General features: G+C 53.4%; 55 protein-coding genes (1 of these 55 running past the window's edge). 27 read left to right on the top strand and 28 right to left on the bottom strand.

The window, feature by feature from the left end; genetic code table 11:
* The 11 genes from GXP58_03640 to GXP58_03590 form a co-directional block, all read left to right on the top strand.
* Nucleotides 1-139, top strand: the 3' end of a protein-coding gene (locus GXP58_03640) for a porin (GenBank protein NOY52696.1). It extends 983 nt beyond the left edge of the window; 139 of the gene's 1122 nt are visible here — the last part of the coding sequence; the start codon falls outside the window, past its left edge; the stop codon is at nucleotides 137-139.
* Between the two features lie 3 nt (nucleotides 140-142).
* A complete protein-coding gene (locus tag GXP58_03635) occupies nucleotides 143-670 on the top strand; it encodes a hypothetical protein (protein ID NOY52695.1) in 528 nt (175 codons plus the stop codon).
* A gap of 70 nt (nucleotides 671-740) precedes the next feature.
* Nucleotides 741-3221 (top strand): hypothetical protein, encoded by a 2481-nt coding sequence (locus tag GXP58_03630; GenBank protein ID NOY52694.1) that lies wholly within the window; start codon nucleotides 741-743, stop codon nucleotides 3219-3221.
* 40 nt (nucleotides 3222-3261) lie between these two features.
* Complete coding sequence (gene phnD, locus GXP58_03625; protein ID NOY52693.1) at nucleotides 3262-6147, top strand: phosphate/phosphite/phosphonate ABC transporter substrate-binding protein; 2886 nt, start codon at nucleotides 3262-3264, stop codon at nucleotides 6145-6147.
* A gap of 52 nt (nucleotides 6148-6199) precedes the next feature.
* Complete coding sequence (locus tag GXP58_03620) at nucleotides 6200-7021, top strand: response regulator (protein ID NOY52692.1); 822 nt, start codon at nucleotides 6200-6202, stop codon at nucleotides 7019-7021.
* 46 nt (nucleotides 7022-7067) lie between these two features.
* Entirely contained in the window at nucleotides 7068-9071 is a 2004-nt protein-coding gene (locus tag GXP58_03615) for a HEAT repeat domain-containing protein (GenBank protein NOY52691.1), read from the top strand.
* Nucleotides 9072-9914 (top strand): protein-glutamate O-methyltransferase CheR, encoded by an 843-nt coding sequence (locus GXP58_03610; GenBank protein ID NOY52690.1) that lies wholly within the window; start codon nucleotides 9072-9074, stop codon nucleotides 9912-9914. It abuts the gene before it with no gap.
* A gap of 13 nt (nucleotides 9915-9927) precedes the next feature.
* Nucleotides 9928-11007: a chemotaxis response regulator protein-glutamate methylesterase gene (locus GXP58_03605; protein NOY52689.1), complete on the top strand. Its 1080-nt coding sequence runs from the start codon at nucleotides 9928-9930 to the stop codon at nucleotides 11005-11007.
* 120 nt (nucleotides 11008-11127) lie between these two features.
* Nucleotides 11128-11976, top strand: coding sequence for a GAF domain-containing protein (locus GXP58_03600; GenBank protein NOY52688.1), 849 nt, complete (start codon nucleotides 11128-11130; stop codon nucleotides 11974-11976).
* Nucleotides 11977-12045: 69 nt separating this feature from the next.
* A complete protein-coding gene (locus GXP58_03595; protein ID NOY52687.1) occupies nucleotides 12046-12417 on the top strand; it encodes a response regulator in 372 nt (123 codons plus the stop codon).
* A gap of 358 nt (nucleotides 12418-12775) precedes the next feature.
* Nucleotides 12776-14818 (top strand): S8 family serine peptidase, encoded by a 2043-nt coding sequence (locus tag GXP58_03590; protein ID NOY52686.1) that lies wholly within the window; start codon nucleotides 12776-12778, stop codon nucleotides 14816-14818.
* 11 nt (nucleotides 14819-14829) lie between these two features.
* Here the strand turns inward: GXP58_03590 and GXP58_03585 are convergent, their stop codons facing one another.
* Complete coding sequence (locus GXP58_03585; protein ID NOY52685.1) at nucleotides 14830-16413, bottom strand: DUF1957 domain-containing protein; 1584 nt, start codon at nucleotides 16411-16413, stop codon at nucleotides 14830-14832.
* 103 nt (nucleotides 16414-16516) lie between these two features.
* Complete coding sequence (locus tag GXP58_03580) at nucleotides 16517-17614, bottom strand: DUF4912 domain-containing protein (protein ID NOY52684.1); 1098 nt, start codon at nucleotides 17612-17614, stop codon at nucleotides 16517-16519.
* 249 nt (nucleotides 17615-17863) lie between these two features.
* Here GXP58_03580 and pdxA point away from each other — a divergent pair, with 249 nt between their 5' ends.
* Entirely contained in the window at nucleotides 17864-18877 is a 1014-nt protein-coding gene (gene pdxA, locus GXP58_03575) for a 4-hydroxythreonine-4-phosphate dehydrogenase PdxA (protein ID NOY52683.1), read from the top strand.
* A gap of 181 nt (nucleotides 18878-19058) precedes the next feature.
* Entirely contained in the window at nucleotides 19059-19424 is a 366-nt protein-coding gene (gene tusC, locus GXP58_03570) for a sulfurtransferase complex subunit TusC (protein NOY52682.1), read from the top strand.
* A gap of 102 nt (nucleotides 19425-19526) precedes the next feature.
* On the opposite strand, the gene gltA is transcribed toward tusC (GXP58_03570), so the two are convergent.
* From gltA to GXP58_03495, 15 genes are all read right to left on the bottom strand, one after another.
* A complete protein-coding gene (gene gltA / locus GXP58_03565; GenBank protein NOY52681.1) occupies nucleotides 19527-21002 on the bottom strand; it encodes an NADPH-dependent glutamate synthase in 1476 nt (491 codons plus the stop codon).
* 100 nt (nucleotides 21003-21102) lie between these two features.
* The gene (locus GXP58_03560; protein NOY52680.1) at nucleotides 21103-21954 is read right to left on the bottom strand and encodes a sulfide/dihydroorotate dehydrogenase-like FAD/NAD-binding protein; all 852 of its coding nucleotides are present in this window, start codon (nucleotides 21952-21954) and stop codon (nucleotides 21103-21105) included.
* 28 nt (nucleotides 21955-21982) lie between these two features.
* Nucleotides 21983-22447, bottom strand: coding sequence for a ferritin family protein (locus GXP58_03555; protein NOY52679.1), 465 nt, complete (start codon nucleotides 22445-22447; stop codon nucleotides 21983-21985).
* A 137-nt stretch (nucleotides 22448-22584) separates the two neighbouring features.
* Complete coding sequence (locus GXP58_03550; GenBank protein NOY52678.1) at nucleotides 22585-24273, bottom strand: FAD-dependent oxidoreductase; 1689 nt, start codon at nucleotides 24271-24273, stop codon at nucleotides 22585-22587.
* A 286-nt stretch (nucleotides 24274-24559) separates the two neighbouring features.
* The gene (locus GXP58_03545) at nucleotides 24560-24805 is read right to left on the bottom strand and encodes a hypothetical protein (GenBank protein NOY52677.1); all 246 of its coding nucleotides are present in this window, start codon (nucleotides 24803-24805) and stop codon (nucleotides 24560-24562) included.
* A 10-nt stretch (nucleotides 24806-24815) separates the two neighbouring features.
* Nucleotides 24816-25901: a dissimilatory-type sulfite reductase subunit beta gene (dsrB, locus tag GXP58_03540; GenBank protein ID NOY52676.1), complete on the bottom strand. Its 1086-nt coding sequence runs from the start codon at nucleotides 25899-25901 to the stop codon at nucleotides 24816-24818.
* Nucleotides 25902-25978: 77 nt separating this feature from the next.
* The gene (gene dsrA, locus GXP58_03535) at nucleotides 25979-27199 is read right to left on the bottom strand and encodes a dissimilatory-type sulfite reductase subunit alpha (GenBank protein NOY52675.1); all 1221 of its coding nucleotides are present in this window, start codon (nucleotides 27197-27199) and stop codon (nucleotides 25979-25981) included.
* A 138-nt stretch (nucleotides 27200-27337) separates the two neighbouring features.
* Entirely contained in the window at nucleotides 27338-27991 is a 654-nt protein-coding gene (locus tag GXP58_03530) for a hypothetical protein (protein ID NOY52674.1), read from the bottom strand.
* Nucleotides 27992-27997: 6 nt separating this feature from the next.
* Nucleotides 27998-28291 (bottom strand): sulfurtransferase complex subunit TusB, encoded by a 294-nt coding sequence (gene dsrH / locus GXP58_03525; protein ID NOY52673.1) that lies wholly within the window; start codon nucleotides 28289-28291, stop codon nucleotides 27998-28000.
* 30 nt (nucleotides 28292-28321) lie between these two features.
* The gene (gene tusC / locus GXP58_03520; GenBank protein ID NOY52672.1) at nucleotides 28322-28693 is read right to left on the bottom strand and encodes a sulfurtransferase complex subunit TusC; all 372 of its coding nucleotides are present in this window, start codon (nucleotides 28691-28693) and stop codon (nucleotides 28322-28324) included.
* Nucleotides 28694-28721: 28 nt separating this feature from the next.
* Nucleotides 28722-29078 (bottom strand): sulfurtransferase complex subunit TusD, encoded by a 357-nt coding sequence (tusD, locus tag GXP58_03515; GenBank protein ID NOY52671.1) that lies wholly within the window; start codon nucleotides 29076-29078, stop codon nucleotides 28722-28724.
* Nucleotides 29079-29264: 186 nt separating this feature from the next.
* Nucleotides 29265-29600, bottom strand: coding sequence for a TusE/DsrC/DsvC family sulfur relay protein (locus GXP58_03510; protein NOY52670.1), 336 nt, complete (start codon nucleotides 29598-29600; stop codon nucleotides 29265-29267).
* A 107-nt stretch (nucleotides 29601-29707) separates the two neighbouring features.
* A complete protein-coding gene (locus tag GXP58_03505; protein NOY52669.1) occupies nucleotides 29708-31318 on the bottom strand; it encodes a (Fe-S)-binding protein in 1611 nt (536 codons plus the stop codon).
* 5 nt (nucleotides 31319-31323) lie between these two features.
* Nucleotides 31324-32376 carry a menaquinol oxidoreductase gene (locus GXP58_03500; protein ID NOY52668.1) on the bottom strand — a complete coding sequence of 351 codons (1053 nt, stop codon included), beginning with the start codon at nucleotides 32374-32376 and terminating at the stop codon, nucleotides 31324-31326.
* A 51-nt stretch (nucleotides 32377-32427) separates the two neighbouring features.
* Entirely contained in the window at nucleotides 32428-32952 is a 525-nt protein-coding gene (locus tag GXP58_03495) for a hypothetical protein (GenBank protein ID NOY52667.1), read from the bottom strand.
* Between the two features lie 509 nt (nucleotides 32953-33461).
* Here GXP58_03495 and GXP58_03490 point away from each other — a divergent pair.
* The 4 genes from GXP58_03490 to GXP58_03475 all read left to right on the top strand — a co-directional run bounded on the left by GXP58_03490 (nucleotide 33462) and on the right by GXP58_03475 (nucleotide 37093).
* Nucleotides 33462-33788 carry a hypothetical protein gene (locus GXP58_03490; GenBank protein ID NOY52666.1) on the top strand — a complete coding sequence of 109 codons (327 nt, stop codon included), beginning with the start codon at nucleotides 33462-33464 and terminating at the stop codon, nucleotides 33786-33788.
* 66 nt (nucleotides 33789-33854) lie between these two features.
* Nucleotides 33855-35525: a sulfite exporter TauE/SafE family protein gene (locus tag GXP58_03485; GenBank protein NOY52665.1), complete on the top strand. Its 1671-nt coding sequence runs from the start codon at nucleotides 33855-33857 to the stop codon at nucleotides 35523-35525.
* 51 nt (nucleotides 35526-35576) lie between these two features.
* Nucleotides 35577-35936, top strand: coding sequence for a hypothetical protein (locus GXP58_03480; protein NOY52664.1), 360 nt, complete (start codon nucleotides 35577-35579; stop codon nucleotides 35934-35936).
* Nucleotides 35933-37093 carry a hypothetical protein gene (locus tag GXP58_03475; GenBank protein NOY52663.1) on the top strand — a complete coding sequence of 387 codons (1161 nt, stop codon included), beginning with the start codon at nucleotides 35933-35935 and terminating at the stop codon, nucleotides 37091-37093. The genes GXP58_03480 and GXP58_03475 overlap by 4 nt, the downstream gene beginning before the upstream one ends.
* A 62-nt stretch (nucleotides 37094-37155) precedes the next feature.
* Here GXP58_03475 and GXP58_03470 read toward each other — a convergent pair whose 3' ends face one another.
* From GXP58_03470 to GXP58_03435, 8 genes are all read right to left on the bottom strand, one after another.
* Nucleotides 37156-38076, bottom strand: coding sequence for an FAD-dependent oxidoreductase (locus GXP58_03470; GenBank protein NOY52662.1), 921 nt, complete (start codon nucleotides 38074-38076; stop codon nucleotides 37156-37158).
* A 153-nt stretch (nucleotides 38077-38229) separates the two neighbouring features.
* Nucleotides 38230-39078: an NAD(+) kinase gene (locus tag GXP58_03465; protein NOY52661.1), complete on the bottom strand. Its 849-nt coding sequence runs from the start codon at nucleotides 39076-39078 to the stop codon at nucleotides 38230-38232.
* Nucleotides 39079-39112: 34 nt separating this feature from the next.
* The gene (locus GXP58_03460) at nucleotides 39113-39553 is read right to left on the bottom strand and encodes a CBS domain-containing protein (protein ID NOY52660.1); all 441 of its coding nucleotides are present in this window, start codon (nucleotides 39551-39553) and stop codon (nucleotides 39113-39115) included.
* Nucleotides 39554-39659: 106 nt separating this feature from the next.
* Nucleotides 39660-40247, bottom strand: coding sequence for a VOC family protein (locus GXP58_03455; GenBank protein ID NOY52659.1), 588 nt, complete (start codon nucleotides 40245-40247; stop codon nucleotides 39660-39662).
* A 3-nt stretch (nucleotides 40248-40250) separates the two neighbouring features.
* Nucleotides 40251-40706 (bottom strand): OsmC family protein, encoded by a 456-nt coding sequence (locus GXP58_03450; protein ID NOY52658.1) that lies wholly within the window; start codon nucleotides 40704-40706, stop codon nucleotides 40251-40253.
* A gap of 90 nt (nucleotides 40707-40796) precedes the next feature.
* A complete protein-coding gene (cobB, locus tag GXP58_03445) occupies nucleotides 40797-42191 on the bottom strand; it encodes a hydrogenobyrinic acid a,c-diamide synthase (glutamine-hydrolyzing) (GenBank protein NOY52657.1) in 1395 nt (464 codons plus the stop codon).
* A 365-nt stretch (nucleotides 42192-42556) separates the two neighbouring features.
* Nucleotides 42557-43861 (bottom strand): hypothetical protein, encoded by a 1305-nt coding sequence (locus GXP58_03440; GenBank protein ID NOY52656.1) that lies wholly within the window; start codon nucleotides 43859-43861, stop codon nucleotides 42557-42559.
* A gap of 19 nt (nucleotides 43862-43880) precedes the next feature.
* Nucleotides 43881-44114, bottom strand: coding sequence for a hypothetical protein (locus GXP58_03435; GenBank protein ID NOY52655.1), 234 nt, complete (start codon nucleotides 44112-44114; stop codon nucleotides 43881-43883).
* A gap of 156 nt (nucleotides 44115-44270) precedes the next feature.
* Between GXP58_03435 and GXP58_03430 the strand changes: the two genes are divergently transcribed.
* The 3 genes from GXP58_03430 to GXP58_03420 all read left to right on the top strand — a co-directional run bounded on the left by GXP58_03430 (nucleotide 44271) and on the right by GXP58_03420 (nucleotide 46493).
* Entirely contained in the window at nucleotides 44271-44429 is a 159-nt protein-coding gene (locus GXP58_03430; GenBank protein NOY52654.1) for a hypothetical protein, read from the top strand.
* Between the two features lie 599 nt (nucleotides 44430-45028).
* On the top strand, nucleotides 45029-45397 hold the full coding sequence (locus GXP58_03425) for a response regulator (protein ID NOY52653.1): 369 nt from the start codon (nucleotides 45029-45031) through the stop codon (nucleotides 45395-45397).
* Nucleotides 45363-46493, top strand: a complete 1131-nt coding sequence (locus GXP58_03420; protein NOY52652.1) for a hypothetical protein — start codon at nucleotides 45363-45365, stop codon at nucleotides 46491-46493. The genes GXP58_03425 and GXP58_03420 overlap by 35 nt, the downstream gene beginning before the upstream one ends.
* 85 nt (nucleotides 46494-46578) lie before the next feature.
* On the opposite strand, the gene GXP58_03415 is transcribed toward GXP58_03420, so the two are convergent.
* The 3 genes from GXP58_03415 to GXP58_03405 all read right to left on the bottom strand — a co-directional run bounded on the left by GXP58_03415 (nucleotide 46579) and on the right by GXP58_03405 (nucleotide 49039).
* A complete protein-coding gene (locus tag GXP58_03415) occupies nucleotides 46579-46893 on the bottom strand; it encodes an antitoxin (protein NOY52651.1) in 315 nt (104 codons plus the stop codon).
* Complete coding sequence (locus GXP58_03410; GenBank protein NOY52650.1) at nucleotides 46886-47152, bottom strand: toxin; 267 nt, start codon at nucleotides 47150-47152, stop codon at nucleotides 46886-46888. The genes GXP58_03415 and GXP58_03410 overlap by 8 nt, the downstream gene beginning before the upstream one ends.
* A 225-nt stretch (nucleotides 47153-47377) precedes the next feature.
* Nucleotides 47378-49039: a tetratricopeptide repeat protein gene (locus GXP58_03405; GenBank protein ID NOY52649.1), complete on the bottom strand. Its 1662-nt coding sequence runs from the start codon at nucleotides 49037-49039 to the stop codon at nucleotides 47378-47380.
* A gap of 651 nt (nucleotides 49040-49690) precedes the next feature.
* Here GXP58_03405 and GXP58_03400 point away from each other — a divergent pair.
* From GXP58_03400 to GXP58_03370, 7 genes are all read left to right on the top strand, one after another.
* A complete protein-coding gene (locus GXP58_03400; GenBank protein NOY52648.1) occupies nucleotides 49691-50506 on the top strand; it encodes a PEP-CTERM sorting domain-containing protein in 816 nt (271 codons plus the stop codon).
* Nucleotides 50507-50928: 422 nt separating this feature from the next.
* A complete protein-coding gene (locus tag GXP58_03395) occupies nucleotides 50929-52365 on the top strand; it encodes a lipopolysaccharide biosynthesis protein (protein NOY52647.1) in 1437 nt (478 codons plus the stop codon).
* Between the two features lie 47 nt (nucleotides 52366-52412).
* Nucleotides 52413-53492, top strand: coding sequence for a hypothetical protein (locus GXP58_03390; protein NOY52646.1), 1080 nt, complete (start codon nucleotides 52413-52415; stop codon nucleotides 53490-53492).
* Nucleotides 53482-54252: a hypothetical protein gene (locus GXP58_03385; protein NOY52645.1), complete on the top strand. Its 771-nt coding sequence runs from the start codon at nucleotides 53482-53484 to the stop codon at nucleotides 54250-54252. The genes GXP58_03390 and GXP58_03385 overlap by 11 nt, the downstream gene beginning before the upstream one ends.
* The gene (locus GXP58_03380) at nucleotides 54249-55463 is read left to right on the top strand and encodes an aminotransferase class I/II-fold pyridoxal phosphate-dependent enzyme (GenBank protein ID NOY52644.1); all 1215 of its coding nucleotides are present in this window, start codon (nucleotides 54249-54251) and stop codon (nucleotides 55461-55463) included. The genes GXP58_03385 and GXP58_03380 overlap by 4 nt, the downstream gene beginning before the upstream one ends.
* A gap of 2 nt (nucleotides 55464-55465) precedes the next feature.
* A complete protein-coding gene (locus tag GXP58_03375) occupies nucleotides 55466-56446 on the top strand; it encodes a glycosyltransferase (GenBank protein NOY52643.1) in 981 nt (326 codons plus the stop codon).
* Nucleotides 56316-57593 carry a glycosyltransferase family 4 protein gene (locus GXP58_03370; protein ID NOY52642.1) on the top strand — a complete coding sequence of 426 codons (1278 nt, stop codon included), beginning with the start codon at nucleotides 56316-56318 and terminating at the stop codon, nucleotides 57591-57593. The genes GXP58_03375 and GXP58_03370 overlap by 131 nt, the downstream gene beginning before the upstream one ends.
* Nucleotides 57594-57671: the final 78 nt, after the last annotated feature.

The following is a 57671-nucleotide window of genomic DNA, read 5'->3' as shown; positions in this document are numbered from 1 at the left end:
CACGGTGGCACTGAATTACCATTTCACACCCAATGTGGTCGGAAAGATTGAACACCATTTCGTAAAGGATGAAGGCGCTTCGGATGTTCATTATACGAAGACCCTCTTCTCCGTTGCGGTCTACCTGGGAGGGAATTAAATTATGAGAAGAGGAGGGTTCAGCCCCAAGGACAACATCGCAGGAGGAGATACCATGCAGGAAAAGTACAGGAAAAGGATATTCAGGAAAGCGGCACTGACGACCGTGATGTCCATGGCCGCTTTGTCCTTTTTGTTCTATTTGACAAGCCCGGCCGGAGCGGGAGAGGTCGTCGTGATCGTGAACGCAGATAATCCCGTGAAAGCGCTCTCCATAGAAGAAGTCAAACACTATTACGAAAATGACATTCTTAACTGGCCGAACGGGAAAAAGATCCGCCTCTATGATCTACGCACCCAGGACCCGGCACGGGAAAAATTTTCCGAAGCGGTCCTGGAGAAAGAAGCCCGGAAGGTTGCCATGGAGTGGGCCGGCAAGAAGATCGCCAATACGGCCAAGAACCCGCCCAAAACGGTCCGGTCGGCGCCCCTCATGCAGGCCCGGGTGGCGAAAGACCCCAATGCCATCGGCTACCTGTTGAAGAGCGATGTCACAAGCAGAAAGGTCCGGATCGTCACAACAATCGAATAATCGCCATCTCAGAAATTCAGAAGGCGAACTTCTTTCAAAACCATCGAGGTAGAAAGGCAGGTAGGAAAAGATGAACCGATGGAGCGATCTCGCACACAGGCTCAACCCCTTCCGAACCCTCAAGGGAAAGGTGACACTCCTGGCCCTCGCGGCCATGATCATCGTGGCCGCCATGATCGCTTTTTCCGGTTGGTTGGGAAACAATAAGCTCGGATCGGCCATGCAAGCCAAAGACATGGAGAAAGATCAAACCCTATTCCAGACGATCATGGACAAGCAGTACCAGCAGTTACAGAACAAACTCGACCTCATTACAGCCGGGCTGCCGGAGATTATCACCGACCTTCAGAAACGGGACCGGGAGGACATGATTATCAGCACCGTGCCCGCCTTTCAGTTGATGCAATCCAAGGGGAATTTTTCCCGGCTGACCTTCTACATACCGCCCGGCATCATTTTCTTTCAGGCCCACGATCCGGCCGTTTTCGGGAACAACGTCCTGGAAGAACGGCCGATGGTCCGGGAGGCCTTCCGGAGAAAAAAGGAACTTTCCGGCATTGAGCTGGAAGGGAACCGGGCCTATCTTTTTCTCCTCAAGCCGATCTATCGGAAAGGAAAATTCCTGGGCATCGTCGAAGCCGGAGGAAGTTTTCTTCCCTTCCTCGAAGAGCTGAAGAACCGTTTTCACTACGAAGCCAGTCTCCTCCTCCGGAAAGAGTTTACCGGAAAGGCGAAGGGGACGCGCCTTTCCAACGGGATGCTGCTCCAGGCCAGCACCAATGAGAACCTGCAGTTGAAAATTCTCAAGGATGTTGATCTGGACAAGCGGCTGGACAAAGTGAGCCGTTTCGCCCATGATACCAAGACACAGTCTCTCGATACGACCTTTCTTCCCCTGAAAGATTTTTCCGGCCGGAAGATCGGCATTGTCACCCTCCTCACGGATGACACCGACGTGGATTCCGCACTGGAGCAGACCCAGAATCGCTCCATTCTGGTCTCGATCGCAGGCTTTCTTCTGGCTGCAATACTGATCTTCCTCAGCCTCCGGAAAAGTTTTCAACCCCTCGGAACGATGGCTGATCTTCTCAAGGATATCGCCGAAGGAGAGGGAGACCTGACCCGTCGGATTCATGTAAAATCCCATGAGGAAATTCAAGATCTATCAAACTGGATGAATGCCTTTATCGAAAATATTCAGAACATTGTCCGCAAAATTCAGGAGACCATGATCGCCGTCTCCGAAACCTCCCGGGAGATGATTCTCAGCACCAACAAGGTGGCTGCCGGCGCGGATGAACAAAACAGCGCCATCAGTGAAATCGCCCAGGTCATGGACGATATGGACAAAATGAACCGGGAGGTTTTCGAGAACACCTCGGCCCTGGCCAAGAGTACGGAAGAGGCCTCTTCCTCCATTATGGAAATGAGCGCCTCCATCGATGAAGTCGCGGAAAACACAAAGGAGACCTCCCAGGCCATTGACGACAGCGCCACCTCCATCGTCCAGATGCTGCAATCGGTCAACGACATTTCGACAAACATCGATTCCCTGTCTGTAGGCGCCGAGCAGACCTCCTCCTCAACAGAAGAAATCGCCCGGACCATCCTGGAAGTGGAACGCAATGCCCAGGAATCCCTGGCCATATCCAAGGAGGCCGCAGCCAAGGCAAAGGACGGAATGGCCGTCGTCGAAAAGACCCAGGCGGGGATGGAAAAAATACGAAAAACCTTTGATGCAACCTCCCGGGTGATCAAGCAGCTGGGGGAACGGTCGGCCGCCATCGGCAAGATTCTCAAAGTGATCGACGAAGTCGCCGACCAGACGAACCTCCTGGCCCTGAATGCCGCCATCATCGCCGCCCAGGCGGGAGAACATGGGAAGGGGTTCGCCGTTGTAGCCGATGAGATCAAGGCCCTCGCGGATCGTTCCGCCCGTTCAAGCAGCGATATTGCCGACGTCATCCGGAACGTTCAGAAGGAGACCGGCGAGGCGGTCCATGCCATGGAAGTCAGCGCCTCCTCGATCACGGAAGGAATGGACCTCTCCCGCAAGGCCGGAGAATCCCTTCGGGAGATTGTCGAAAGCGTCGACCGGTCGAGCAACATGATTGAGGAAATCGCCCGGGCCACGGTCGAGCAAAACAAAGGAAGCCAAGTCGTTCAGGAGGCCGTGTCGAGCATCACCGAAGCCTTGCGCCAGATGGCAAAGGGAACCCAGGAGCAACGTAAGGGCTCCAAGCAGATTATGGAGAATATTGAACATTTCCGGGAAATGGCCATCCACGTCAGCCGGGCCATGGAAGAACAGTCGAAAGGAAGCGGCCAGATCAGTAAAGCCATCGAGGAAGTCAATTACAAAAGCCAGATGATCTCCCGGGCCACGGAAGGTCAGTCGAACCAGTCACGGATGGTTCTGAGCAACATCAAGAAAATCGTTCAGATCGACGGGAAAAACAGTTCACAGATCCAGGGGATGACGGCCTCGATCAACGAGATGACGCAGATGCTGGAATCCCTGCAGAACGAGGTGAATCAATTCAAGGTGTAGATCGAAATGACGGCACCGACACAAAGGAGAGACCCCTTCCATGTCATTGAAGACTGAACGCTTCAAAGCATCCGTTCCCTTTCTCATTCTGGCTGCACTGGTCTTCTGGTTCGCCGGCAAACTCATTCAAACCACGAAAACGGTTGAAGGGAGTCTGGCGTTCCTTCGGACCTGCAACGATCGGCTGACCGAAGGCGCCTCTCTTCGCAGTTCATGGGAGGAACTCTCTTATGTTCTGACGGAGGGAAGCAATCCCGATCGTCCTCCACAGGAACTTCTCCAGGCGCTCCTCCCCCGGACTTCCGTCTGGCTGGAACAGATCCGTTCGGAATCACTCTTCCCTGAGGATATTTTTTCATCCCTGAACACCCTTCAAAAAGAGATGGAATCGCTCCGCTATCTGGAGGATTCTCCCGCAGCAGCCTGGCCAAGGGAAAAGAGCATGACCATCCCGGATGTGTCAATGGAACTGACGGAGATCATGACCCGGATCCAGCAAACGGAGAGCGGAAAAGTAAACCGACTCGGCACATCGGGACTGCCTTCCGTTTCGCTGGTCTTTTTCATGATGCTTGTGACCCTGCTGCTGATCCTGCTCCTTCAAAATCTCTTTGCAGAAAAAATTCGGAACCATCTGCTGACCCTGAAGGAAATTCTGCTGGCACTGAACCAGCAGGGTCGTTCCGATCCCGGCACAATACTGGAAATGAATCTGGGCGGTTGGCAAGGGGTCCTCTACCCCCTCCCGAAAATCGCCTACCTGATGAACTGTTTCCTGGAGCGCCATAACGACATGCTCAACAAGATCGCCCGCTCCGCCGACAACTGTGAGAACGCCACCCGCCTGATCCGCAACTGTCATAAGGAAATCTACGAAGGGACCCGGGTCCAGGCATCCGCCTCGGACGACACCTCGTCCTCCATCTTTGAAATGTCCGCCACATTACGGGAGATCAGCGCCAATGTTCAGAGCCTTTCCCACTCGAGCGAAGAGTCCTCCAAATCGATCCAAGCCATGGATGACTCCATCCACCAGATCACACAGCAAAGTGATGAACTTTTTTCCATGATTGAAGAATCCTCGGAATCTATTCACAAGATGATCGGTTCGATCGGTGAAAGCCGAAACAATCTGAACGCACTCAGTATCTCCATTGAAACCTCAACTTCGTCCGTTTCTGAAATGCACGCATCCATTAAGGCGGTTGAAGGACTGGCAAAGGAATCGGCCGCCCTTTCGCAGAAGAGTACTCTGGAGACATCGGAACTGGGCGTCAAGGCAGTGCAGGAAACCATTGAAGGAATGGAACGAATCCGGCAGTCGGTGGAAGAGACAGACCGAATGGTCAATATCCTGCATGAACGATCGGAAAAGATCGGGCAAATCCTGAACGTCATTGACGAAGTGGCGGAGAAGACCAACCTCCTGGCCCTGAATGCCGCCATCATCGCCTCCAAGGCGGGTGAACAGGGAAAAGGGTTTTCCGTTGTCGCCGATGAGATCAAGGCGCTGGCCGACCGAACCGCCTCCTCGATCGACCAGATCGAAGAGGTCATCTCCGATGTGCAGTCGGAAACGGATGCCATCGCCCGGGGGGTGCACCTGAGTGTCGAAGAGGTCCAAAAAGGGGTTCAACTCTCCCGAGAAACAAAGGAGGCCCTCGGCAAAATCCTGCAGCAGTCTCAACGGTCGAGCGAGATGTCCTGGGAAATTGAGAAAGCCGCCATCGAACAGGTCAAGTCGATCGAGCACATTGACACGGAAATCCGGAACGTCAATGAACACACCAAGCAGATTACCGCCGCCGTGGAGGAACAGGATAAGGGAGGCGAGGTCATCCGCGGGATGGTCGCACAGGTGAGCCGGTTTGCCCGTGAATTAAAAAAATCAATGGCCGATGAATCAATGGGAAGCCGGCGGGTTGCCCATGAAATCGAAAATATGATCCTCAAAATTCAGGAGATCAACCGGTCCATTCGCGAACAGGGGAAAGGGAGTGAACTCATTGTCCATTCCATCGAGCGGATCCGGAACATTACGGAAGAATCCATCAACCTGACCGATGACCTTAGCACCGCGATCAATTCCCTCGCTCTCTATAATGAAGAGTTGCAAAGGGAAGTCCATCATACAACGCACAACATAGAAACGGAGGGCCTGACCCTGGGTGTCATTCCCCTCGAATCGGGTGTCAAGATGGAGATTCGGTTTACTCCATTGGCCCGGTATCTGGAAAAGAAAATGAACAGGCCGGTCAAGATTGCCGTAGCCGAAGACTTCAAAACGGCACTCAACGATTTCGGGGCCGGGAAATACGATCTCGCGTATCTCACCCCCTCCACCTATGTGGAAGCCAAGAAGAGATACGGTGCCCGTATTATTCTGAAAGCCATTCGCAATCACATGCCCTTCTACCATTCCGTCATTGCCGTCCGGAAAGGAGCCCCCATTCATTCCATTGCCGACCTGAAAGGAAAGCGCTTCGCCTTCGGCGATGAACACTCCACATCCAGCTACCTTGTCCCCTGCGGCATGCTGGCCCGGGAGAATATCTCGCTTCAGGATCTGGCCGGCTACGAATTCAAAGGACACCACGACGATGTGGCCTGGGCCATTGTGAACGGGGAGGTCGAAGCCGGGGGATTGTTGGAACCAATTGCCCGAAATTTCAAAGCAAAAGGGCTGGAGATCCTGGCGACGTCGGATGAGATCCCGGAGTTCAACCTCTGCGTTCGGAAAGGAATTGCACCGGAATTAGAGAGAGAATTGACCCAGGCCCTGCTGAGCCTGGATGAATCCGTGGAGAACGACCGGAACATCCTTCAGACCATCGAACCGCAGTACAACGGATTCATGACGGCCACGGAAAGCGATTACGCCGGAGTGGAAACCATGATGACCCTTATGGAACAGGAAGTCGCCTGATCGAAAGAGGCAGACATCCGGCATGTCCGGCTGAACCACAATGGAGAACCTGATGATCGTACAATGCAAAAAGTGCGGGACCCGCTACAGGATTCCACCGGAACGCCTCCCTGCAGGAAAGGCTCGTTTCCGCTGCAACCGCTGCAGATATGTTTTCATAATCGAATCCGACCAGACAACCATTCTCGTTGCGAAGGACAACCCGGAGTTCCGCCTTTTCGTCAAAGAGATCCTGGAGGAACGCAACCTCCGGGTGCTGACGGCGGAAAACGGAGTGGAGGCTCTGAAGATCCTCCGCCGATCAAAACCCGCTCTGGCAATTCTGGATGTGGCGCTGCCGAAAATCTACGGTTTTGAATTGTGTGAGACGATCAAGTCCAACCCGAAAACGCAGGACATCCGGATCATTTTGATCGCGGCAAGTTACCGGAAGGCACGCTACAAGCGACTCCCGGAGAGTCTCTACGGGGCCGATGATTACATTGAAATCCATCATATCGCAGATCAGTTGATTCACAAGATCGGACGGCTCCTTCCCGGTCTTTCCCTCCTCACAACAGAACCATTGCAGGGAACTTCTCCGGCAACGGTCTCCTCCTCCCCTCCGGGACCGTTGCTGGATGATGAGGTCCGGAACAAAGTGGAACGCCTCGCCCGAACGATGCTGTCCGATATCGCATTATACAATGAAACCCGGATCAAAGAAGGACTTGCGGCGGAAGATCTTCCCGAACGGCTCGCCCCGGAGCTGCAAGAGGCGGAAGGCTTGATGAAAGAACGTTTCCCCGATCTGCCGGAGGCCACCCTGCATCATTTTCTGCAACAGGAACTGGCATCCTTCACGGCGAAACGGACCGCCGGCGTCTCTGTCTGACAAATCGAGAAAAGATCAGATCACCGAATCCGCGTGAGGTATTATCATGGTCGATCCACTAAAAGGCGTACTCCGGAAAATGGAAGAAAGCGAGGTCGAAGTCCGCCGGGAGGCGGCGGAAAAAGCCGGACGGCTCAAAGACCGAAAAGCAATCGTACCACTGACGAGGCTTCTTGGCGATTCCGTCTGGCGGGTACGCAAAACCGCTATCGATGCCCTTCTCGGAATGGATGCTGTAGAGGACGTGATCTCCAATCTCATCCTCGCGCTTCGATCCCAGGACAACGCCGGCATGCGGAACTCCGCCGTCGAAGCCCTGATCCGAATCGGTGCAGCCGCGGTCCCTTCGCTCTGTCAAGCGGTCAAAGACCCGGACCCCGACGTACAGAAATTCGCGATCGACATCTTGGGCGAGATCAAAAGTCCACGAAGTCTGAATGCCTTGGTCGATGCCTTGCAAGACCCGGATGAAAACGTCAAGGCCGCCGCCGCGGAAAATCTCGGAAAAATCGGCGACCGTAGGGCCCTACAGCCCTTACTGCAGATCCTGAGGGAAGATGATTTCTGGCTCAAGTTCCCCGCCATCGAAGCCGTGGGCAAAATTGGTGACCCACAGGCAATCCCGTCCCTCATGGAACTATTGAAGGAGAAGCGCCTGAAGAAACCGCTCCTGACGGCCTTGGGCCGTCTCGGAAACGCCGACCTTTTCCCGGCACTGATCCCCTCCATCGCTGACAAGAAACGGCAAGTCCGGAATGCTGCCGTCCTCGGCGTCTCGGAGATTTTTCAACATTCCGGAGAAGATCCGGCCTGCGCAAGGAAGTTCGGAGAAGCAGCTCTCCCGGAGACCGTTGACGGACTGATTGAAGTCATCCAGGAAGATGACCTCTCCCTACGAACGGCCGCCATTGAGTTGATCGGGATCCTGGGTGACCCGAAAGGGGTCCCCTACCTGATCGATTTCTTAGGGGATATCGCACTCCATGACCGGATCATTGAGGCACTGATCCGGATCGGCAAGGGATCGGAAGCGGCACTGATGGAGGCGCTCGATCATCCCGACGAACTGATCCGGAAGGCGGCCGCCTATGTCCTCGGTCATATCGGAACCCCGGAGACCCATGGAAGACTGATCGCCCTGTTACAGGATTCCAATGGCCATGTCCGACAGTCCGCCGCCATGGCCCTCGGGTTGATCCGGATGACGGAATCTTCCTCCGAACTGATCCCTCTGCTGGATGACCCTTATCCCGACGTGCAACAGGCGGCGGTCTTCGCCCTGCAACAGATCGGTAACCGGTCGCAGCTCTCCAGGATCTTCACCCTCCTTTCCAATGAGAGTCCGGCCTACCGCAAAAATGCCGCCGCCGTACTCGGCGCTATCGGAGGAGAGGCGGCAGTGGACCCACTCCTGTTCGCCCTCAAAGACGAAGTCCCCGACGTACGGAAGGCTGCGGTAACCGCCCTGGGAAAAATCCATGTCGATCGAGCCATTGAAGGATTGTCCCTCGTCCTCTCCGATGAAAACACGGACGTTCGGCTTGCAGCCGCAACGGCCCTCGGAGATTTTTCAACCGATGCATCAATCCGGATTCTGCAGTCGATTCTCCTGGACGAAGACATCTGGGTCCGGTGTGCCGCCGTGAAAGGACTGGGCAAGATCGGAGGAACGGTCTGCCTGGATCTTCTTCTTCCCCTGCTCGACCACGCGCCGCCACCGGTTCAGATTTCCGTAATTCAAGTACTTGCGGAACAGAAAGGGAGCCGGGTCTTTTCGGCATTGATCCGAAAACTGGAACACCCGGACATGGAGATCCGTCGTTCCGCCATCCTGGCACTGGGAAAGACAGGGAACCCGGCGGCATTTGATTCTCTGATTTATCTTCTGGATTCTCCCGACTGGAGTGAACGGAATACCACCGTGGAAGCCCTGGGTCTCCTCGGAGACCCACGGGCGGAACATTCCCTCCGGGAGATCCGCATCAGCGATCCCGATGAACTGCTCCGGAAAACCGCGGACCGGGCCCTGAAGTCCCTGATGAGGAAGTAAATGTTCGAACCCCCCTGCGAGATGCGCGACACCACGTTCCGGTTGTTGCGGGATCTGATTTATAACTATTGCGGCCTCACCTTCGACGACCGGTCGAAGTACGTGCTGGAAAAACGCCTGGCCCAGCGTCTGGCGGAACATCAACTCCGGGACTTCCACGAGTATTATCATTTTCTCATCTACGACAAGAATCGGGATCAGGAACTCAATACCGTTATCGACATCCTGACCATCAATGAAACCTACTTCTTCCGGGAAGAGCTACAACTGAAGGCTTTTGCCGAGGAGATCCTGCCCCTCCTGAAAGCCCGGAAAGAGAAAGAAGACAAACGGTCCATCCGGATCTGGAGCGCCGGCTGTTCCACCGGAGAAGAACCCTACACCATCGGCATTCTGATCCGGCAGTCCGGTCTCTTTCATGGATGGGATATCGAGATCTTCGCCAGCGACATCAGCCATCGCGTCCTGCAATCCGCCCGAAAAGGAGAATACGGTAAATCCTCCTTTCGATCCACCGATGCCCGTTACCTTGAAGAATATTTCACCAAGGTGGATGGGCGTCAACGGGTCAACGATTCCATTCGGAACATGGTGAACTTCGGCTACCTGAACCTCTTCGACGACGACCGGATCAGTCTGGTCGGGAAGATGGATATCATCTTCTGCAGAAACGTCATCATCTATTTTGATCGGGAAGGCAAAAAAAAAGTAATCCATAATTTTGAGAATCACCTGGTCTCGGGGGGGTACCTTCTGTTAGGACACTCCGAATCGTTAATGAACCTATCGACCGCCTTCCGTCTGGAACATTTAAAAAACGACATGGTCTACCAACGCGTCTGAAAGGAAGCACGCCATGGCAAAGCACGCTGCACATTCTCCCTTGCGGGCACTGGTCGTTGACGATTCCGCCTACCTGCGGCGGCTCCTCTCCGACATCCTCAACTCCATCCCCGGCGTAAAAGTTGCAGGAACGGCCTTCAACGGCAAAGAAGCAATCACCCAGGCTCTGCAGATAAATCCCGACCTGATTACCCTCGACCTGGAGATGCCGGAGATGGACGGGTTCACCTTCCTCCGCTGGCTGATGCAGGAACACCCGACCCCCACCATCATCATCAGTTCAGAGGGGACCGAAGAAAATGTTTTGAAGGCTCTCGACCTCGGCGCCGTTGATTTTATCGTCAAGCCAACACATCATATCAGTACCGAATTGGAACAAATCGAGGGGCCTCTTGTGGAAAAAGTGGAGGGATTGAAGAACCTCCGGATCGAAAAGGTCAAGAAACAGATCGAGACCCTCCGCAGAAGGTCCCCCCGTATTCCGGTATGTGAGACCAGGCCTGTTGACGCCCCCTTTGACCTGGTCGCTATCGGAGCTTCCACGGGGGGTCCGCCGGCTCTGCAGTCGATTCTGAGCCATCTTCCAGGAAACTTTCCGGTCCCCATCGTCGTGGTGCAACATATGCCGGCCAGTTTCACAGGCCTCTTTGCAGAACGCTTGAATGCCTTCTGTGCTCTCGAAATCAAGGAAGCGGCAAACGGAGACCGCGTCCGTCCCGGACGGGCACTGATTGCTCCGGGGGGACGGAACATGCGCTTTGTCAAGGGGAAAAAAGGCGTACGGGTACAGATCGATACGCCCAGCCCTCTCGACAAGTACATCCCCTCGGTGGACGTCCTGATGCAGTCTTCCGCCGAACTCTTCCACAAAAAAACCCTCGGTATACTTCTGACCGGAATGGGGGATGATGGAAAAATTGGGATGCGTGCGATCAAGGAGCAAAAAGGAAGAACCATTGCCGAATCGGAGGAAACAGCCGTCATTTTCGGGATGCCGGCGGAAGCCATTCGGGAAGGGGTCGTGGACTCCGTGGTGGCCTTGAACCAAATCAGCGAATCTATCCTTTCGCTCTGCATGGAAAGTTCGCTCTAACTATTGAATTTTCTTGATCATTATTGGGTTTCGGGTTATGATATACTTGTTACCCTGTACAGAGTCCGTATCCTTTTTGTCCGCGTTCCGTGATCGGACTTTTGCGGAAAGGAGTGATGTATGGAAGAGAACAAAATCGGAAGCAACCTGGAAAATGTTAAAGGAGAAGAATTTCTGCAGATCTTCTACAAAGGTGCGGAGTTCACCAAGGAATTGATGGCGGAAAATGAAAAACTCCGATTCAAGATCCTGCAATTGGAAGAAGCGGGCAAAACCGGGTCCACGGACCCCAACCTGCAGGCGGAATTACAGAACCTGGAATCCAAAATACAATCGTTAAAAGAAGACAAGGAACGTCTCCTGCAACGACATAAAGAGGTGGAACAGGAGAACAAAGACTTTGCCGACCGCTATCTCGAAGTGGAGGAGGAGAACAATAACCTGGCAAATCTCTACATCGCCTCCCATCAGCTTCACTCCACCCTCGACTACAAAGAGGTTCTGCGAATCATCCTGGAGATTGTCATCAATCTCGTCGGCGCCGAGACCTTCGGCATCATGCTCCTCGACGAGAAGCATAACGAGATGGTAACCGTGGCTGCGGAAGGGATCGAACCACAGGAGATCGCAAACATCAAGATCGGAAACGGTAAGGTTGGAGAAGTCGCCGCGCAGGGGGAGAGTTTTTTTGCAGAAGATCTGAATCGTGAGGGGATCGACCTGAACAACCCCGTCGCGTGTGTCCCGCTGAAAATCAAAGAGGATGTAATCGGACTCCTTGTCATCTATACGCTACTGACACAAAAGGAGTCTTTCAAAAATATCGACTTTGAACTTTTTAACCTTCTGGCCGGACATGCCGCCACGGCGATCTACAGTGCAAAGCTCTACTCATTGTCGGAACGAAAGCTTTCGACCATTCAGGGCTTTCTGGGCCTGCTCAGCGAAACACCTCAGGCACAGGCATAAAGAGCCGGACGGTCCGTTTATGAGACCTTTTTGACCACATCATCCTCCAATCATGTAGGAGAAAAGGGAATGGCCAAACACAATATTCTGATTGTTGAAGATTCGCCCACCATGCGGCAACTGATTATCTTCTCCCTCAAACGGATCGGAGACTGCAACCTGGTCGAGGCCAGTGACGGAGTGGATGGTTGGAAAAAACTTTCGGGCCAGGAATTCGACCTGATCCTGACGGATATCAACATGCCGGTCATGGACGGCTTGAAACTTGTCAGTCTCATCCGGAACGATGAGAAAAAACAGGAAATCCCGATCATCATCATTACGACCGAAGGGGCCGAAGAAGACAAACGCCGGGGACTGGCCCTGGGTGCCAACGACTATATCGCCAAGCCGATCCAGTCGCACACCCTGCTTAATGTCGTGAAGAAATACATCAACTAATTCGGTTGCGCTCTCATACCTTCGGAGTTTGCTCTACCGCGGGGAGGAGAGATGATCCCTTCCTCTGGAAAAGCTTCCACCATCGGAGAGAGGGAATCCGCTGGAAAGCGGCATTTTCCGCGGTGCCCCTCGCAATTATGCCATCGGACAACAAAGAGAAAAAGATTTCCCATATAGGGAAATCTTTTTCCCAAATTAGGCAAATTTTTTCCTCCTCCCAGTGAAAAGAATCCCGATACAAAAACTTCCCACACAAAATTATCAAACAATATCAAACAGTTCCGGATTCCTTGAAGCAGCCTATTCGGCACGCTTCCATGGCATGAAAATTGCTCTCCATAGAATGGGTACTTCCGTCATGCTGCTTATAAATAATGAAGAGAAGATCATGCGGCAACAGGCCCTCTTATGGTTCCGCTTTATCCTGCCAACCTTTTTACTGCTCTTTGCAGGGGTTGTCCCCGCTGCTACCGCCGGCAAACAAGTCCATCCGACAAAGATCAGCTCACAAATAAGAACGATCCGGGATACATTCGTCCGGAAAGGACTTCCCGGGGTCCGGAAACTGATTCAAGGACGAAGAGTCGTTCTGGAAACTGACCGGATCGAAATCGTCCTTGAGTTCAAACAAGGCACCGGGATCAACGGGAACTTGATCCGGCAGTTCGGCGGGAGCGTGGGACACCGGTATCGGAACCGTCTGGTTGTAAAACTTCCCCTCGACCGGATTCCGGAACTCTCCACCGCCCTGCCCGGCCTGGAAAAGATCCGCCTTCCCTACCGTCCCTTTGAGGTTGCCGAAAGTGAGGGAGTATCCATCATGGGAGCCACCGATCACCATGCCATCGGTGTGACCGGATCCGGCGTAAAAGTCGCAATCATCGATCTCGGTTTCCAGAATCTGACGACGGCGCAAAACGCAGGTGAGGTTCCCGCCAATGTGACGACGGTCGATTATACCGGGAGCGGCATACAGGCGACCACAAAACACGGGACGGCCGTCGCCGAAGTGATTCACGACATGGCCCCCGATGCACAACTTTATCTCCTGAAGATCGGAAACGACGTCGATCTCGGAAACGCCAAAGATTACTGCATCACGCACGGCATCCGGGTGATCAATCACTCCGTCGCCTGGTTCGGCGCTGCTTTTTATGACGGGACGGGACCAATCTGCGATATCGCCAACGACGCTTACAACCACGGGATCCTCTGGGTCAATGCCGCAGGAAATTACGGCAACATGCATTATCAGGGGACAATGACCGACACCGACAACGACAGGAAGCACGAATTTACACCCAACGATGAGGCCTTAAGTTTTCATGACAATGTCGGCGTCACCCTCCAAATCATCATGGACTGGGATGCCTACCCCACAACCTACGACGATTACGATCTCTTTCTCTATGATATCGACCCGGACACGAATCCGGGGGCACAGGTCGTGGCCTCCTCACAGAACAACCAAGGACCGACCTGGGCCGGTCAACCCTATGAAAACCTTGTGTATACCGCTCCCGCATCGGCAACCTATTATCTGGTGATCAAGAAAAAAACCACCGGTGATGCCGACCATGCTCTCTCCGTCTTTTTTCTCAATGTTTCTTCCCTGGAGTACCGGAACCGGGAGAACAGTCTTGCCCAGCCGGCCGACGCCACCGGCGTCCTGGCGGCCGGTGCCGTCAACCTCACCGATAATCTCCGGGGGTACAGCTCCAGGGGGCCGACCAACGACGGACGGATCAAACCGGACGTCACTGCAACAGACGGGGTTACCAACTCAATCTACGGGACATTTTATGGAACCTCGGCGGCCTCCCCCCATACGGCGGGTGCGGCGGCCCTCCTTCTGGAGCAGGACCCAACACTGACAGTGAGTCAACTCATGAACCGGCTGGAGAGTGAAACAATCGACCTGGGGAGCAGCGGAAAGGACAACCTATACGGTGCAGGACGGATCAGTCTCGACGCCGATGGAGACGGATTGATCCATGATCTGGAGCTTCAATACGGTGCAAACCCGCTGGTCCGGAATACCGACAGTGATGGTCTGCTGGATGGCGAAGAGGTCCTGACGTACAATACCGACCCGGTCCAGTGGGATACCGACGGCGACAGCTTCAGTGACGGAGAGGAGGTCACCGGATTTTCCGATCCCCTCAATCCTCAGTCCGTTCCTCAAGCCATCATAGGAGACATTGCCCCTCACGGAAACCCGGACGGAACCGTCGATGCGGCCGATGCCATGATCGCCCTTCGTATCGCATCGGGCCTGATCACCCCCACCGCCCTCGACCTGGGACGGGGCGACATCTACCCACAGGGGAACCCTGATGGAGTGATTGATCTGTCCGATGCCCTGCTGATCATGCGGAAGGCAATGGGGATTACGAAGTAAACGCTGAACAGCTACGATTTATAGACTTCGAAGTTGATATCCGGAAAGATATTGTCCCGTTCTTCGATCATGGAGAGGAATCCCTCATCAATCCTGTTTTCATGAAGTTCCTCGTAGAGACGGGTAAACCGGAGGAGGTGGTCCTTGGTCCGCTTCACGGCATACTCGACCATCGTTCCGGTCTTCATAATGAAAGCCCAGTCGGAACTCTGGGCCAGTAGGAGTTCACGGGCCGCCTGGTTCAGGGCGCGACGTGTCAGACCGTTTTGACCTTCGAAACGGTCGGCCAGCTCCGTCATCCGCTCCGCCGCCTTGTGAAGGTGCCTGTAGATCCAGTCGTTGCTCCCTTCCAGCCAGACCTCGGCATACCCCTTGTGCCCCCAGCTTGACATGGACGGCATGGAGACCTGAAGGGTTGGATTCTCATTCAGATATTCCGACGGGGTGATCAACCGTAAGACCTTCTGATCATGGACAACCTTCCGGAGCAGCAGGTTGATCCATTCCGGCCCTTCATACCACCAGTGACCGAAAAGTTCGGCATCATAGGGGGCCGTGAGGATCGGCATCCGCCCCATCTTCCCGTAAAGAAACTCCGCCTGTTTTTCCCTGTTGAACATGAAGTTAGCGGCATGCTCCGCCGCCTTCTCCATCGCCCGATGCGGATCGTAAGGGAGCTTCCCGGTACCCGGTCCGGTGATCCGGTAATACTTGATCCCCGTATTGATTCGGATCCCATCTTCATGGAGATAGGGGCGAATATAGTCGTATTCCAGGTCAAAACCGATATCCCGGTAAAATTCCCGGTAATCGTAGTCCCCCGGATATCCCTCTTCCGCACTCCAGACCTGCTTGGACGATTCCATGTCCCGTCCGAAGGCGGCCACGCCGGAAGGGGTCACGATCGGGGCAAAGACACCGAACTTGGGGCGGGGGGAAGCATGGAGGATCCCGTGGCTTTCGGTAAAGAAATACCGAATCCCCTCTTCCCGGAGTACCTCGTCCAGCGCCGGGGTGAAACCGCATTCAGGAAGCCAGATCCCCCGGGGACGCCGTCCCAGGAGCTTCTCGTAATGTTCACAGGCCGTCCGGACTTGGGCGGTCACGGCCGGTCGGTGTACGTCCATGAGGGGAAGAAATCCGTGAGTGGCCCCACAGGTGGTGATTTCCAGGACCCCTGAATCCTGAAGTTTTTGGAAGGCCGGGACGATATTGCAACCATTGCGGTCTTCGAAACAGTCCCGCACCTTGTGAAGACGGAAAAAGTACATCTGGGCCAGGGAATGAAATTCCGGCAGCCAGCGGGTCCGCTCCACTTCCCGTTCAGCAAGATCAATCCGTTTATTAAGATCGCGAAGGTATCGCTCCAGCAGGAGAGGGTCGGTCATCATGGAGAGAAGCGTAGGAGTGAGGGACATCGTAATCCGAAAATTGATCCCGTCACGGACCAGACCTTCAAAGACCTGGAGCAGGGGGATGTAGGTCTCGGTCATCGCCTCGTAGAACCAGTCCTCTTCCAGAAAGTCCCGATATTCCGGATGGCGGACGTAGGGAAGATGGGCATGCAACATCAGGCAGAGATAACCTTTAAACATCGTAACCTCATAAGAACAGAACGGAAATGTTTTGCATATTTCCCGGCCGGTAAGGAACTGTCTGGAAGTAACGCTCCGCAGGCAAGAAGCGGCGGCCGTTTATCTATTGCCGATCCGTTTTCCGCTCAACCCGGGGCGTCACCGTGGCCTCATCCACCCGGTCGGCGGAAACAAATGTCACGGGAATCACCTGTCGGCCATCCGGCAGGGCAAAGCGGGCCGTAAAGGTCCCGTCCGGACGGAGGCGGATCGGCTTTCCCTGCAGGGTGACCCAAGCGTCCGGTTCCGTTGCCCCGTAGACGATCAGTTCAGCATCCAGTTGGTACCAGAACCCCCTGCGGGGCATTTCACGGAAACGGCCGCTCCCGAAAAAGCTGCTGATGCCCCCGGAAGAAAGTTCCGCTTCAAACCGACGGGCCTGCGTCTCCTGTAATCCTGCCGATCCTTCTCCCCTGCCGATCCGGAAACCACCGGACAAGGCGTACATCTCCTCCGCCTCTTCATTCAGGGTCACCCACTGCTCATCCACTACGTCCGACATCCCGGCCCGTGGCGTCTGCACGGAGTTCGACCGGACCAGCCGCAGGAACCGTTCGCCAACCATCACTCCGAAATCCGCGAAGAATTCGGTATCGGGACGCCCCATGTTGATATACCAGTTATTCGTCAACCCTTCTACATCAATATCGCTGAAATGGACTTGGTCGCCGGCGTAGACCCGCACGACCTGCCGGTAGGCATGTTCCGCCAGACCATTCTTGTGCAAGGCCTGGGCAATCGTCCCTTCCTGGATCTCCCAGTAAGCATAGATCCAGTAGGGATCCCGCACCATCAGAACGATCCGGTCATCCCCGTAACCTTCCGGAAGTTCCTCGATAACCGGAGGAGGCGCCGGAAATGATTTCTCCTCCATCCCAGGCTCAAACCGGACCCGCTCAACCTCCTCCTGACAACTCTCCAACAAATGCATCTTTCGCCGGACCGGCCGGTGTTCTAGTGCAGATCGCAAGGTAGACGCCTTTAAAATATTCTTTTCCCGGCGTTTCACACCCCGTTCCTCCCCTTTCCCGGCTTTGTTCTTGTGGGAGAGTGCCTGGACCAGTTCTCCCTTCGTCATCCTGCTACGCCCGGAGAGCTTCACTTCCCTGGCCATTTTCATCAAGGAGCTCTTCGTCATCTCTTCCAGAGCATGCTTTCTCATCGGACCTTCTCCCCTGTAAATTCATCAAAATAGAGGTACATTAAATCATAAAAGCGTAACTCCCAGCTCGGATGAAGGGTCCGAGTATACCACCCCTTTCTGCTTTGTCAAGCCAAAGGGGTCAAGTCTGCTTTTGGCTTTTTTGTGAAACATTCTATCAGAATAAAAGCCAAAAGCAGACTTGACCCCTTTGCGGGTTGACAATGGATCGGAGATTCTGTTACCTTCTTTCCGGAATGGAGGTGAAAAATGAAGAGACTTCCGGTCATCGGAATCACCATGGGTGATCCCGCCGGTATCGGCCCGGAGATCATCCTGGCCCTGCTCAACCGTCGGAAGGAGATGGAGGATTTTCTTCCCCTTGTTTTCGGCAGCGCCGCCGTTTTTGACACTCTGGCGGAACATCTCGCAATACAGAGCCCCTTTCATGTCCTGTCGGATATCAAAGAGTTCTCCCGGCGGGAGACAAACCCCTGTCTCCTCGATTTTAAAAATATCGCTCCTGCCGACTTCGCTCCCGGAGAAGTATCGGCCGCGGCTGGCCGTGCCTCGATTGAATATGTCCTTGCTGCCATAGACGCTGCGCTGAAAGGAGATATAGATGCCATTGTCACAGCACCGATCCACAAGGAAGCGGTCCATCTTGCAGGATTCAACTTCGCCGGCCACACGGAACTCCTCGCGGCGAAAACGGGGACCTCGCAATTCGCAATGATGCTCATGGGAGGACCGATCCGTGTTATTCTTGTCACGACCCACCTCGCATTGAGGGAGGTTCCCCATGCATTGACGCCTGGGAATATTGAAAAGAAGATTCTACTTGCTCATCAGGCAATGCTCGACCTCGGTTTTTCCTCCCCCCGTATCGCCGTCGCCGCGCTGAACCCCCATGCTGGAGAACACGGCCTCTTCGGGGAGGAAGAAGAGAAGATTATTCTGCCCGCCGTCATTGCGTCCCAAAAAAAGGGAATCAACGTCACAGGGCCGCTGCCTCCGGATACGGTCTTTCATCAGGCCTATCACGGACGTTTCCATGCCATCGTCTCCATGTATCACGATCAGGGACTGATTCCCCTGAAAATGATCGCCTTTGAAAAGGGGGTCAACGTGACCCTGGGCCTGCCGATCATCCGAACTTCCGTGGATCACGGAACGGCCTTCGATATTTCAGGCCAAGGAAAAGCCGACCCTTCCAGTTTAATGGAAGCCGTTTCCGTCGGCTTACAGCTTGCAGCAAAAGGAATCGACAAAAAAAACCTCTAAGTGGTTTACTTCACAACTACAGCAATGAACAAAAAGGGGCATTGAAACGGCATATTTCCCTTATTGTCAATTTGTTTTGTCAAGTTTTTACTTGAAGGGAAGCTCCGAATATCTTATGATGCAGATATATGAAGTCTTACAGCTGAAATAACGTGTTTTAGGAAGGAAGGGTGATTCACAGATGTCCAAAAAGAAGAAAATAACCTTTCTCATGAGGAAGGCGCCTCATGGAACGATATATACCCATGAAGGATTGGAGGCGCTCCTGATCTTCTGTACATATGAACAAGCGATCACCTTGGTCTTGATGGATGACGGAGTCTATGTGCTGAAAAAAGGGCAGGATACAATGGAATTGGGAACTAAGGCGTTTTCCAGTGCTTTTCGGGTCCTGGAAGACTATGGAGTCGAACGGATCATCGTAGACAAAACCGCACTCACAGAACGAGGATTAACCGTCGAAGATCTCATGATTGACGTGGAAGTTCTGGAGTCCGCCGAAATCATGGCCTTTATGAAAAAACAGGAGGTAATTTTGCCCTTTTAATTTCCTTCAGAAACCTGCAAAAGGTTTCGGAAGGAAATTAAAAGGAAAAGGCCGATGAGAAACCTCTCATCGGCCTTTTTTACATCTTATTTTAAGAAACAGCTACTTTTCGCCGTCGCCGTTCGGCGTCCACCATTCACCCGTCTCCAGGTATTGCTGAATGGCATTGGCGGCATTTCGTCCCGCTCCCATCGCCAGGATCACGGTTGCCGCACCGGTTACGATGTCTCCTCCGGCGAAAACCCCTTTCTTGCTGCTGCGGCCGGTAGTCTCATTTTCGACCTCAATGTAACCTCGACGGCTCAGTTTCAGATCCGGCGTGGTCTGGCCGATCAGAGGATTGGCACTGGTCCCGATCGCAATGATTACGGCATCCATATCCAGAACAAATTCCGAGCCCTCGATCGGGATCGGACGGCGCCGTCCAGAGGCGTCCGGTTCACCTAATTCCATTTTAAGGCATTCCAGGCCCGTCACCCAACCGTCTTCATTCCCGAGGATCCGCACGGGGGCTGTCAGGTTCTTAAACTGCACCCCTTCATGCTCGGCATGATCCACTTCCTCTTTCCGGGCCGGCATCTCTTCCCGTCCTCGTCGATAAACAATGTAGGCATTGTCGGCTCCCAGTCGAAGAGCCGTCCGAACGGAATCCATGGCCACATTCCCACCACCGATCACGGCAACATTCTTAAACCGTTTGATCGGGGTATCATAGTTCGGAAAATCAAAGGCTTTCATCAGATTGTTCCGGGTCAGGTATTCATTCGCGGAGAAAACTCCATTCAAGTTCTCACCGGGAATATCCATGAACCAGGGCAGACCGGCGCCGCTCCCGATAAAAACAGCATCAAACCCGTCTTCCTTCATCAATTGATCGATGGTCCGGATCTTCCCGATCACATGGTTCATTTTGAAAACAACGCCAAGCTTTTTCAGATAATCGACTTCCCGTTCCACGATCGCCTTGGGCAGCCGGAATTCCGGGATTCCATACACCAGAACACCGCCCGCCTTGTGGAGGGCCTCGAAGACGGTCACATCATGTCCTTTACGGATCAGATCGCCTGCAACCGTCAACCCCCCCGGACCGGCACCGACCACGGCAACCTTCTTTCCCGTCTTCGACGGAAGCTCCGGCAACGGCGATTCACCGTGAGCGGCTTCATAATCCGCCACAAAACGCTCCAATCGGCCGATCGCAACAGGCTCTTGTTTTTTACCCAGGATACATCTGTTCTCGCACTGCTCTTCCTGTGGACAGACTCGTCCGCAGACCGCCGGCAGAAGATTTGTCTCCTTGATGACCTGGACCGCCTTTGCATAATCACGGTCCTTGATTGCCTGAATAAAACCGGGGATGTTGATTGAAACAGGACACCCCTGTATGCAGAAGGGTTTCTTGCACTGAAGACACCGCGTGGCTTCCGCTATCGCCTGTTCATCGGTATACCCCAGCGTAACGGAATCAAAGTTTTTCGCCCGGACATGCGGATCCTGTTCCGGCATTGCCTGACGGGGGATTTTCGGTCTCTTCGGTTTCGCCTTTGAGGCCCCTTTTAGCTGTTTCTCATCACTCATTCTTATGAATCCTCTCCAGAACTTATGTTGATGGTTTTAAGCAGAATGCCGGATGACCGCGACAGACGGACTTTCAGCGAAAGCCGTCAACACGGATCTTTCAACCCTGATGGCAGGCCCCTTTCCCACAGCGTTCCACGGCGATTTTTTCTTCCGTGAGATACTGTTTCTGGCGCATCATCATCTCTTCAAAATCGACCTGATGCCCGTCAAATTCCGGTCCGTCCACACAGACAAACTTGGTCTTCCCCCCGACGGTCACACGGCAGGCACCGCACATCCCGGTCCCGTCTACCATGATCGTATTCAGGCTGGCAAAGGTCTTGATCTTGTGCGGTTCCGTCACCTTGCAGACGAACTTCATCATGATCGGAGGTCCAATCACGACCACCAGATCGATGGGGATCTTTTCTTCTTCAATCATTGCCTTGAGTTCATCGGTCACAAAACCGTGACGGCCGTAGGTCCCGTCATCCGTAGTCACGCGGACCTCACTGCTGGCCGCATTCATCTTGTCTTCATAGATCAGCAGGTCCTTTGATCGAGATCCGAGAATGGAAATCACCTTGTTGCCGGCATCCTTCATCGCCTTGGCAATGGGATGGACCGGAGCGATTCCGATCCCTCCACCGACACAGACAACGGTACCGAACTTCTCCACATGGGTCGGTTTACCCAACGGCCCCGTAACGTGATGGATCTTCTCTCCCACTTCCAGCTTGCCCAGACAGATCGTAGACTTCCCCACCTCCTGAAAGAGAATATTGATGGTCCCTTTTTCCGCGTCCTTGTCGGCAATGGTCAGGGGAATCCGCTCTCCGTTCTCGTCGACAATGAGGATCACAAACTGGCCCGCTTGGTGAGCGCGGGCAATCTCCGGCGCATTGACCTTGAACTCCGTAATTCTCGGCTTCTCTTCCTGCCACACCTTCTTTTCCAGAATTTCATACATTATGGTTTACCCTCAATCCCGGTTTGGTTTAATAATTTTGGTCCTGGAGTTCGTCATACTCTTCTTCAAATCGTTTCAGATGACGACGTTCTTCGTCGGCCAGGACCGTGAACAGTTTTTTGGCCTCTTCGTTATCGATAAAACGGGAAAAATTGTCATAGTTCCGGATGGCCTCTTTCTCGTTGGACATGGCAACGACCAAGACATCCTTATAGGAAGCATCTTTGCCGAGTTCGGCAGCCTTGATGAAATCCGCGTAGCCGAGACTCCGGATCTCCGAATGAAGATCGGGAACCTCTCCCCGGCTCTGGATGGTCTTCTGCAGGGCCTCAAGGCGGTTAATGTGAGTCTGCTCCTCCGCCGCCAGCGTTTCAAGATATTCTTTCACATTTCGCTGTTCCATCTCTTCTGCGGCATTCAAATAAAAGCTTTTCGCATTCTCTTCCGCGATCTTCGCATAGCTGATGATTTCATTGAACGTAATTTCTTCCATTTTGACTCCTTGTGGATCTCGTCATACCCGGCAGCAAACAAAAAGCTTGTTCCGTGAACAACACCCGGAACTCTTTTTCAGCACGGCCAAGCCCGGACGGCAACATCATGGATTACCGTGGTTCTTCCCCCGGAGGTTCAGACCATATCAATGTAGCCGCAAGGACATTCTTCCGCACACTTTTTGCATCCCTGACAGGTATCGAGGACAAATTTATAATGCTGACCGAAGGGATTTTCATTTTTATCAAGCTTCTTGACAGCACTGTCGGAACAGAAGGTAAAACAGTTGTCACAGTCAAAACATCGGCCACAGCTCATGCATCGTTTCGCCTCTTCAATCGCCTGTTCCTCGGTCAAGGCAAAGCGCAGCTCATTGAAATTGGTCTTCCGATCATCCGCCGGAAGGTATTTTTCATTCTGCCGTTCCAGCGAAACATAATGACCGAGGTTCATGGCATCGGAATGAACAACCGGCAGCGTTTCCGGTTCCGGAACCTCTTCGTCCCGAAGAAAATGATGAATAGCTTCCGCCGTCTTCCGCCCGAGACCAATAGCCTGCGTGGCAATGCCCAATCCGACCGTCACATCCCCCCCGGCAAAGACACCGGCCGTTTCCGTAATCCCGTGATCGTCGGCGGTAATCCAGCCTTTTTCGTTTTTAAAGGAATCCAGGCCTTCCCAATCCGGGGCCTGGCCAATGGCGGAGATGATAGCCGTCGCATCAACGGTATACTCCGAACCTTCGATCGGGACCGGCCTTCTACGGCCCGAATCATCCGGTTCACCTAATTCCATCTTAAGGCATTTCAGTGCCGTCGCCTTCCCGTCTCCGTTTTTGATCACCTCCACCGGAGCAGACAGAAATTCAAAATTGATCCCTTCCTCTTCGGCCAGGGTAATATCATGGTCGATGGCCGGCATCTCGTTCCGGGTCCGCCGATAAAGAAGCGTAACATCCGCCCCAAGGCGGAGTGAAGTCATGGCGGCATCAATAGCGGTATCACCACCACCGATCACCACCACCTTATTCCCGATTTCCACCTTTTCCCCGGCATTGATTTTGTGGAGATAATCGGCGCCGGTCAATACATTCCCGGCATCCTCACCGGGGATATTCATATCCCATCCGGTGTGCGCACCGATGGAGAGATAGATCGCCTTATAATCCTTCTTCAAATCCGCAAAGGTGATATCCCGACCGATCTTGGTGTTGTACTTAATCTCAACCCCCATCTCAGCGATCCGCTGAATTTCAGCATCGAGAACATCATCGGGAAGGCGGTAGACGGGGATCCCGAAACGAAGCATCCCGCCTCCCTTGTCAAACATTTCGAATACCGTTACGGAATAACCCCGACGGGCTAACTGGTATGCACAGGAAAGCCCGGAAGGACCGGCACCAACCACGGCGACTTTTTCCGAACCACCCTCTCCGTCCACCTTCTTCAGTTTCAGTTTATTCTTGATACCATAGTCACCGATGAACCGCTCCATGTTGTTGATCCCCACGGCGGCATCCTTGTCTTTCCGGTTGCACTCACTTTCACAAGGGTGAGGACAGACCCTTCCCATAACGGCGGGAAAGGGGTTCTTGTCCGTGATCGTATACCAGGCTTCTTTGAAGGCATCATCATAGGACCAGTCATATTTTTCGGTCTGGGCAATCTGCACCAGATACGCACGGATATCCTCACCGCTCGGACAAGCATGAATACAGGGAGACTCCTTCAAATTATACTGCGGCCGTTGCGTCGATGTCTGCGTTCCCCTGCCGCCCCGCCTCAGTCCGATCTTGCGCTGTATTTTTCTCACCACAATCGCCATAATACACTCCTTATTTAAAAGGTTACCTGAATATGATTGCCTTGCAATCCCTTCTTTACGGTTACATTGTCTGAGGCTTTATTACGATCCCGGAGGGTTGACAATCTACACACTCACTGACCAGCCTGTACGTCTGCTTTTCCTCTTTTGCGGAACTTTGTTCCGCAAAAGAGGAAAAGATAGCCGGACACCCGACAGAGCCGACCTTGGGTCCCGCGTCGACCGGCTATCCGTTCAAACACATTCAATAACGAATCATAAGATCAGTCCGATGAAAGCGCCTTGATTACTTGGCTGCACCTTCTATCCCGGGAAGTGAAATAAAACTCCCACCGGCATAGCCGTAAACACAGCGTCCGGAATCCATTAAGGTACGAAGCGCTGCCTTGCAGGCCTTTTTGTTGACACTGTCACCATGCTTGGCAATAACTTCTTTGGTGAGGTCGGTCGCCTTGAAACGCTTCTTCCCTGCATACTCCTTCACCAGGTTGAACATCTCATCCGCAATCTGCTCGGTCGTCATTTCCGACATAATCATTCTCCTATTTGAATTTGATCTGGGCGGACCGATGGAAGGTCTCGCCTGCATGCCTGAAATCATCAATATGATATTTCGTGAATTCAAATCCGGTCAGATCAAAGAATTGCGGCCAGCCGATACGGTCAATCCATTCCCCAAGCCGTTCGTAACGCTGTGCACCGGCGGCATAGACCTCAACGATCTTCTTGATCGCCTCAGTCACTTCCGGCCAGCGGGGCGGATTGTTCGGAATAAAGGGAACCGCCAGCTTCGTGAACATAGGCTCCGAACGGGCATTGGAGACCTTGCCGCCGACCCAGATCGAGATGCCGTCGTTCAGCGGATCGGCAATCGGCATGGCCGGGCAGACCGTGTAGCAGTTCGCACAGAACATGCACCGGTCGCCGTCAACCTTGACGGTCTGCTTGCCTTCAACCGTCGTCGGACGAATCGCCGCCGTGGGACAGGACGAAACGGTCGTCGGAATCTCACAGACGTTTGAAACTTGCGCGTCGTCGATCTGAGGCGGACGCCGGTGAATCCCCAGAATGGCAATATCGGAGCAGTGAACGGCCCCACACATATTGAGGCAGCAAGCCGCCGCAATCTTGATCTTGTGGGGAAGTTTCATCTCCACAAAGTACTCATAGAGGTCGTCCATCGTCGCTTTCACCACACCAGAAACATCGGTTGCCGCAGAGTGACAATGAACCCATCCCTGGGTGTGAATAATATTTGAAATGGAGTTTCCCGTTCCGCCCACGGGAAAACCGTTGGCCTGAATGTCCTTGATCAGAGGATCGATATTCCCTTCCTTGTCGGTCAGGAACTCGACATTGTTCCGGCTCGTAAAACGAAGATATCCGTCACAATACTTGTCGGCCATATCGGCAAACATCCGAATCACATCGACACTGATCAGGCGGGGGGACCCCACACGAATAGAATAGATCTTGTCGCCCGTTTCGGAGACATGGACCATGACGCCCGGTTTCAGAATCTCGTGGTATTTCCACTTTCCGTAGTTCTTCTTAATGACCGGATGGAGAAACTGGTCATATTGAGGCGGTCCGATATCGGTTTTTCTCGGTGCTGCAGGTTCAGCCATTTCCTTTTCCTCCTAATGTGTATGATCAATTCAAAATCGTTATCTCTTTGCATTCTCCCCACTGCCTGCCGAAAGCATCATGCTTTCTCCGCCTCGGCGTCATCCACTTCCTCAAAATATTCATCGTAGAAGATGTAGGGGTTCGTACGAGGATGCTTGACATGCTCCGGCAGAGGATCGGCCTCGATTGCTTCGAGGAAATTCCCCAGCCCTACACGCTCAATACATTCACCGATCCGTTCACGATTCACACCATGGTCATCCCAGAAATCCCAGATCCGCTCGATCAGGTCCTTGAATTCCTGGTAATCATCCTCCTTGTCCATCTTGATAAAGGGAACGAGAACCGTGGCGAGAAGCGCTCCTTCAATAATCGGGGCCTTGGCACCGATCAGCAGCGTCGCCCCCTTGTCCAGTCCGGGCCGAAGGGCTTTGGGCATGACATTGATGCAGTGCATGCAGCGAGTGCAGTTCTTGTTGTCGATCGTGATCTCCTTGCCGTCGTAGCTCATGCAGGAGGTCGGACATTTGCGAATCACATCCGAACGAATCTCCATGCCGCTGTCGGCATATTCTTGCACGGCAGCCTGATCGATCCGGATATCATCCCGCCAAGTCCCGATCACGGACATATCGGAACGGGCAATCGAGGCCACGCAATCATTGGGACAACCGGAGAATTTGAACTTCCATTTATAAGGGAAGGCCGGACGATGCAGCTCATCCTGATACTCCATGGTAAAGTTATAACAGGCATCCATGGTATCGTAGCAGGCATATTCACAGCGGGCCATCCCGTTACAGCAGCTCGGCGTCCGGACATCGGAGCCGGACCCGCCCAAATCCCAGTCCTTGGCGGTCAGCTCGGCAAAGATCGGCTCCAGCTCGTCCGTGGTCGTTCCCAGGAAGACGCAGTCGCCCGTGGATCCATGCATGTTCGTCATACCCGATCCATGCCGGTCCCAGATATCACAAAGTTCACGGAGAGCCGCAGAAGTGTAAAACCATCCGGAAGGCTGGTTCACACGAATGGTATGGAAATGCGCACAGGCGGGGAACTGCTCGGCGGCATCGGAATAACGCCCAATGACCCCGCCGCCGTATCCCATGACGCCAACGAGCCCACCATGCTTCCAATGCCCCTTTTTCTCCTTGTAAGAAAGCTCAAGCTGTCCCAGAAGATCATTGATCATCGGTTTCCGTTCGGCCATCTTCTTCATGTCGTTGACGAAACTCGGCCAGGGGCCTTTCTTCAACTCGTCAAGAAGAGGAGTTTCTCTTAATTTTTGATCTGCCATACCGTAGCTCTCCTTTCCTCCGCCCCTCCGCAGTAGAATCCAGAGGGAAAAAATAATGATAAAAATTCACACTTCTTCACCTTTTTTGTTGTCACCCTTTCCGTATCATTTTCAGGCGACTTGTTCGCCCGGCTGTTTCTATTGTCGCAAAGCGTCCTGCGCGAGTTGTCCCACGGTACAAGACCTTAACCATTCATCTTCGTAGATAATTACACTGCCGGCGTCATCCATGCAATTTCGAATCGATTCAATAAATCCGGCCACCCGCGTTCGTCCAAGAGCCCAGAGAGCATGCCCCCGGACATTGGCGTCCGGGTCTTTACAGAAGCTCTCGACCGTTGTAAGGACCTCCTCCACCTCCTCCGGCCGCCGTTCACCGATTCTCCCTATCGCCCAGAGGACACCGACAAGAATTTCGAGATTCCGGTTCGGAGGACGGCAGGTCTCTGTATCTTCAATGTAGTGAACAACGACCTTTCCCCCATCCCGGGCGATCCGTGCATTGTTCCGGGCAATTTCACCCAGGGTTTCCGGTGCGCTTCGTCCAATACTCCCGGCTTCATCATTCAGGGACCAGATGAGTCGATCCACTTCCGGAATGATCAGTTCCGGGTTTTCCCGGGCCAACCGGCCGAACATGGTCACGGCCCGCCATTTTATGATCCGTTCATCTTCATACAGGAGAGACCGGAGCAGACGAACGGTCCTTCGCTTCTCTCCAAGACGACTGAGAATTTCCGGGTAACGGCCTTCCCGAAGCAGCTTCTTCGCCGCCGCTTTGTCATTCCTCATCCAGACTCAAAGCCAGGAATAGGGGACATGCTTTTCCACCATATCCACAAAGCAGGAGTAATCACAGACTTCTACCCCCTCCATAACCTCGTCGATTCCCCGGGCCTTGAGATCCGCCCGGATTGCAAAAACAGGGTGGTCCTCCAGGGTCTTCTTCATGAGCCCTTCAATACTGGACCCCTTCAGGGCGGCGTAGACACCATCTTCAATGAGAATGATTGGGTCCTCTTTCTCAGAGACGCGTACGCAGGTATCCAGATTTCTGTATTTAAATGGTGATTTATTCACGATATGCAGCAATGTTCTTCCTCCTTGCAGGTATCCACATCACTAAAAGGGCAGCAGGACGTCTTGTTCTCCCATATATTTCCGGAGGGTCGCTCCATCAACAACGTCCACATCCATGACCAAGTCTTCCTCCGTCAGCCCGCGCTGTTCCAGAGATTCCCTCTCCACGTAACGGTTTTCCACCCCGTAGGCTTCCAACACACGGAAGGTCGCAGAAAACTCCTTGGTCCCGATTTCAGATGTATCCTGACCTTTTTTCAACGAAAGGACGGCATCATCCAGAAATGCAGCGCTGATTTCCTGGTCATAGGCCCCAAAGATGAGAATGACTTCCAGTCCTTCGTAGGCATAGATGGAACCATGCGGTGCCTTTCGATTCACAAACATAATTTTCCTTGGCGCTTGTTCTTCCATTTGAGTCTCCGGCTCCTTTCTGAGACGATCAGTCACCGAACGTGATCAATCGGTCGGATTCAATACAAAGCTCACTGAGCTGCCCCAGTCCGTCGATACGGGCATTATCAATCAACACGTCGGGATTGATCCCCCGCCGTTTGGCCGCCGCCACGCAGACGATTAACTGGATCCCCTTCGCCCCCAACTCAGACCAGCGTTTACTGATGTGCCGGTCGTCTGCAGGGATGTCCATCAGCTTCGTGGTATTGATGACACCGTCATTATAGAAGAATACGCCGGTGATCTCGTGCCCTTTCTCCAGTGACGCCTGGATGAAATTATAAGCGCTATCCGAAGCCTGGTGATTATAGGGGCCTTCCTGAATGAGAATTCCGAATTTCATCTCCCCTCCATCATAAGTATAAAAAGATATCGTTGCTCTTCCACATGAACCCGAAAGAGCCCGCCATTCCCCGTACCCCCTCAGCCTGCAAAGGTACGTTTGAGTAACCGGGGACGACGATTCAACATCCCCCTCCGGTCTTTTCTTATCGAAATAATAAGGCGGGAGGAACCCCGCCGTCTGCTTTTACACACAACCGGTCGGTTTGGGCAGCCCTGCAATTTTACAGGCCTGCTTGGCCGGTCCCGCCGGGTAGAGCTCGTAGAGATACTTGGTGTTCCCTTTCTCCTTGCCCAGCTTCTTACCGATCGCCTTGGTCAGAATCCGGATCATAGGAGCAATTTTGTACTCGGCATAATAGTCACGCAGAAAATTGACGACCTCCCAATGGGCTTCGGTCATTTCAACGCTTTCGGTCTTGGCCAGAGCAACGGCAATGTCCTCATTCCATTCGCTCATGTCCGCCAGAAAACCGTCTTCATCCAGTTCATACTGTTTTCCATTGACTTCAAGTGTTGCCATTCTTGAATCCTCCATAACATGTGTGATTAAAGAAAATCAAGAGGTCCAAACCTCTTCTCATAATTTTGAATTATTGTCCACCGGATGAAGCCGGATATCCGGCCCGGCTAAACATCCTCCATCCCCTCCAGAGGATCTTCCCGCAAATCGGTGCTCCGTTCCTGTTCCCCCTCCATCACGAGGGCATTCCCGACCAGCTCATGCAGGCCGGAGACCTCCACGCCGGGAACCCAGTACCGCATCAGAGGGGTGAGGGTCGCCCGATCAATAGCACAGATACAGGTCAAAAGATCGACATCGTTTTGCTCATGGACATGCCGGACTGCGTTCGCGCGGGGAAGCCCGCCCCGCATCCGGATATCCATGTACTCGTCCGTATTCAGTCCTGTCCCGCTTCCGCAGCAGAAGGTCTTCTCCCGAATCGTGTTTTTCGGCATCTCGGTGAAGTGGTTGCAGACATGTTTCAGGATGTATCTCGGTTCTTCAAGAATGCCCATCGCACGGGCGGGATTGCAGGAATCATGGAAGGTCGTCTTTCGGTGGTTGTTCCGGCTCGGATCGAGTTTCAACTTGTTATGTTTAATAAGGTCGGCGGTAAATTCAGCGATGTGTACCATTTTGGTGGAGGCGGCGTTATCGAATCGTGTCCCCGTAACCGGAGAGACCGGCACCTCCAGGAAGTCTGCGGGGCCGTTCATCGTATCCATGTATTGATGGACCACCCGCCACATGTGTCCGCATTCCCCGCCCAGAATCCACTTCACACCTAACCTCTTTGCCTCCGCGTACATTTTGGCATTTAATCGTTTCATGATCTCCTGGGAATTAAAGAGACCGAAATTCCCGCCCTCGGAGGCATAGGTACTCATGGTATAATTCAAACCGATATGTTCAAACAAGAGGAGATACCCCATGAAGGTGTAGATCCCCGGGTCCGCGAAGACATCGGCGGATGGCGTAATAAAGAGGACATCCGCCCCTTTCTTGTTCAGCGGAACCTCGATATGAACCCCTGTTATATCTTCGATGTCTTCACAAAGGGAATCAATACTGTCCTTGAAGGTGTGCGGTTGGAGCCCCATATGGTTCCCGGTCTGAAAGCATTTGGCCGCCGGTTCCAGCGCCCAGTTGATATTGACACCGACCAGGTGAAGCAGTTCCCGCGCCATCATCGTGATCTCCGCCGTATCAATCCCGTAGGGGCAGAACACGGAACAGCGGCGGCATTCCGTACACTGGTAATAGTAGGAAAACCACTCCTTCACAACATCCTTCGTCAAGGTCCGGGCCCCGGCAATTTTTCCGAGGATCTTTCCGGCCAGGGTGAAATCCTTCCGGTAAACCGAACGGAGAAGCTCCACACGAAGGACGGGCATATTCTTCGGATCCCCGGTCCCGAGAAAGAAGTGGCACTTATCCGCACAGGCGCCGCAACGAACACAGATGTCGAGAAAGACTTTAAACGATCTGTATTTACTCAGGCGATCCTTCAATCCTTCGTAAATGATCTCCTTCCAGTTTGCCGGAAGCTTCCAGTCCTCATCCGTCGGCTTCCACTCCCTCGGATTCGGAATCCCGAGCACTTCAAGTACCGAGGGTTTTCCGCCGTAGCACCAATTGCCCGGACGGAACTCCGTCGGCGTTTCCATCCACCCGGTTTTCGGAGGTTGATGATTGATCAGTGCGGTTTCTTCCGGTTTCTCAACGTATTTAGCCATAGTCTCTAATCCTTCTCCACGGGAATACCTGCCTTCTTCATCAGTTCCCTATACTCATCCTCATACTCTTCATAGGAGTGCAGCTTGACCGGGTAATTCCAGGGATTCACATGCCTTTTTGCCCGGCTGTTATTCGCCAGATTCCTCGTAGGACTCATAAAAACCCCTGCCATATGGACCAGCTTACTGAACGGAAAGTAGGCAAAAAGTGTACAGACAAGAAGCAGATGCACAAAAAATATGGCGTCGATCCCCTCCGGGACGACCGGATGAAAGGTGGCAAGTCCCATCGTCAGTTCCTTGATATGAATCACATCGACCTTGAAAAAATAGCGCATACAGATCCCGCTCAGCGCAATCGCGAAAATGAGGAACAGCGGAAAATAATCGGCGGGAAGAGAGATATAGCGGACCTGCGGGATCAAGACCCTCCGGAGGAAAAGGAGCGTCACGGCCGTTACAAGGATCACATCGGAGATCAGCAGGGGAGGTGCACCGACGATATTGACAAGATGAAGCGGGGGCACATTAAAGTGTTGCAGTATGTTGGAAAGGCCTGCATCCCAGCCGTTCATCGCCGAGACAAAAGCGGGGATCGGCTGTGTAAAAAGTCGAAGGTGGCGGACAAAAACAAAGAGGAAGGACCAGTGGAAGGTGAGACCGAAGAGCCAGAGCCAGAGAGTCCGGCGGTAGGTCAGGGAAGGATTTGAACCATCGCCCGCCTTGTACCTGAACTTCAGGTTCCTGAAAAGGGAACGGAAAAAAAAGACCTCCAGCGCCATACGGCCTATAACACCCGCCGTGCCGTTCGGGCTCTCCAGAGGATCCGTTTTGATCCAGGGAAGAGATTTCTCCTGGCCGCAGGTCGTCGGGATTCTGAAGGGAACCGGAGAAGCCGCCCACCTCAGAATCCTGTAGATCACGCCCAACAAAAATATCGCCAGTGCTGCATAAGGGATCACAACCCCGAAGAAGTATTGTAAACCCGCTGTCTGCACCCCCAAAAATGCGACGGCACCCAGAACAACGACTGCGATCAAAGGAAGCAAAATTCTCATCTGACGTTTACCTCTCTGAAATAGTCCTTCTCGTTTTCCGGTTTCAAATCCTCACAATCCTCCCGAAGAATCCGGGGCGGCTGCACAAACCAGATCGGCTCGTTCCAGGAGTTTATAGGCCCGGTCCTTGAACTCCCGGACCCGGATTTCATAAATGGTCTCCCTGCACTTCACATAAATATCCACGGCAAGGAGAGTCAGCCGATCCACCAATGCATCGAATTCCCTGACCTCCTCGGAGACCGGATCCGTCTCCTCCTCTCCGATCACCTCCCGGACCACATCCTTCAGAGCTGGAAGAAAGGCAAGCGCCTGGGAAGGGAGAAAATCCTGCACGGCCCGGATGCGGAGAATCCGGTCGAGGACAGGAGCCAGCCGATCAGGAGACGCTCCGGATAGAAGTTCATCCAGAAGAGTTTCCATCGATTTCAGAAGGGTCGTTCCAACAGGATTGGCAAAGGGATCCGGATTATTGAGAAACGGAACAGACTCAGAGGAATAGCTATCGGTGATCACCCGGTGCCATCTTGTCAGAATCTCGGATCTCTTTGCTTTCAGGCAGGATTGCAACTTCATCTTAACGATTGCCCCTCCGGAAACAGCTTCGGATCGGAAAAACAAATGTGATCATTTAAAACCCGAATAATGCGACAGGACCCGGCGACCTTTCATCCACTGCTAAGACGGAAACCAAGGATCGAAACCGGAATTCACAGACATAAGAATATAACGAAATACTAATGCAAAAATCAGCTTGGTTCTTTCGTCATATTCTTGCAGATGATTTTTTGATCTTGATCTTTAAGTAAAACAGCGCAAGCTACTACCCGGAATACATTCTGGGATATAACGGGTTGCTAATATATAGATCTCCGAAGGCGATGTCAAGAAATTTTTTTCAGCATTTTTCGTAAAATAAAACAACGTTTGGTAAACTCTTTGCGAATCCATAAAATCTACTTGGAGCTTCCAAAATATTTCTTAATTGAGTTTCCTTTTCGACCTGATATATCTTTTTTCATATGGAACCGTAAATTGCAAAAATAAAGATCCGGCATCAACTATATTTAGGAAGGAGACCGCCCGTGAACCCATCTATAACGATCAAGATCATCAACAAGCAGCCGCCGGCCGGCCGGTGCCGCATTTACATGGACATGGCGATCGTTCTGATGGAGGCCTACAAAAATGTCCGGATGGAAACCCTTCCCGACGATCAGCGGAAACCGGACGATCCGGCGCCGGCCGCCGTACTGATCAACGGCCGCCTCATGGAACCGGAAGACACGGTAATCGTCAGCGGCAAGGAATTTATCGAAACGGTGGAAGCGGAAGGAGGGATCCTCTATGACGGGGTGGAACCCCCTCTGAAAAGACTCGATGCCGTCATCGAACGCTATTCAAAGCCGTAAATGATGAGTGGTTCATCACCGGCCGCACTCCCCGCCCGAATGGAAGGGGCACGGATGGAGAGAGACATGAATCGCAAGAAACTCTTTACAGTACTCCTGATCTGGGTCGCATCGGTTCTGTGGCCGATCGGTTCCGTAACAGCCTCGGAGATCACGGGCAGACTCTCCACGGAACAGTTGCGAGCCGGAGAGGCAATGACCGTGCAGGGACGGATCCCGCCGGGGGAAGACCTTTTCGTGGTAATTGCCGCCGAAAAAGGGTTCCAAAGTTCCGACTCAATGGGAACCCAAGAGAAAAAGAAACTCGCGGACAAATTCGGAGAGACCGAAATTCCGCCGACCTGCTACATCGTGACCAACAGGCCCGATGCACTGGCACACCCGCAAATGATCTCGAGGGGCAAATGGTTCCCCCCCTTCAGGTACGATGTTAAAATCAACAAGATCAAACCCTGGACGAAGATCCCCCCGAAAATCCGATCCATGCTCACCCCCATCCGGACCGAGGCCCAGTGGAAGATGCTGATCTTCGCCCACGAAGACAAGTTCGGGATGAACACGATTTCGAAGGAGAAACCGATCGGCGGCGGAAGCACCCGGATGGTCCTGAGCGACTTCTCTGAAAGCCCGGAGAAATGGAATCGGGACGTCCATCTCCGCCTCGACAAATCAACGGGAGACTATTCCGTTACCCTGATCCCCAATCGGAACCTGGCCCCCGGAACGGACCTGGCGGTGACGGTCAACGGTCAAATCGCCGGAGACTTTAAAATCACCGGCAGCGGCTATTATTTCAAAGCCGCCGGGACCTACATGAACCCTCTTGTGGTCTTTCTCGGCGCTCTTTTGATCGGGATCATGTTCGTCATCATGGGAGCGGCCGGAGGCCTCTTTACCGCCGCCTTTCAGATCATCGTCCTCGGAACGCAGGGGATGATCGGAATCAACGCCGCCAACATGGTCAAGCCGACCAACCTATTTTTGACCATCTTCTCGCCCATCACGGGCGTCTGGGGCTATTTCAAGGAACGGCGGCTTGCCTGGCCCGTGGCCCTCTGTTTCGTTTCGGGAATTCTGATCGGCTCTTTCTGGATCGGCCCAACCTACTCGGCCCGTTACCTTCCGATGAAGGCCTATAAATTCTATCTGGGTTTCTTCTGCCTGATCCTCGCAGTCAAGCTCTGGCTGGAATCGACCAGCAAGGGAATCAACAAAAAGAAGGGAATCAAGGCCATCGTGGCCAAATACAACGAAGCCGTTAAACAGGCCCGGGCCGAAGGGCGGACGGCGGAGATGGGCGCCGTCCGGATCGACCGGTTCCAGCCGATGGGAATCGATTTCACCTTCTGGGGCGAGAAGTTCCGCGCAAATCCGATTACGCTCTTCTTCGGTGGAATCGTCATCGGCTGTATCGCATCGGCCTTCGGCGTGGGGGGCGGTTTCATGCTTGTCCCCTTCATGACATCGGTCATGGGATTTCCCATGTACCTGGCCGTTCCGATCTCACTCTGCGGGACCTTTGCCACCTCCATCGGCGGCGTCGCCCGTTACGCCCTGATGGGCTATCCGCCGGACTGGACCATGGCCGCACTCATCGCGGCGGGAGCGATCATCGGCGGAAAGATCGGGCCGAAGATCCAGAAGAAACTCCCCGAGGTCTTCCTGAAACGGGGTCTGGCCGTTCTGCTCCTGCTTGTTTTTCTGAAGTTCACCAATGTTCTGCCGTTCCTTCGATAAAGAGGCCAAATGAACGGTCTGATCTTTTAACTTTCCACGGGGGAAACCATCATGAAAAAGAAAATCATGCTCGTTATCACCCATTCCACCGACGACCAGGACCGATCCAACGCAGCAATCGCCCTGGCTGCGTCCCTTATCAGCGAAGGGGCGGACCTGGCCCTCTTCTTCATCTTCGAAGGGGCGAAAATGGCAAGGAAGGGAGTTGCCGACACGATCGAGGGGAGGTATCTGACCCCGGTACGGGAACTGTTCCCCATGGTCCTTGAAGCCAAAATTCCGATGTACGTCTGCGGGGCCTGCGTCAAGGTCTATGAGATTCCCGAAGAGGAAATCATAGACGGTTTCACCGTCACCCACATCCCGACCCTCGCAGGAGAGATGATAGACCGGGAGACAATCACCTTTTGAAAAAGATGAAGATGCGGAAACGGCTTATATTCCTTGTCCTGCTCACAAGTTTCAGCCTGTTCATGCTCTACCGCTTCGTGCGGCCCCTGAGTATCTTTGTGGTAACGAAAGCCTTTGAACGCCCCATACCGGCCGGGAAATTGCCGACAGGTCTCGTCTCGTTGAGTGCACGGGAGTGCGGAAAATGTCACCGGGAGATCTTCGAAGAATGGTCGGGAAGCATCCATGCCCGCGCCTGGACCGACCCCTACTTCCAGGCCGATACCCGTTTCGACGGCTCTCAACAAATCTGCATGAACTGCCACATCCCGCTGGAAAACCAGCAGGAGAACCGCGTTCTCGGATTCCGGGACCGGGACAAGCTCGACCCCATCCTCCGGCCCAACCCGGACTTCGATCCGGAACTTCAAAAAGAGGGGGTGACCTGTGCCGTCTGCCACGTTACCGACGGCGTGATCCTCGGCCCCCGCGAAAGTGGGGATGCCCCCCACCCCGTCCGCAAAGACCCCCGCTTTACCGATGGAAGCAGTGTATGCCGAAGGTGCCATCTCGTTTCAGGCAGGCGCTGGGACACATTCTACCGGCTGCCGCCCTGCGGGACCTTTCGTGAAATCAAAGAAGCCGGCAGCAGGAAAGCCGGCTGTACCGGCTGCCACATGCCCGAAGAAAAGGAGGAAAACGGCCATGCGCACCACCTCTGGCGGGGTGGCCACGATCCGGCAATGATCCGGCAGGCACTCACCGTCATGGTGGAAGAAAACCCCTCGCCCCGCCGAAACCGAAAGAAATACACCCTGACCCTGACCAACACCGGCACGGACCACTTTCTCCCAACCGGCACGCCCGACCGGCATCTGAGTGTAACCTTCACACTCACGGACGGCAGGAAAGATGTCCTGAAAGAGAAAACATTCATGCTCAAGAGGCATATTATGTGGCGTCCTTTCATTGCAGACCTGTGGGATACGCGTTTACCGAAAGGGAAACCCCGGGACTATACCTTTGCCTTCCAGACCGATACGACACCAAGGCCCGCCGCCTTGAAGATCGTTGTGAAATACCATCTCCTGGACGAGAAGAGAAGGGCCCGTATCGGATACGAGAACAAGGAACCGATCGCCTACACACTTTACGAGAAGAATCTGCCCATAGATTAGCGGCAGGGGAAAACCCTTGCGAAATCCATACTTCGAAGTATAATCAGTTTAGTCCGGCTGAGTCATATATCGAGGTGGGCCGTTATGTATTCCGCAGCGGAGAGGACCGCCACGGCCCCTTCGCCCATGGCGGAGATGATCTGGGCATCTTCGCGGACCGCGTTCCCGCAGGCAAAGACACCGGGAAGGGTAGTCTCCATCGCGAGATTGACCCGGAGAAAGCCCTTTGCATCCTTTTCGGCATTAATAAAAGCGGTATTGGGAACGCAGCCGACATAAACAAAGAGGGCATCCACTTCGAGGGTCGTCCGCTCACCGCTTTTGACGTTTCGGAGGCAAATCCCGGAGAGGGTCTTCTCCCCAAGGATCTCTTCAACGACGGTTCCTCGGATCTGCCGGATCTTCTCCGCAGCATCGATCCGTTCCTGCAAGACCTTTTCCCCCCGGAATCCCTCACGGCGATGAAGCAGGAAAACCTCCCGGCCGATCCCGGAAAGATAGAGCGCCCCCAAAAGGGCCGACTCCCCTCCCCCGACGACGGCGATCCGTTTTCCCTCATAGCCGAAGCCGGCACACTGGGCACAATAGTGGACCCCCCTGCGGGAGAATTTCTCCTCTCCCGGCACGCCGAGAAGCCGCGAACGGCCGCCCGTCGCCACAAGGACCGTCTTTGTTTCGTAACTTCCCTTATTGGCGACGACCCGGTACCCCTTCCCGTCCGGCTCAACTCCGCGGACCTCGCCCGATTCCAAAATCGGGACATCGAGGCTTGTAACATGTTTTTCCAGCCGGGTCGCAAAATCCCACCCGTCGAGTTCCGGGAAACCGGGGAAGTTCTCAATCCGCTCGGCCACCGCCGGCTGACCGCCGACGACCGACTTTTCGAGGATGATCGTCTTCAACCGGTAACGTGCGGCAAAGACGCCTGCCGCCATCCCCGCCGGCCCGCCCCCGATAATCACCAGGTCGTACTGTTCCACCATAAAAACATTATCCTTTTAGAAAAATGATGATTTCACTGCACATGCTTCAGATGCAAGGAGCGAGGTTTTCGAGGGATGAGGCATATTGATCATACGCTGCCGTGACGAAAAACCCGAAGAAACACCGCAGATGAAGTATGTGCGGCGGGATCATCAGCGTTCCGTCCATTTCAACTTGGTCCGCAGCACATCAAAATAGTTCTTCCCCGGCACGGAGATCAGCCGGAGGGTATGATCCGCCTTGACGATCCGGATGACATCCTCTCCCCGGAGGGAGAAACCAACCTGCCCGTCGAGGGTAAGATGCACCTCCGTGTTCTCCGATTTAAGGACAATCTCGATCTCGCTTGCGTCCCGCACGACCACGGGACGGTTGGTCAGGATATGCGGGCAGATGGGGTTGATGATGATGGAGTGCATGCCGGGCTGAACGATGGGTCCGCCTGCCGCCAGGTTGTAGGCCGTGGAACCGGTGGGAGTGGAGACGATCAGCCCGTCGGCCTTAAAGTTCGCGATATGTTTCCCGTCAATATAGGCGGCCAGATCGATGATCTTGGCGAGGGCGCTCTTGTTGATGACAATGTCGTTCAAGACGGAATCGCTGGAGATCTTCTCCCCCTCACGAATGACGGAGGCTGTGAGCATGATCCGCTCATCAAGATCGACCTCTCCGGCGATCACACGATCAAGGGTGGGATAGAGTTCATCCAGGGTCACCTCCGTCAGGAAGCCGAGACTGCCGAGATTGACCCCGAAGATCGGCACATCCCGGGCGCCGATGAGGCGGGCCACACTCAGGAGGGTACCGTCCCCTCCCAGAACGGCAATCAAATCGACCCTGGAGGGGATTTCGGACTTCGGGCAGGATCCGGGCTCTCCGATCAGGCCCGCCGTTTCCGGGTCGAGAAAGATCTCCACGTCTCGTTGACGAAGGTAGAACAGGAGACTCCGCAGAACCTCCCCTGCCTCAAGGCGGGGTTTTACAATGATTCCGATTTTCACAGTGGCAGGACGACCCGTTGAACGAATGTTAAAATTAACCGGGATATTTGTCGGTGATATATTCTTTCAGGTAATGATTTTCGGCCTGCAGATTGGTCACCTGCGTCTTCACCACATCCCGGATGGAAAGGACGCCGACCAGATGATGATCCTCCACGACAGGAAGGTGACGAATCCGATTCTTGACCATGACATTCATCACGTAGCACAGGTCATCTTTCGGTTCCACCACGATCATGTTGCCCGTCATCACCTCCTGGACCTTGATATCCCGGAACATCCGGTCGCCCTTTCGGACCCAGGTCGTAAGCACATCCCGTTCCGAAAAAACCCCTACCGGTTTTCCATTGTCCGTTACAATCAACGCACCGATTTCATGTTCCACCAGCTGTTCAATGGCCTCGGCCACACTCCCGTCCTTGCCGATGGAGTAGATCGTGTGGTTCCCCTCTCTGATCAGTTCTTTGACATTCATATCCATTTCCCTATACAGAAATTCGGTCGGATTGCCTCATCAACCGTTGACCCATACCCTATGATTTCTAACAGAAACTCCCCGAACTGTCAAGGAAAGTACCGCCTTAACCGGTTTCTCCCCCGGGGAAGAGCTCACTTCCCGCTCCCGGCGTAAGAATTCGTTCCCCTTCCGGCGTCGGCTCCACAACCTCCGGCCAGAAGGTCCGGTGCGGTTCACTCCCCTCACGGGTCACTTCCGACGGGGCTTCATCGGCCATGACGGGGCGCCGTCTCACATCGACCCCTTCCACATTGTGACTGAATTCGAGGGGAATACCGTTCGGGTCATAGGTATAGATAGAATGGATGAAACCGTGATCGATCACATCGGAGACGGGAAAATCCGCCGCCTCCAACCGATCGATCAATTCCCAGAGATCCTCCTCCTTCTCGACGCCGAAGGAAACATGATCAAAGATGAAGGGACCGTTCACCGGATCGCCGTGCCGCTTGTACGGGACGGACTCCACATCAGGCCATTCGAAAAAGGTTACCATGTCGTTCGGAGAAATCTCGAAGAAATACTGCCGGTATCCCGGTTTGCCCATGGCCACGACCAGCCGCATCCCGAGGAGGTCCCGCCAGTAATGAATGGTCCCGTCCATATCGCCCGTTGCAAAGGCCAGATGATTGAGACCAGTCAGCCGGAACATATTCTACTCCAGGACATAATGTACATTTACCTCCAGGTCTTTCCGGAGGGAGTGATAGACGGAACAGTATTTCTCGTGAGAGAGCTTTACCGCCCGTTTCATCTTGTTTTCGTTCAGTCCTTCGCCCGAGGCACGGACGGTGATATCTATCTTCTTGTAATATTGAGGCGGCGTCGGGTTCCGCTCCCCGGTCAGTTCAACCTTCAGGGAAGACAGCTCCACACGCATCTTCTTGAGAAACATGGCCACGTCGATTCCCATGCAGCCCCCCAGGCTCAAAAGGAGACTCTCCGTAGGCGCACACCCCCACTGGACCCTGCCGTCAAATTCGAAATCATACCCGACCTGGGTCCTCGCCTCGAATATGAGATCCTCTTTCCAGGTGACCGTCCCTTTGGTCACGGGATTGATCTTTGCCTTGTAAGATTCCAGACCTTCCAGTTCCGCCTGTTCAGTCATTGCTGTACGACCTCCTTAATTGTTCAAACAACATCCATATTAGAATATTCAGGAAATATTATGCTTTTTTCCGGAAGCATGCAAGAAAATTCAGTGCCCCGGCGGCAAGGCAAACCCTGTTTCCCGCACAAAGGCGCAAAACTCCACCGCCCAGCGTGGATCACCTCCTGCATGGAGATGGGTATAGGCAGCCAGGACATTTTTATGGAGGATCCCGTCGAGTCTGCCCGCCACCCCCCGTCCTCGGACCATCCGGTAGGCAAAATCGACCTTGCCCAGGTTGACCACCTTCGAATGATGAAACTCATGGGCATGGACCGCCTTCCGGGGAGTCAGCCACGACGCCTTCCCCGTCGTCTCCAGAATGACATAGCCATGCCCCATGGGGCGTTCGTGCATCTCCACATCACAGGGAAGCACCCCCACCATCGCCCTTTTCTCCCCCCGGTAGGTGATGGACCGGGTCAGGTACATCAAGCCTCCGCACTCGGCATAGACCGGGAGACCTTCTTCAACCGCCTCCCGAATCGCCCCGCGCAGGAGGCTGTTCTTCTCCAGCGCCTCCATAAAGACCTCAGGGAAACCGCCGCCTATATAAAGGGCATTAACATCCGGCAGTGTGTGATCCTTCAGCGTGTTGAACGGGACCAGACCGGCCCCGGCCCGGCGCAGCGCGGAAAGGTTCTCGGGATAATAAAAGGTAAAGGCCGGGTCCATGGCAACCCCGATCCGCACATCCGGCTCGGGGAAAAAATCCGGTTCCTCCTTTTCCCCTGCAATCTCCGGAGCGGACCGGGCGATCTCCAGGACACGGTCAAGATCAACATGGGCGGACACGGCCCCGGAAAGTTTCTCCACCACCGGCGGCAGAGAAAGATTCTCCTTCACTGGAGTGAGGCCCAGATGACGCTCCTCGATCAAAAGCCCCTGATCATCGGGAATCGCTCCCACCACCTCGATACCGCTGTAACGGACGAGGGCCTCCCGCAACTTCTTCTCATGGCGGGCGCCCCGGATCCGGTTGAGAATCACCCCGGCCACAGGGGTCCCCGGCTCAAACTGCTGGTGCCCCAGGACGAGGGGCGCAATCCCCCGGGTCATCCGCCGGGTGTTGACCACCAGGATCGCCGGAACCCGCAGGAGACGGGCAAGAGCCGCCGTACTGTCGGTTCCCTCCAGGTCCAGACCGTCGAAAAACCCCATATTCCCCTCGATGAGAGAGAGGCCGGCATCCCGGCCGGCCGCTGCAAAGGTCCGCCGGATCGACTCTTCCCCCATCATGAAAAAGTCGAGGTTCCGGCACTCCCGTCCGGCAGCCCTCGTCAGCCACATGGGATCGATATAGTCCGGCCCCTTCTTGAAGGGCTGCACCGACACCCCCCGTTCCCGGAAGGCGGCGGAAAGCCCGATGGAGATCGTGGACTTCCCCGAACTCCGGTGGGGAGCCGAGATCAGGATGCGGGGTCGGTGTTCTTGATTTTTCATTTGGACTGTTGCCTTTCTTTGCGGTCCTTGCGTGCTTGGCGAAAAAACGGTTTTGCCTTTCCCCGTGTCCCCCCGTGTTCCCCGTGGTTGATTGCTTTTGACTTTGCCATGCCCTGCTTTTCTCCGTGTTCTCAGTGTGCTGGTTTATTGTTGTCAAGCATTCTTTCTTTTCTGCCTTAGCTTTTTCTCCACACACCCCCAGCCGTGAATTGCTCTTAGGATAACCTTCCATCCTTCCAAAGTTACTTAACTCATTGTTTTCGTTCATTTTCTTTGCTCGTCCAAAGAAAACGAACCAAAAGAAAAGACGCCCCGCCATTCGGTCCCGCTTCCAGCGGGACTCCCCTGATCTTGTTTTTCCATCTTCATCCCTCCGATCGCATCGCCGCAAGGAGCAACCCGTCAAGAGAATCGATCAACTCCTTGAAGAGACCGCCGAAGCGCCTGTTCCCGGAGAAAAGGACTTCCCGTAACCGGCCGATCCCAGGGTCATCCGTCCGGAGATGGTGGAGCTTCGCCCCTTTGCTGATCGCAAAACGCTCCAGCAGAAGAAGGCGCTCCGCCTGCCGGAAAAAGGCCGCAGCGAGCGGACGGAGCCGGTCGAACTCCGTCTCGACCTCCATACCATCCGGCACCTTCAACATCCTGCCGGAACCCCGAAGACGGTAAAACCGCTGCCGCAGCTCCCGGACCATCATCATTACAATACCGTACTCCATCCCCCGAACCCCCCGGCGCCACTGGAGCATGTAAGGTTTACGCCGGAACCAGAGATAATTCCGGCGGCCCATTTCAAAGAGCTCCTCCCCGCTCCGTTCCAGCAAATCGAAGAGTTGAAGCGCCTCCTGATGGACCCGGACCCAGCGTACGTCCTGCGGATCTTCATCCTGCGGGCCCGGAAGATCCTTCCCCGGCACGGCCCACCGGGTCAACAGGTTGCAGAAGGCCTGCAACCCCGCCGGATCGTCGGGGGTATCGAGATGCAGGTAAGAGAGAAAGACCTTCCCCCGGCCGTATTCTCCCTCCAGCATGGCCGGCTCCCCCATCAGCCGGGCCGGGTTCATCCGGATGCCGTAGAAGGTCTCCCAACTCTCCCAGCTTTCAGAGGCTGCGGCCAGGTCAGCCGCCTTTAGATCGGCCACGTAGAAATCGTCCTCCGGTTCCCCGTATCCCGCCACGACCCGGACCCGGTCCTCCCCCTCCGGATCAAGGAGGAACTGTCCCGGCCACCAGACATAAAAGGAATAGGGGGCCGACATTTTCCGCCAGAGGGGGTGTTGGGCATCGGACGGCCGGACCCGGATCTTCCCGCTGAAATTCGGGATCCGCTCCGCCGTCGGCATTCGGCGGACCGGCACCAGGGCGAGTCCCTCCTCCACATCAAGGGCAAGACCCGCCCCCCCGCAGAAACCGATGAAACGTCCACCCCTGCGAACGAACCGGTCGACCTTCTCCCGCCCCTCCGCACCCAGGGCACGGCTCTTGTCCCCGGCCCATCCGCCGGGAACGAAGAGAACACCATAACGATCGAGCCTCCCCCCTACAATCTCCCGTGCCGTTACTATATCGAAGGGAACCCCGATCTTTCTCAGCGCCCGGGTCGCCATGATCCCCCAGAGGAACGACTCGTCCCAGAGGAGTGCCACTTTCCCGGCCTTTTCCGCTTGCAATATACGGTCTCCCAACCTGTCAATCATCCCGTTCGTGGTGTTGAACCAAGAACGGTTCACCCTTCGACCCGCTCAGGGCGAACGGAATCAGTTCCCGTTTACCCGGGGCGGCCTTTTCTCTCACCAAGTCGCGAAGAACACCAAGAACTGCAACGCCCCATACAGAAAATGCAGAGCCAATGACCGCTTCCGGGATCTCCTCTGCGCCCTTGGCGATCTTTGCGAGAGATGCTTTTAGAATTGCAGTTCCCAATTTCTAATTCCTAATTTCCAGTTTTTTGTATCCTACCCTTCCGCGACAAAAAAAATCAAGATCTGATTTTTCTTGACAAGACTTGCCGGCAATCCGTACAATTAGTCCGTTTTACGGGAAACGATCTAAGCTGAAGATATTCAGGGGGGAACAATTATGAAATGTTTGAAATACAAACCGATCATTCGCCGAACCACACCGGAAGATGCGGAAGCACTGAAAATGTCCTACCTGGCGGGAGATGGTCTCTGCCCTGCCTGCAAACGGGAAGGTTTTGAAGTCAAGATCGAAGAACGTTTCGGAGAAACCCCGTGAGAAAGTGACGGAACCTACGCCGTGTGCGTGGAACTGAAACATGCCTCACCCCTCGACTGAATTCAACCGCCCCATGTTTCCCGAATTGCCTGTACTCTTTTCATTTTTCCTCCCTCCCCCCCGCCGTCGGACAGGTGTCTTTGCAGTGGACGCCTTTCGTCTTTGATTTTACTTTGTGCCTGTGTGCTTTTGCCCCTTCTGCTCTTGTCCTTCTCTGCGCCCTCCGCGTCTTTGCGGTAAATTCTCTGAACTTTTATGCCTCGACAATCGGGAGATCACACATCTACTGCGTGATATCACCCGATCCGGAAGGTCATAAAATCCGGATCATCCTCCGGCTCCACATTATTTCTCCCTGATTTCCGGAAAAAAGTTTACCGGGTCCTCAAGATTATTCTTGCAATAGCCTATAAAAATCATCTATTATTTTTATTACATACGCGCCTTATCCTTAGGTCCGGCCCGTCCGAGCACAATACATTCCCTCGAATGGCACTTAAATTGCAGAATTTAAAATTTCAGGATTATGAGTTTCATGACAAAACGAGTTCGAAAACCCGACACCTGCTGATACTGAATCCGGGAAAAGGCCAATCCATATGGACAGAAAGATTCTGGTGGTCGACGACGAAAAACTGGTGCGCTGGTCGATCCAGAAATCGATGGGGCAGAAAGAATGCAAGGTGGTCTCCGCCGCCAATGGAGCGGAGGCCATGGAAAAGATCGAACAGGAGCATTTCGACTTGATCATCACTGATCTGGTGATGCCGGGATTCAACGGGATTGAAGTCGCCCGCCGGGCGCGGGAGATCCAGCCGGATGCCAAGATCGTCATGATGACGGCTTATGGCTCCGTGTTAGACAAGGAAGAAGCCCGATCGGCCGGTGTCTTATCCTTCATCAACAAACCTTTTATGGTCAATGAGGTCCGAAGTGTCGTCCAAGAACTCTTATCTGAAAATACCTGAGGCCCTTCTTCATCCTCGCGGGGTTTACTCCCGCCTTTTCATGGCCCTCATTTTGCTTCTCTTTTTTTTACCCCGGTCGGTCCGGGCGGAAAGCCGACATGCCGGGATGGAAGATGCCGAAGCCAAGGCTTGCTTTACGTGTCACAAAGAGTTGGGACAGCTCTCAGAGTTGGGAAAGGGACATCCGCCCTTTCTCGATGGAGAGTGCACGGCCTGCCATGAACTGAACGGAGACACCTTTACGACCGTTGCGGAAGGAAATGAACTCTGCTTCGGGTGCCATACGGAAAAGGAAGATGCCGTCAAAAAGAAGGAGCATGTTCACGGAGCGGTCGCAGCGGGTGGTTGCACCGGATGCCACGACCCCCACGGCACGCAGAACAAGATGAATCTGTTGCAGCCGCTCCCGGATCTCTGTTTCATGTGCCATTCCGAGATGGAAGACCATGTGGAGAATGCAAAAGTAAAGCACGGCGCCATCCAGATGAAGGATAGCTGTGCAAACTGTCACAACCCTCACGCCTCCGATCATGAGCATCTACTCCGGAAAGAACCGATCATGGACCTCTGTCTGACTTGCCATAACGTGGAACGTCCCACGAAGTCGGGCTCATTTGTCTTGAACATGGAAAAATTCCTGCAAGATAACCCCCAACATCACGGCCCGATCCTCCTCGACGGGGACTGTGCCGCCTGCCATAACCCGCACGGATCCAACAACTACCGGATGCTGAAGAGGGTCTATCCCTCCGACCGGTACACAGCCTTCTCGGTCAAAAAGTATGCCCTCTGCTTCGAGTGTCATGACGAAGAACCTTTCCTGAAAAAGATCGCGGCCGGCGACGTCACCGGGTTCCGGAACGGCACAAAAAATCTTCACTACGTCCACGTCCACAAAAAGAAAGGACGGCGCTGCACCTTCTGCCACGACCCCCACGGAAGCAAGGGGCCCAAACATATCCGGACGACCACCCCCTTCGGAAAGTGGAACCTCCCGATCAACTTCAAGATTACCGACACGGGCGGAAGTTGCGCACCGGGTTGTCATGTCCCGAGGGCCTACGACCGGGTCAAGGCGGTCGTCAACAAGCACTGATGTTTTTTTCTCTTTCCAGGCTTGGCGAACTTTGCGGAAGGCGGGTTTTCACGAGCGAGAACAGGCAACCCGCTGGAGCAATGTGTCAGGCGATATTCCCATTTTTTAACAGTTGCAGTCCTTTGATCAGACTTCTTCTATCTATGAGTTGGTCCGTGACAAACTTATGTATAATCACAGATAGTAGTGTCTGATAGGGAATACCTTCTTGCTCTGCTCTTTCTTTCAGTTTCTCTAAATCGTACTTCCTGAGGCGAAGGCTGATGCTCTTTTTCTCATTTGCCTGATCAAGCGACCTTTCTATTTCTGCTCTTTTCGCCTGAGAAACAGGCCGATAGTGCAAAATCTCGTCTTCAACCTTCCGTTCATATTCATCCAGTCTGACTTTTTTTCTATTCATGGCTTGCTCCATATCTTTTTTGCAGTTTCCGACTCGGATATGCAGTTTTTAAGATAATATCACCCTCCTGATCAACCAGAAACGGGACAGCCCATATATACTCATTAAACCGGATAACGAATATTGCCTGTTCGGGATAAGATGGGTTTTCCAGGATATCAACATATTCTTTCCTCAAAATAATTGCGGTAATCTCCTCAAAAGAAATTTTCCGTTCTAATTGAAGCTTCAGATTTTTCGCATCATCCCACAGAATCATCTTTCACACCTGTTTTGCCACTTATCGTATACTCGTTGTATATACTTATTTGTGATTTTTGTCAAGACAATATCGTCCTTTTCTTCCTGCGCAAACAGGAAGGTTCATTATTGATGGTCTCGTAAAAGCTGATTTATGCCGCAAGTTCCCGGACGATGGCCGTGACAATGAGCTGTTGGACCTTTCCCCGCCCCTTCCGACAAATATGGTATCTATCTTCATGCTTCACTCCCCACCCGCCTTCGCCTCATCACGTCGCAGGCTCTGCTCAACCTTTCCCCGCCAGGCGTTGTTCGGAGGGGTAACTTCGAGAAACCGACGCCAGAAGTCGGCCGCCCGGTCCCACTTCCCCATACGCTCATGCACCATCGCCATGCCGTAGATTGAATTGGCATCCCGGTCATTCATGGACAGCGCCTCCCGGAAGTGCTGAAGCGCCGAAACGGGGTCACCCGTGTCAAGGCAGGCATAGGCAAGATTGGAGAGAAGTTCCACATCCCGCCTGCCGGCGTCATAGACACGCTGCAGTTCCCTTTTCGCATCCTCATCCCGACCGGCCTGCATCAAAAGCGCCCCGTACTTCTTGTGAAGAGTCAGGTCCCCCGAATCGATCGCTGCCGCCTTCCGGAAGGCGGTCTCGGCCGCGCGGATCCTGCCACCCTTCTGATAGACCGTTGCAAGCTGGAGGTACAGGGTCTCGTTTTCCGGGTAATGCCGGATCGCATCGAGCCACAGGTCGGGCCCCGGCCGCCAGAGTCGGGCACGGGAGATCGTCTGCGGCAGAATCAGGGCAAGGATCAGCGCCGTAACCATGACCGCCCCGTTCCGTCCGGCGGCACGGCGAATCGTCTTCACCATGAGGGGGGCCATGCCGATGAGAGAGAGATAGAGATAACGGTCGTTCATAATCGTCACAAAGGGGATGATCTGCAAAACCGGAAGGAGCGGGATGAAGACCCAGGCGGCCCAGAACAGCACCTCCCGGTCACGACGCAGACGCCATACCAGAAAAACCAGCATCAGAAGGAAAAGGAGGGAGAGAAACACCTGCGGCGTGAAGAAAGTCCGGTAGATCACCGGCTGATAGGAAGGAGAGAGATTGAAGGGAAAGAGGAAGATCCTGAGGTACTCGGCCAAAACCGGAAGCATCGTCAGGGCCGTGGCATAGGGGGAACCGCCATAATAGGGGACAATAACACGGCGCTGGGTCATAACCGTCAGCACCGCCCCCGCCGCCGCAAGGAGAAAAAAAGGGATCACCGGGAACCACAGGTGACGCTTCTCATGAGGGAACAAGAGCAAATAGACCAGAAACAAAAGGGGAAGGATTACCACAGAGGCCTTACTCAAAAGCGCCGCTGCAAAAAGAAGGAGAGCGGAAACATAGAGGCCGCGCCCCCGCCGGTCAAGGAACCGGAGAAAGACCAGGAAGGAACCAAGCCCGAAGGCGGCGGCCAGGATTGTCTTCCGCTCGCTCAGCCAGACCACCGATTCGACCTGCACCGGATGGAGGGCAAAAAGGAGAGCAGAGAGTATGGAGAGTGAGAGATCCTTCGAAACCCTGTAGATCAGCAGGAAGACCAGCGCCCCGTTGAAGCCGTGGACCAAGTTGTTCGTCAGGTGAAATCCGGCGGCGGAAAGACCGTATAGGGCGTAGTCCATCATGTAGGACAGAAGATGAATCGGAGCATAATTTTCCACATAGATGTGCGAAAAGACCGCCTTCAGGTGAGCAAGGGTTATCCCCGCGATATCCGGGTTGGCCGTGATATAGGCCGGGTCGTCCCAGATCGCGAGAAAGCCGTTTGAAAGCGCCGGGGCATAGACAGCGAAGACCGCCCCAAAAATCAGAACGGCGGCAAGGGCCTTTTTTTCCGTACCGGACATCAATAGTCTCCTGTGGTCAAACTCTTTTGTCTTCTTCGCGTACTGGCGAGAGGCCGCTTTCCGGTTTTGACTTGATCCCTGTCTTGCCTTTTCCCCGTGGCACCCTGTGTTGCCCCACGGTTGATGCTTTTCGGTTTTGACTTTATCTTCCAGATTATTCAATTTCCCCGGCGGAAGCAATCTTTATTTCTCCTGTACAGACAGTCCCGGGACAGCTTTTTAACGTTGGCAGTAAAGGATCCTTATAGTATCGTGGGGCAAAGGATGGGGGGAGGTGTGCCGGACACACATAGAGAACCCTAATTCAGCCCTTCACAGGAATCATTCAGGGCAAAGCAACACCGCCATGGGAACAAGCATCCCGGCACTCTTCAGGAGAGGAGCTCTTCATCTTGCCTGTTTCCCGGCCCTTCGTCGGAAACCTGACGGTTGTCAGATTCTTGATTCTGTTCTGATCTTCCGTCCCACCCTATCGTCTGTACCCCTCCCGGATTTTCCTTTTGTTTCTGAAGGTTTCCCGGCCTTATCCCGTTATCGGATTGATTGGCATGTATTGTGCCTTCTCCTCCGGTCAGAAGGGATCCGCATTCCTGGCCTTCGGGATGGGGCGCCCCTTTCTCTTCTCAACCGTTCTTTTTATGAAAGGAGCCGATGATGAAAAAGATCCTCTCTGTCCTTCTCCTGATGCCCTGCATTCTCTTCGCCTGGCAACCCGCCGGCGCCGCACCGATCGACGATCCGGTAGCCTGGTTCCCCTTCGACGGGAACGCCCTTGATGCCGAGGGAAACGGTTATAACGGAACGGTGATGGGGGGGATATTTACCTCCGACCGGTTCGGGAATCCGGAGAGCGCCCTCTCCTTCGATGGTGTCGATGACCATGTCCATTTCGACGATGTCCTGCAACCGTCGGTCTTTACCTTCGCCACGTGGTTCAAGACCACCCAGAGCTCCGTCGGTACGATCTTCAGCTCCGATCCCGGTGAAAACTATTACAGCAATCATGGTTTTACCGTCAAAATACTATGGGACGGGAGGATTCGTGTACGCGTTGATGCAAGTCCTCAACCCGGACCGGATATGTCTATTATAGACTCTCCGGCTCATTTGAATGATGGCAAATGGCATCAAATGACTACCACGTTTTCTTCTTCAGGGCATAAACTTTATATAGATGGCTTCCTTGTTGGGGAAAACGATGGTCCTCTTCTTTATAGTACAACCGGATTTCCAATGGTCATCGGGATGACCCATCTGACGGATGAAGATGATGGTCTCTTTTTTTCGGGCGCTCTCGATGACCTGAAGATCTATGACCACGTGCTTCCCGCCGAGGATGTGCAGCGGCTGAGCGTCGTACCGGAACCGGCCAGTCTCTTCCTCTTCGGTATCGGCCTGATCGGGATGATTGGGGTCCATCGCCATGCCCGGCGGAGTAGATCATCCCAAGCCAGAACACACTTATAGTCCTCATACCCCGGAAAACTCGCAAAAACCGCTTTCATGCACCATGTTTTTTGTTCCTTTGCTGTGTTTGCACACCTGACAAGAGTCCGGCTTTCCCAAAAAAATATCTTGCAATTCCCGGCAAGATGCGCCATCGTAAATATAAAGGCACATAAGGGCTAAAATATGTATTTCCGATATCTCCCAAGCAGTCCCACCCTTGATGCGCCCGGCGTGGATATAAATTATGCCGAAGAAACCGTAAAGATTATCCGTAACGTTTGCTAAACATGGTTAAACCGAAAGCGCCGGGCTCTCCATAACAAGGGAGAGAACAAAGATATTCCGACCACGGTTTTTCATTCCCTGCCCATAAAGTTGCATTCAGTGATACCAAACGAGAGCAAACCGGTCGGCCAAGGGGAATCGGTTTAGAATCAGATATGAGTCTGAAGGACAAAGCCATCAAAAGCGTTTTCTGGAGTGCGGTTGAGCAGGTTGGTCCCAGGATCGTCCAGTTCATCGTCCTGGTCATACTCGCAAGGTTGCTTATGCCCGCCGAGTTCGGACTGATCGGGATGTTGACGGTCTTTATCGCACTGGGGCATATCTTCCTGGACAGCGGTTTCGGCTCGGCCCTGATCCAGAAGCAGGACGCGACGGAAACACATTACACATCCGTCTTTTATGCCAATCTCCTGTTAAGCCTTCTGACAGCAACGGCCTTGTGGGAAGCCGCTCCATGGATTGCACGCTTTTACAAACAGCCGGCCCTTGTATCCCTGACCCGCGTGTTGGCCTTCAACTTCATCTTTGCCGCGCTGGGGGTCATCCAGACAACACTGATGACCAAAGAGCTGGATTTCAAGACCCAGGCAAAGGTAAGACTGATTGCCGTAACCGGTTCGGGGGTCATAGGGATCGGTATGGCCTTCATGCATTTCGGCGTCTGGAGCCTTGTCGGCCAAACACTGAGCGGAACACTTCTCGATTCGCTTACCTTGTGGTTCTTCAGCAGATGGCGTCCCGGCCGGAACTTCAGTTTATCGGCCCTCCGTGAACTCTTTGGATTCAGTTCCAGGCTGCTGGGTTCCGGTGTTCTGGATGCCCTTTTCCGCAACGCATACAACGTGGCCATAGGAAAACTGTTTGCACCATCGGAGCTGGGCTACTATACACGGGCACGTTCCATTCAGCAGATCCCCTCGCAGACCATGGGCGGGGTCGTCGGAAGAGTGGCTTTCCCGGTTTTCTCCAGGATGCAGGGAGAACCGGAGCGGATGAAGAATGCAGTACGAAAGGCGCTCAAAACTATCGCCCTGGTTAATTTCCCGATGATGATCGGTCTTATTGTTACCGCCCGGCCGTTGGTCCTCGTATTACTGGGAAAACGATGGGAACCAGCGGTACCCTTCCTGCAGATGCTGGCGATCGTCGGACTCTTTTATCCGCTCAGCATGGTCAACCTGAATGTCCTGCTGGCCAACGGACGTTCCGACCTCATGTTCCGTCTTGAAATCATAAAGAAATCCATGGTGGCCCTGAACATCGGGATCACCTGGCGCTGGGGGATCAAGGCAATAATTGCAGGCCAGATCGTAACGGCAATCACTTCCTATTATCTGAACAGCTACAAGAACGGTGATCTGATTGCATATCCGTTCAAAGCCCAAGTAACCGATCTTCTTCCCTACATGGGGGTCGCGGGCATGATGGGGGGTGCGGTCTACATGCTGCACCGGTTGCCGTTCATGAACGATGCGATAATGCTCATGTCACAAGTCGTTGTAGGCGGAATTCTGTACGTAGTTGTGTGCAGGATTTGCAGGCTGGCGATGTTTGAGGAGGTGCGGAATCTCTTTTTCGCGAAGATTGTATGAGCTGGAATCAAGCCGTTTTGCTGTTATCGGGGTATAATGTCCGGGCGGTGATCGCTTTTTGCCGCTGGGCCGCTATGCATGACATAGATTTCCATGTTATCGCCAACGGCCCCAAAGATCCGATCTTTCTGACTGCGTATAAAGAAAAAGTTCTTTTTAAAAGAAAATCGGAGGACCTGGATCCGGATGTTTTCATGTCATGGGTGAATCATGTCGTCCATAAATACGGTTACGATCGAGTTCTAATACTCCCTACAACGGAGTACCTCAATCGGTTTCTTCTGGAACACCGCGAAGAAATCGAGGCGGCAAACTGTATTGTTCCATTAGTTGAGAAAGGAATTTATGCCGAAATTTCGGACAAAAAGAGTTTTGCATCTATCTGCAGATCCTTCAATTTAGATGTCCCTGAAGAATTTATCGATATCCCTTCCGGTTTCCCTTTTGTTGCGAAACCAATGACCTATTTTTCTTCGACAGGAAGGGCGCTCTATCCGTACATTATTCTCAATCGCTTCGGTCTGGAGAAGTTCCTGAGTTCTGAAGACACCCATGAATTTTTTTTTCAGGAGTATGTTGCAGGAAGGAACATATACCTGCTTGGATACATCAGAAAGACTGGGAATGATATATTGTTCGCTCAGGAGAACCTGATGCAACAGGCAAACGGAAAATCCATCCTGCTCGCCAGACGTTCCGGTTTTCATCAAACCCCCCTGGCGGAGCGATATGTGGAAATGCTGCATAAAATCGGCTTTGCCGGATTGATCATGATCGAGTTGAGAGTTGATAAGGCAGGTAGACACGCTGTAATGATAGAAGCCAACCCCCGCCTCTGGGGGCCGATGCAATTCATCGTCGACAACGGGATAGACTTGTTCGGGAAATTTCTGCAGGACCATGGTTTCGTAGTCTCCCCGGATGAAAATTCGTCAGGTCGGTCGGACTATTATTTCTGGTCAGGAGGCATCAGTCGTTCGGGACAGCCCATTACATTTCACAATTATTCAGCAGATCAATTTCTGGAGGAGTTCCCGGCAATAAGGACTTGCGACATTTTCCTGCAGCAGGGCACATTCGACCTCTTCCTGAAAGAGACAAACATGGGAGCATTCAGTGAAATATGACAGATTGCTGACTTTGTACAACGAAACCGGCAAGCACAGTCAATACCAGATACCTGCGAAGGTTTTATCTAATCTCCTGCCCGTTGCAACGTTGAACATCCGATCTCGTTTTGAGCAGGAGCGATTAGATTATATTCTTCGCCATATAGAATGCCGTGGCGCCCAGTTCACGGATATCGGAGGGAATACCGGTTTCTTTACCTTCGAGATGATTGACCATGGAGCGGATTTCGCTATCTTCATAGAAGGGAATCCTGCCCATAGTGCGTTCGTGGAAGAGGCCGCACGGGTTCTGAAATGGCAGGATCAAATCAGGGTCTATTCCCAATATTTTGATTTTGGAAATGACCTGGATTGGGTTGATTCGGATATTTGTTTCCTGTTGAATGTTCTGCATCATGTCGGAGATGACTACGGCAGAAATATCCGTGACGTGGATTCGGCGAAAGCAAATATATTATTATCTTTAAAACGTCTTGCAAAACATGTAAAACAGCTCGTTTTTCAACTGGGCTTCAACTGGCAAGGCAATATCGAAAAGCCGTTGTTTCAGCACGGAACGAAAAAAGAGTTGATCCGGTTCTTGGAATCGGGTATTCGTGACGATTGGTCAATACAAAACATAGGCATTGCCGAAAGAAGACCCAATGGAATCGTATATAAAGACGCAAACTCTGCCAATATAGAACGAGACGATTCACTGGGAGAATTCCTGAATCGTCCTATATTTATTATGCGATCAAGAAAGATCCAAGGATGAGTAAACATACGGATCATCTATCATTGTCCGATCTTGCGATTTTCGGCGGAAAGCCCGCCTTCGGCGAAACTCTCCATGTCGGCCGTCCGAATATCGGAGACCGGAGAAAACTGATCGAGCGGATTGAGGACATCCTGGATCGCCGATGGCTGACCAACAATGGTCCGATGGTACGTGAGTTCGAACGGAGACTGAGCGATCTGCTGGGGGTCAGGCACTGCATTACCATGGACAATGCAACCCTCGGGCTTGAGATTGCAACCCGGGCGGCCGGCATGACGGGTGAAGTGATCGTCCCCTCCTTCACTTTCGTTGCAACAGCCCACGCACTGCAATGGCAGGAGATCACCCCTGTTTTTTGCGATATCGACCCGCGGACGCATACCATTGATCCGGACCGGGTCGAACGGTTGATCACGCCGAGAACCACGGGGATCATAGGTGTACACCTTTGGGGCCGGGCCTGCAACATAGGGGCACTGGAAGAGATCGCCCGACACAACAACCTGCGGCTGCTTTTCGACGCGGCCCATGCTTTCGGATGCACTTACAACGGGCGCATGATCGGAAATTTCGGCGATGCCGAGGTCTTCAGCTTTCATGCAACCAAATTCATAAACACCTTTGAGGGGGGGCTCGTCACCACAAACAATGACGAACTGGCCGGCAAGATACGTCTGATGAAGAACTTCGGATTTGCAGGGCTGGACAATGTCATTTACATCGGCGCAAACGGGAAGATGAATGAAGTCTCAGCCGCCATGGGCCTGACATCACTGGAAAGCATGGACAAGTTCATCGAAGTCAACCAACGCAATTATCACACATACAAGAAAAATCTTTCGGGAATCCCAGGGATCAGCCTCCTTGAATACAACACCAATGAGGCAAACAATTACCAGTACGTTGTCATCGAGCTTGACGAAGAGGTTGCGGGCCTCAACCGGGATCTCCTGATAAGGATACTGCATGCCGAAAATGTCCGGGCCCGCCGTTACTTCTATCCGGGGTGTCACCGCATGGAGCCTTATCATTCCTATTACCCGAATGCATATCTCCTCCTTCCCGAAACGGAGAAACTCGTCCGGAAGGTCGTGGTCCTGCCGACCGGAACGGCAATCGGAGAAGCAGCCATCGAAAAGATCTGCACCCTGATCCGTTTCATTATTGCCGGCCATAAAGAAATCCTGTCAAGGCTGGGGGAGGACTGAAGGTGATCAAGGTCAGCGTCTGTCTGCAGACCTATAATCATGCTTCTTACATCAAGAAGGCGCTGGAGAGCGTCCTGATGCAGGAAACAGACTTCGATTATGAGATTATTGTCGGCGAGGATGAAAGTAGCGATGGAACACGGGAGATCTGCATCGACTACGCAGGGAGATACCCTGACCGTATCCGCCTTTTCCTCCGCTCACGGAAAGATGTGATATACATCAACGGACGGGCGACCGGTCGTTTCAACTTTACGGAAAACCTGAAAGCTGCAACGGGGAAATACATCGCTTTGCTGGACGGTGATGACTACTGGACGGATCCGAACAAGTTGCAGGAGCAGGCCGATTTCATGGATACCCATCCCGGATATACGGTCTGTTTTCACCGCGTACAGGAACTCAATGAGGCAACCGACCGCATCACGGCTGTTCACCCCGCACATGTCAAGAAATCCTACGGGCTTACCGATCTTCTGCGGCTGAACTTCATCCCAACGGTATCCGCCATGGTCCGGAAAGATGCCATTGGAGAACTTCCGGACTGGTTCTACAAGATTCCCGTAGGCGACTGGCCGCTTTTCATCCACTGTGCCCGGCGCGGCAGCATCAGGCTGATAAATAAAGTTATGGCGGTATACAGAAACCATGCAGGAGGCTACTGGTCTCAATCGTTGTCAGCGCAGCTTCAGATGAACCTGGAAATATACGATTTTTTCAAACAACATCTCGAGGGGAAGGAATATCAAAAAGAGATTCGGAAGGGTGTCTCTGATGCATACTGCCGCGCGGCGGTTGTAAGCGCAAGCCTGGGAAAGACTGCAAGGGCAAAGAGGTATTTCCTGAAAAGCATTGCCGTTCATCCCATGCTTTATGTCATCCCCGCACCGCGCAGGGCCGCCTTGTTTCTCAGACTCTACACACCCCCCTTATACAGGGTTTGGAAACGGGTCCGGGACAAACTCGTACAACGACCGGCATAGAGACACCACTAAATACCGGCCAGAAGATTACGGAAATCAGGCCGGATCTATCACCAATGCATATAGCCATTATAAATGGATAACTCCAGGATACGCGAAAGGCTTATCCATGGCCCGTTTCATTATCTACTGCCCGGCCGGCCTGATCGGCGGACATGAACTGATGACCATGAAGATAGCCGAGACAGCCGTGGAACTGGGCCATCATCCGACGGTTCTGTACCGAAACGATAAACTTGCAAAACACATCCCGCGCGGCGTCGAAGCCGAAAAAATATCGTCTTACCCAAAACTCAAAGAAACGGTCAGGAAATCCGATCCGGCATTTGCAATTGTGCCGCAAGGTCATATCCTGCTGAACATGAAAGGCCTGCTGATCTTCAAAAGACTCGGCGTAAAGACTGTATCCTATATACCAACGGTTTACAGCTTTTGTGTATTCGGAGAACGCTTCTGCAACCTGAAAGACAGGATCGCCAGGCTGGTTTACAGGCTTCCTGATGCCTTTATCACAATAACCGACCTGAACCGGGAAAACCTTGAAAAGATCGTCCCCGGCAAAAGGGTATTTATCCTGAATAATTTCTTCAATGCAGAAGGCAGGACCGGACATCATGCCGGCAGGCAGCAGCGTATCGGCATGCTCGGCAGGCTTGTGCGCCACAAAGGATTCGACGACGGGATCAGAATATTCCGGGACCTTACAGAAAACGGAAACTTCAAGGATCTGGAACTTCTGATCGGAGGGGAAGGAGAAGACCGGATCCTTCTGGAAAACATGGCAACGAAATACGACATGGGGAACAAGGTGACATTCCGGGGCTGGGTGAGAAACTCCGATTTCTACCCGGAGGTCGACCTGCTCTTGCTGCCGTCGCACTTTGAGGGATTCCCGCTTGTCCTGTTAGAGGCAATCAGCAGCGGCATCCCGGTCATCGGCAGGAACACCGTCGGGATTTCCGGATTCCTGCCGGACGAATGGCTGTTTAAGAATATAAAGGACGCCAGGGAGAATATCGAGAGCGTGCTCAACCAATATCAAGCGGCTCTCCAAAAGGTCGGAGAACTGCAAAAAGAGTTCCGGGCACGCTATTCTTTCTCCTCCTTCAAGCGGAAACTCGACTTCATCCTGGGTGCACTGGAATAATGAAGATCCTGCATTTCATTTACGACGACCCACAAAACCCATGGTGTGGCGGCGGAGGCGCATATCGGGCTCGTGTGA

It is taken from the genome of Deltaproteobacteria bacterium (genome assembly GCA_013151235.1).
Classification (GTDB): Bacteria; CG2-30-53-67; CG2-30-53-67; order CG2-30-53-67; family CG2-30-53-67; genus JAADIO01.
Note: the sequence above shows the minus strand (reverse complement) of the source record. Positions and strands in the feature narration are given on the sequence as shown.

Coding starts and splice junctions, on each gene's coding strand:
- GXP58_03635 (NOY52695.1), top strand. CDS start 143: ATGAGAAGAGGAGGGTTCAGCCCCAAGGACAACATCGCAGGAGGAGAT.
- GXP58_03630 (NOY52694.1), top strand. CDS start 741: ATGAACCGATGGAGCGATCTCGCACACAGGCTCAACCCCTTCCGAACC.
- phnD (NOY52693.1), top strand. CDS start 3,262: ATGTCATTGAAGACTGAACGCTTCAAAGCATCCGTTCCCTTTCTCATT.
- GXP58_03620 (NOY52692.1), top strand. CDS start 6,200: ATGATCGTACAATGCAAAAAGTGCGGGACCCGCTACAGGATTCCACCG.
- GXP58_03615 (NOY52691.1), top strand. CDS start 7,068: ATGGTCGATCCACTAAAAGGCGTACTCCGGAAAATGGAAGAAAGCGAG.
- GXP58_03610 (NOY52690.1), top strand. CDS start 9,072: ATGTTCGAACCCCCCTGCGAGATGCGCGACACCACGTTCCGGTTGTTG.
- GXP58_03605 (NOY52689.1), top strand. CDS start 9,928: ATGGCAAAGCACGCTGCACATTCTCCCTTGCGGGCACTGGTCGTTGAC.
- GXP58_03600 (NOY52688.1), top strand. CDS start 11,128: ATGGAAGAGAACAAAATCGGAAGCAACCTGGAAAATGTTAAAGGAGAA.
- GXP58_03595 (NOY52687.1), top strand. CDS start 12,046: ATGGCCAAACACAATATTCTGATTGTTGAAGATTCGCCCACCATGCGG.
- GXP58_03590 (NOY52686.1), top strand. CDS start 12,776: ATGCTGCTTATAAATAATGAAGAGAAGATCATGCGGCAACAGGCCCTC.
- GXP58_03585 (NOY52685.1), bottom strand. CDS start 16,413: ATGTTTAAAGGTTATCTCTGCCTGATGTTGCATGCCCATCTTCCCTAC.
- GXP58_03580 (NOY52684.1), bottom strand. CDS start 17,614: ATGAGAAAGCATGCTCTGGAAGAGATGACGAAGAGCTCCTTGATGAAA.
- pdxA (NOY52683.1), top strand. CDS start 17,864: ATGAAGAGACTTCCGGTCATCGGAATCACCATGGGTGATCCCGCCGGT.
- tusC (NOY52682.1), top strand. CDS start 19,059: ATGTCCAAAAAGAAGAAAATAACCTTTCTCATGAGGAAGGCGCCTCAT.
- gltA (NOY52681.1), bottom strand. CDS start 21,002: ATGAGTGATGAGAAACAGCTAAAAGGGGCCTCAAAGGCGAAACCGAAG.
- GXP58_03560 (NOY52680.1), bottom strand. CDS start 21,954: ATGTATGAAATTCTGGAAAAGAAGGTGTGGCAGGAAGAGAAGCCGAGA.
- GXP58_03555 (NOY52679.1), bottom strand. CDS start 22,447: ATGGAAGAAATTACGTTCAATGAAATCATCAGCTATGCGAAGATCGCG.
- GXP58_03550 (NOY52678.1), bottom strand. CDS start 24,273: ATGGCGATTGTGGTGAGAAAAATACAGCGCAAGATCGGACTGAGGCGG.
- GXP58_03545 (NOY52677.1), bottom strand. CDS start 24,805: ATGTCGGAAATGACGACCGAGCAGATTGCGGATGAGATGTTCAACCTG.
- dsrB (NOY52676.1), bottom strand. CDS start 25,901: ATGGCTGAACCTGCAGCACCGAGAAAAACCGATATCGGACCGCCTCAA.
- dsrA (NOY52675.1), bottom strand. CDS start 27,199: ATGGCAGATCAAAAATTAAGAGAAACTCCTCTTCTTGACGAGTTGAAG.
- GXP58_03530 (NOY52674.1), bottom strand. CDS start 27,991: ATGAGGAATGACAAAGCGGCGGCGAAGAAGCTGCTTCGGGAAGGCCGT.
- tusC (NOY52672.1), bottom strand. CDS start 28,693: ATGGAAGAACAAGCGCCAAGGAAAATTATGTTTGTGAATCGAAAGGCA.
- tusD (NOY52671.1), bottom strand. CDS start 29,078: ATGAAATTCGGAATTCTCATTCAGGAAGGCCCCTATAATCACCAGGCT.
- GXP58_03510 (NOY52670.1), bottom strand. CDS start 29,600: ATGGCAACACTTGAAGTCAATGGAAAACAGTATGAACTGGATGAAGAC.
- GXP58_03505 (NOY52669.1), bottom strand. CDS start 31,318: ATGGCTAAATACGTTGAGAAACCGGAAGAAACCGCACTGATCAATCAT.
- GXP58_03500 (NOY52668.1), bottom strand. CDS start 32,376: ATGAGAATTTTGCTTCCTTTGATCGCAGTCGTTGTTCTGGGTGCCGTC.
- GXP58_03495 (NOY52667.1), bottom strand. CDS start 32,952: ATGAAGTTGCAATCCTGCCTGAAAGCAAAGAGATCCGAGATTCTGACA.
- GXP58_03485 (NOY52665.1), top strand. CDS start 33,855: ATGAATCGCAAGAAACTCTTTACAGTACTCCTGATCTGGGTCGCATCG.
- GXP58_03480 (NOY52664.1), top strand. CDS start 35,577: ATGAAAAAGAAAATCATGCTCGTTATCACCCATTCCACCGACGACCAG.
- GXP58_03470 (NOY52662.1), bottom strand. CDS start 38,076: ATGGTGGAACAGTACGACCTGGTGATTATCGGGGGCGGGCCGGCGGGG.
- GXP58_03460 (NOY52660.1), bottom strand. CDS start 39,553: ATGAATGTCAAAGAACTGATCAGAGAGGGGAACCACACGATCTACTCC.
- GXP58_03455 (NOY52659.1), bottom strand. CDS start 40,247: ATGTTCCGGCTGACTGGTCTCAATCATCTGGCCTTTGCAACGGGCGAT.
- GXP58_03450 (NOY52658.1), bottom strand. CDS start 40,706: ATGACTGAACAGGCGGAACTGGAAGGTCTGGAATCTTACAAGGCAAAG.
- cobB (NOY52657.1), bottom strand. CDS start 42,191: ATGAAAAATCAAGAACACCGACCCCGCATCCTGATCTCGGCTCCCCAC.
- GXP58_03430 (NOY52654.1), top strand. CDS start 44,271: ATGAAATGTTTGAAATACAAACCGATCATTCGCCGAACCACACCGGAA.
- GXP58_03425 (NOY52653.1), top strand. CDS start 45,029: ATGGACAGAAAGATTCTGGTGGTCGACGACGAAAAACTGGTGCGCTGG.
- GXP58_03415 (NOY52651.1), bottom strand. CDS start 46,893: ATGAATAGAAAAAAAGTCAGACTGGATGAATATGAACGGAAGGTTGAA.
- GXP58_03410 (NOY52650.1), bottom strand. CDS start 47,152: ATGATTCTGTGGGATGATGCGAAAAATCTGAAGCTTCAATTAGAACGG.
- GXP58_03405 (NOY52649.1), bottom strand. CDS start 49,039: ATGTCCGGTACGGAAAAAAAGGCCCTTGCCGCCGTTCTGATTTTTGGG.
- GXP58_03400 (NOY52648.1), top strand. CDS start 49,691: ATGATGAAAAAGATCCTCTCTGTCCTTCTCCTGATGCCCTGCATTCTC.
- GXP58_03395 (NOY52647.1), top strand. CDS start 50,929: ATGAGTCTGAAGGACAAAGCCATCAAAAGCGTTTTCTGGAGTGCGGTT.
- GXP58_03380 (NOY52644.1), top strand. CDS start 54,249: ATGAGTAAACATACGGATCATCTATCATTGTCCGATCTTGCGATTTTC.